This is a genomic window from Pseudomonas sp. FW305-3-2-15-C-LB1, assembly GCF_058787615.1.
In genome coordinates, this window is sequence record NZ_JBYSZX010000018.1 from 54,804 (window position 1) to 111,208 (window position 56,405).

Genomic DNA, 56,405 nt, shown 5'->3' on the forward strand with positions numbered 1-56,405 from the left:
CCGGCAGGGTCAGTTCGTCAATACTGTGGGGACGTATCTTTCTGTCTATTAGTCTATTCGGAGGAGGGAAGTCGATTTCTTGGTTACCTGCGGTAGAAGACGTTCCGCCTTTTTTATCGATTGGGATAAGAATCTCTTTTTCAAATCGGTCCAATATTTTCGCCTGCGCCTTCTTGCTGAGCCCCGTCGCGTCCCAGTCACCTATTCGCGCCTTAATCGCGTCGATTAAACGAATTATTGTTAATTTCTTTGTTTGAGGATCTATGTACTCGATTTCCTCGTTCATACGGTGCTTGATTGACGAATAATAAGGCCCGTTTTTTATTTGTTCAGGGCTGCGGAGTCTTTCTTTGGGGGCAGTCGCGGGTGGGTGATCTTTTGGTAGTTCTTTGGAGGTGAGGTATTCATAGAACTTTTCAAGTTCAGAGCCCGGTTTAGCCAATTCAGACACTAAGTGATATGGCCCAGCGTTAATAAACGTTCGACCTCCGTCGATTTTTTGATTACCGTTTTGATCAAAATGTTTGATTGTTTCGTTGGCTTTCTGACGGGAAGTCTCCCTCTCTTCAACGCTGCGACTCTTATCATCCCAGTCACCTACCTGCCTCTTTAACAAGTCGATGGGTTTGGATACCGCATACTTTTTAGTCACCGGATCAAAGTGAATGATGGGATAGGAGAGTTCGTGGCGTAGAGACGAAAGATAAGGGGTTTTTTCTGCTTTCTCATTTTTCACGTGGTCGCAACGATTCGAAGGCTGTGAAGGCAATGAGGGTTCCGTATAAAAAAACTTTTGAGCGGCGGGGGCTATAGAAAACGGCATGTGATAATCCTTGTGTGATTTTGAATGTAGCGGATATTGAAGGTCAAGCTGGAGTCCATTTGCTGTCCTCGCAAAGTGATTGGTGGGTGAGGCGGCGACAGTTCCTGACGTGTATGGTTTGTAATATTTATAAGAAAGGCATTTTCCCTCGTATGGAATGTGTCGTTGCAGTCGTGGGAAGAATGTAAAGCTATTTGGCGTGAGAGGTATTGGTTGTAGGGTGTTCTGTTGGCAATAAAAAGGCCATTCAATCGAATGGCCTTCTAAGAAGTGTTTGCCTACCGTCTGTAAGTTATGCTTCGCGAAGTCTTATCGCCGGTTAACGATATCGCCCGACAACGCTTCTTCTCCCCTTTCGCAATAATCCAATAAACGCATGAATTCCGAATTTGCGTGTACGGTATTGGAAATATAGCGAGACTCTAACGTCTGTCGATTGCGCATGACGCCATCGATTTTATTGTCGTTTTGCTTGGAGTGAGCGCCGCCCATGCTGTCAATACTTTCAAGCACAACCAGTGCCTTGAACGCAAGGCTTAATCGCTGAAGCGGACTTAGAGATTTGTCGTTCCAATTGCCACCCAATTGTTTATAAAATTTATTAAGGTCCAGGAAGTGAGCCCCCTCTGGTTTTCCGCATTTGTCTAGAGTTGAAAAAAGAGGGTGTTCAAGGACCTGTTTAAGGAGGCGAAGATGGAATGTGTCTCGGTCATGACTGGTCACATGCTCGAGATGAACTGGGGCTGTTGAAATCGTAGCCGGAGGTGGAGGGGTAAAACTGGATGCGCTGTGGTCGTTTCTAATAGTGGTCATAAATAAACAACTCCATTTGATTAAGTATATTTTCTGTTTTTCTGGCGAGGCCGAAAAATGTATCGGTTGCGCAGTATTAGTGCGTTGCATGGCTGGGCGGTTCCATGAAAACGGCACGGCGCGAGGCGAGGTTTTTACTGGTTATGTTGAAATTCTTTGGCAATAAAAAAGGGCTCCCCGAATAACCGGGTAGCCCTGTATTTGCTGAATTTATGTTATTCGGCTATTTGTAACTTTCGAGACTCAGTATATATATACCGCACTTTCTCATATTCAAACGGCGAGTTCATCTGCCCGTACCGGAAGCTGGTCTGATAGCGTTTATCCACCGCACGCAACGCCCATATTTCCGGGTGGTTGGAGCTGACTTCCGACACGTTGAGGAAGTTGATCTGGGTTTCCGCGCCGTAGTCGACGATCAGGCCAGTGGTATCGCGCAGGTTGGATGGACCGAAGATCGGCAGCACCAGATACGCCCCGCCAGGCACGCCGTAGAAGCCCAGGGTCTGGCCGAAGTCTTCGCTCTGGCGCGGCAGGCCCATGGCGGTGGCCGGGTCCCACAGGCCGGCAATACCGAGGGTGGTGTTGACCAGCAGGCGCCCGGTGGTTTCCAGGGAGCGGTGGCCCTTGAGTTGCAGCAGGCTGTTCAACAGGTTGGGCACGTCGCCCAGGTTATTGAAGAAGTTGCTGACGCCGGTACGCAGGAAGCTGGGGGTCACATAGGTGTAGCCGTTGACCACCGGCAGGAACACCCATTGGTCGAAGCGGTAGTTGAAGTGGTACACGCGGCGGTTCCACGACTCCAGCGGGTCATACACGTTGAGTGCGGTGAGCGATGAGCGCTCGAACTCCCTCTGGTCCAGGCCTGGGTTGAACTTGAGCTTGCTCAGCGGTTCCTTGAAACCGTCGGCATCCACGTTGACCGGCTCATGGGCCTTGCTGTTGTCGGCATTGGCCACGCCTGCGCACATCAAGGCGGCAAGCAGCAGAAGATATTTAGCCACGGAAGAACTCCAGCATGGCGTCGGCGTTGACGCGGTAATTGAGGTTGCCGCAGTGGCCGCCCAGCGGGTAGACGGTCAAGCGATCGCCGAAGGTTTTACGCAGGAAACCGAGGTCGCCAGGGCCGAGGATCACATCGTCCGCGTTATGCATGACGGCGATTTTCGGGCTGTTGTGCAGGTAGTCCTTGAGGGCGTACAGGCTGACCTGGTCGACCAGTTGCAACAGGCTGCCCCCATCGGAGCGCGCGCGCCACATCGGGATCACTTGTTCGGTGAGGTAGCAATCGAAGTCGCATTGCAGCGCACGCTTGAGGAACGGCGTAAGGCTGGTGCCTTCGGTGATCGGGTACTTCGGCGGGATGATCAGGCCACGGCGGTTGATCAGGTCCGAAGTAAAGGCGATGTCGGCCGCTGAAAAACGGAACGAGGTGCCGATCAGCATGGCCATCTGTTCGTTGGTCAAGTGCTGCTTGGACTGCTGGAAGTCGTACAGCAGGGCGTCGTTGAGGTCGATGTAGCCCTTTTGCTGAAAGTAACGGGTCAGCTTGTTCAGCACCAGCTCATAGAAGGTGGTGGTGTTGTTGATGCCCTTGACCTCGGTCTGTACCAGCTTGTCGAGGTTGGTGATCGAGGTATAGAGGTTGACGGGCGGGTTCAGCAGCAAGACTTTCTTGAAGTTGAAGCTGCGACGGGTCTCGTCGAGCTTGGCCACAAACGCCGCATCCAGGCCGCCCAGGCTGTAGCCGGTGAGGTAGAAGTCGGTGACCGGCAACGAGGCGTTCTGCGCGCGCACGGCTTGCATCACGCGGTACATGTCTTCCGCGTCTTCCTGGGTGATCCCGGGGGTGGCGAAGCGCGAGGCGGCGCTGATGAAGTCGAAGCTGGTGGGCGACGACAGTTGCACCACATGGTAGCCGGCCTGGTAATACAGTTTCTTCAGGTATTCGTTGAGGCTGCTGTCAAACCGCGCGCCAGTACCGGCGATCAGGAAGATCAGCGGCGCCGCTCGGTCCTGCTTGGCGATGCGGTAGGTGAGTTTCTTCACCGCCCAGAAGTTGTCCGGCAGGCTGAACTCGCGCTCGGGGCGCATGTTCAGGGTGTAGTCGGATTGGTTGATCTCGTCATCGCTCGGCAACTTTGGCCGAAGATCGGGCGGTGTGGTGGCGATGGTCGCTTCAAACGGGTTGGTCAAAGGGTAGCCATAGCTGGCCTGGTCAATATCGACGGCCAGTGCTGACGCACTCAGAAATAGGCTGCCCAGCAGGGCAGCACAGCGCAAGGAACGGAGCATGACTTAATCCCTAGGAGGAAACGTGCTTAATGAAGTTCGCAGGCTATGACCACCGCGTCGTCGCCGAAGTGCCAGCACTCGGCACGAAAAGTCGGTAAATAACGTCGGAATCGGGGTAATAGTAGCGAGAAGATACACTTTGCCGCGCTTTGATGAATACTAATTGTGTGTATGCGCCTTGCTAACGGCTGTCGGAGCATTAAGCTGAGCGCCGTTTTTGCCTATCGGAGTGGCCCATGTCCCGTCGTTTACCGTTGATTTTGCTGCTTATTGCCCTGCCACTATGGTTGGCTGCCAGTTACGGTGCGCGCTATGGCTTTATGGAGGACGGCCAGTGGGTGGGCATTTGCGTGGATGAAGCCAGCCGCTGGGAATGCCAATTGCGTTCGAACCTTGGCCTGATGATCCACTTCAAGGTGCTGGGCTGGACCGCGCTGATCACGTCGGTGCTGGCGTTTTTTGTGCCTGGCCGCGTGGGCTGGGGGGTGGCGGTGCTGGGGATGACGTTCGGGTTGCCGGCATTGGCGTTGTATAACACCACGTTTGCGGTGTTTGCGGTGGTGATCGCGGGGTTGCGGTTGGTCAGGAAGCCCCGCGTTGCCTGATAGGGCCTCATCGGGGGCAAGCCCCCTCCCACATTGGTAATGCATTCACCTGTGGGAGGAAGCTTGCCCCCGATAGCGGTTTTAGACCTTGCGCACTCGCAAGCAGCGCCACAAGGCTGCCGTCATGAGCAGGCTCACTACCGCCCAACCCCAAGCCTGCTGGTTCAACAACCCTTCACGGTACAACTGCGGCGCAATACCCGCACCGATGATGAAGGCCAGCAAGGCAATCTCCCGGCGCGGTCCGGTCACCGGGCGCACCAGGTACACCAGGGCTGGCAACACCAGCGCGGCGCTCGGGAAGCTGCGGTAGCGCGGGTCAAACACCAGCGCCAGCATCATTACCGCCCCCGCAAAACCGGCAGTCGCCACCAGCCAGCCAGCGCGCTGCTCCAGCCAGTTGAATGCGCGTGCGCGCCAATCTTGCCGTGCGCTCAAGGCCAGGGCGGCATGGGCCAGCACCAGCAGGTTCAACACCACCAGCAAGCCTGCCCACACCCATTCATCGTTGAACCGCGCGGTGACGCGGGTCAGCTCGGCCCAGGTGCCGATGGAGCAGGCTGCCACGGCGCCCAGCAACGGCAGGGCGATCGCGGTGCGCGTGCTGTGCACACGGCCACCCAGAACCAGGGTGCCCAGCAGGATGATCCCGCCCACGCCGAGCCACAGCGGCCAGTACGGCACATTGGTCACGGGCCCCGCGAGGATGCCCTTGTCCTGCCGATTGGCATCGAACAGGCCCCAATAACCACCGACGGCACCTTCACTCGCACGCTTCCACGGCTGGTCAAAGGCCTCGATCAGGTTGTAGCGCCAGCCATTCGCCTCGGCCATGGCCACGAAACCCCGCATGAACCTGGCTTCGTTGACCCGGCTCGGCACGGCGGTTTCGCGCTGGCGACCTTCGCTGGGCCAGCCGGTTTCACCGATCAGGATGTCCTTGGGCGCGAATTTGTTGCCGAACGTCTGGCGCACATCGCCCACGTGCTTGAGCGCCTGGTCGATGCCGGAAGGGTCATCTTCCCAGTACGGCAGCAGGTGGATGGTCAGGAAGTCCACCGCCGGCGCGATTTCCGGGTGTTGCAGCCAGAATTCCCACACATCCGCATAGGTCACCGGCTGCTTGATCCGGCTTTTCACGGTCTGGATCAGCGTCACCAGCTGTTTGGCGGTGACTTCTTTACGCAGCAGCGCTTCGTTGCCGACGATCACCGAGGTCACTACGTCAGGGTTGGCGTTTGCTGCGGCGATCAACTCTTCGATTTCTTTCTCGGTCGCCACCGGGTCACTGCTGACCCAGGCGCCGGCCATCACCTTCAGTCCATGCTTGCGTGCCATCTCCGGCAAGGCTTCCAGGCCGGTCATGGAGTAGGTGCGAATGCATTCGAAGCGGGTAGCCAGCAGGGCCAGGTCGGCGTCCATGCGTTCCGGGCGCAGTGTGAAGGGCTGGTCAAACGGGGATTGGTCTTTATCGAACGGCGTGTAGGACGCGCACTGCATCTTGTGCGTGGCGCTGGCGACATCGGGCAGCACTACGGGGCGGCCGAGGCCATACCAGTAGCCGATCAGGGCCAGCAGGCCGAGGAGCAGGGCGCAGAAATAGAGCAGGGCAGGGAAGCGGGCAGTCGCGGGCATGGTCGGCTTATCTGGAGAGCAAAGGCGCGCATCTTACCCGGATTTGGGCCGTCCCAGTGGGGCCGCATAATTTTGACATGCAAAGTTCGGGCGGGATTTTGGCGTCAAGTCCTACAAAATGCCCTGCTGGCTATGTGATGTCGTTTCTTGCTTGTATGAGGTCGCTGACAGAGCAGGTCGAAGGGCGCGGCAGGTTGATGATCGAACTGTCAGCACTCCACTGATGCCGCAGACACCGGATCGATGCGCGTGACGGGGGCGCGGTGCACCACATAACAACAGGTTGACGTCGCTCGGCATCCGTCGGGCGCAGCACTTTCGGGGAAGTACGATGAAGATGCGACGACTCTTGGGCGCAGCTGCCACTCTGGTAGTTGCGATGAGCTCCACACTGGCCAGCGCCGACAGCAAAACCCTGAGCATCGGCTATGTGGACGGCTGGTCCGACAGCGTTGCCACCACGCACGTGGCGGCAGAGGTGATCAAGGCCAAGCTCGGTTATGACGTGAAACTGCAAGCGGTAGCCACCGGGATCATGTGGCAGGGCGTGGCCACCGGCAAGCTCGACGCCATGCTGTCCGCCTGGTTGCCGGTGACCCACGGTGAGTATTGGGCCAAGAACAAGGACAAGGTGGTCGACTACGGCCCCAACTTCAAGGATGCCAAGATCGGCCTGATCGTGCCGGAGTACGTCAAGGCCAAGTCCATCGAAGACCTCAAGACCGACACCACCTTCAAGAACAAGATCGTCGGTATCGACGCCGGCTCGGGCGTGATGCTCAAGACCGACGAAGCCATCAAGCAGTACGGCCTCGACTACAAACTGCAAGCCAGCTCGGGTGCGGCGATGATCGCCGAGCTGACCCGCGCCGAAGACAAACAGGAATCCATTGCGGTCACCGGTTGGGTGCCACACTGGATGTTCGCCAAGTGGAAACTGCGTTTCCTGGACGATCCAAAAGGGATTTATGGTGCTGCTGAAACCGTCAACAGCATCGGCAGCAAGGGCCTGGAGAAGAAAGCGCCGGAAGTCGCGGCCTTCCTGAAGAAATTCCAGTGGGCCTCCAAGGACGAAATCGGCGAAGTCATGCTGGCTATCCAGGAAGGCGCCAAGCCTGATGCAGCGGCCAAGGATTGGGTCGCCAAGCACCCTGAGCGCGTAGCCGAGTGGACCGGTAAGTAACAGCCCCTGATATGCCCTTGTGGGAGGGGGCTTGTCCCCGATAGCGATCTGTCAGCTATCGATGTACTGGCTGACACACTGCTATCGGGGGCAAGCCCCCTCCCACATTAATTTTGCCTCCCGCAAATCTCCCTGCGCCCCCGCAAACCCTCGCTACACTCGATCTAAGACTAAGGTCGTCTGGAACCTCTACGGCAGCCGCATACAGTGGATACGTTCCAATAATAAAAAAGCTGTGCTGCGAGGATAAAAACAATGAACGACAGCATTTACCTCTCGATTCAAAACAGCCCGCGTTTCAAGGAGCTGGTGAGAAAAAGGGAAAGGTTCGCCTGGATTCTCTCGGCGATCATGCTAGGGCTTTACTCCGCTTTCATCCTGTTGATCGCCTACGGGCCACAAGTGCTGGGGGCCAAGCTCAGCCCTGGTTCGTCGATTACCTGGGGCATTCCCCTGGGCGTCGGGCTGATTGTGTCCGCCTTCATCCTGACCGGCATCTACGTGCGCCGGGCCAATGGCGAGTTTGACGACCTGAACAATGCGATTCTCAAGGAGGCTGCGCAATGATCCGTCGTCTACTGGCAATATTCGGCGCTTCGCTCTTTGCTCCGGCCGTCTGGGCGGCAGACGCATTGACCGGTGAAGTGCACAAGCAACCCCTGAACATATCGGCCATCGTGATGTTTATCGCGTTTGTCGGTGCGACCCTGTGCATCACCTACTGGGCTTCCAAGCGCAACAAATCGGCAGCCGACTACTACGCGGCCGGCGGCAAAATCACCGGTTTCCAGAACGGCCTGGCCATTGCCGGCGACTACATGTCAGCGGCGTCCTTCCTGGGGATTTCCGCACTGGTCTACACCTCCGGCTATGACGGTCTGATCTACTCGATCGGCTTCCTGGTGGGCTGGCCGATCATTCTGTTCCTGATCGCCGAGCGCCTGCGTAACCTGGGCAAGTACACCTTTGCCGACGTGGCGTCCTATCGCCTGGGCCAGACCCAGATCCGCAGCCTCTCGGCCTGTGGCTCGCTGGTGGTGGTGGCGTTCTACCTGATCGCGCAGATGGTGGGCGCGGGCAAGTTGATCCAGCTGCTGTTCGGCTTGGACTATCATGTAGCGGTGATCCTGGTGGGGATCCTGATGTGCATGTACGTGCTGTTCGGCGGCATGCTGGCGACCACCTGGGTGCAGATCATCAAGGCGGTGCTGTTGCTGTCCGGTGCCTCGTTCATGGCGCTGATGGTGATGAAGCACGTCAACTTCGACTTCAATATGTTGTTCTCCGAGGCGATCAAGGTTCACCCTAAAGGTGAAGCGATCATGAGCCCTGGCGGCCTGGTGAAAGACCCGATCTCGGCATTCTCCCTGGGCCTGGCACTGATGTTCGGTACCGCCGGCCTGCCGCACATCCTGATGCGTTTCTTCACCGTGAGCGACGCCAAGGAAGCGCGCAAGAGCGTGCTGTATGCAACTGGCTTTATCGGCTACTTCTACATCCTGACCTTCATCATCGGTTTCGGCGCGATCCTGCTGGTGAGCACCAACCCGGCGTTCAAGGATGCGGCTGGTGCCTTGCTTGGCGGCAACAACATGGCGGCGGTGCACCTGGCCAACGCGGTGGGCGGCAGTATCTTCCTGGGCTTCATCTCGGCCGTGGCCTTTGCCACCATCCTTGCGGTGGTTGCAGGCCTGACCCTGGCCGGTGCGTCGGCGGTGTCCCATGACCTGTACGCCAGTGTGATCAAGAAAGGCAAGGCCAACGACAAGGATGAGATTCGCGTCTCGAAGATCACCACCATCGCGTTGGGCGTATTGGCGATCGGCCTGGGTATCCTGTTCGAAAGCCAGAACATCGCGTTCATGGTCGGCCTGGCGTTCTCCATTGCCGCCAGCTGTAACTTCCCGGTGTTGCTGCTTTCCATGTACTGGAAAAACCTCACCACCCGTGGCGCGATGATCGGCGGCTGGCTGGGCCTGGTCAGTGCGGTTGGTCTGATGATCCTTGGCCCGACCATCTGGGTCTCGATCCTGCACCACGAAAAAGCCATCTTCCCTTACGAATACCCGGCGCTGTTCTCGATGATCATTGCGTTCGTCGGCATCTGGTTCTTCTCCATCACCGACAAGTCGGCGGCGGCAGAGAAAGAGCGTGCGCTGTACTTCCCGCAGTTTGTGCGTTCGCAGACTGGCCTGGGGGCGAGTGGGGCGGTGAATCACTAAGGTTGTAGCCCGATAAGGAAATGCCCCGGTCGAAAGGCCGGGGTATTTTTTTACCTGGTATTCTGCGTTATGGGTACCCGCGTCATCGGGGGGCGAGCCCCCTCCCACATTTGACTGTATTCACAAATAGACATGTGTAAACCGAGCCCAGTGTGGGAGGGGGCTTGCCCCCGATAGCGGTCGCCCAGTCGGCACAAACAAAAACGGCCTCCACTAGGGGAGGCCGTCTTCGGTGCAACTCAGCGATGCTTACTTGCGATCTTCCAACTGGGTGATGTCACGCGACTTGTAGCCCCTGTACAGCTGGCGCGGACGGCCAATCTTGTACGGGCTGGAGAGCATTTCTTTCCAGTGGGAGATCCAGCCCACGGTCCGCGCCAGGGCGAAGATCACGGTGAACATGCTGGTTGGAATGCCGATCGCCTTGAGGATGATCCCCGAGTAGAAGTCGACGTTCGGGTACAGCGAGCGTTCGATGAAGTACGGGTCGGTCAGGGCGATCTCTTCCAGGCGTATGGCCAGTTCGAGTTGCGGGTCGTTCTTGATGCCCAGTTCCTTCAACACTTCGTCGCAGGTCTGCTTCATCACGGTGGCGCGCGGGTCGCGGTTCTTGTAGACCCGGTGACCGAAGCCCATCAGCTTGTACGGATCGTTCTTGTCCTTGGCTTTTGCGATGAACTTGTCGATGTTGGACACATCGCCGATTTCATCGAGCATGGTCAATACCGCTTCGTTCGCACCGCCGTGGGCAGGGCCCCACAGTGCGGCGATACCGGCGGCGATACAGGCGAACGGGTTGGCACCCGAAGAACCGGCCAGGCGTACGGTGGAGGTAGAGGCGTTCTGCTCGTGGTCGGCGTGGAGGATGAAGATCCGGTCCATGGCCTTGGCCAGCGTCGGGCTGATCGGTTTGATCTCGCACGGCGTGTTGAACATCATGTGCAGGAAGTTTTCCGCGTACGTCAGGTCGTTGCGCGGATACATCATGGGTTGGCCCATGGAGTACTTGTAGACCATGGCGGCCAGGGTCGGCATCTTGGCAACCAGGCGGATCGCGGAGATTTCGCGATGCTGCGGGTTATTGATGTCGAGGGAGTCGTGATAGAAGGCCGACAGGGCGCCGACCACACCGCACATGACGGCCATCGGGTGGGCGTCGCGACGGAAGCCGTTGAAGAAGGTCTTCAACTGCTCGTGAACCATGGTGTGGTTCTTCACGGTGCTGACGAACTGGGCTTTCTGCTCGGCTGTTGGCAGTTCGCCATTTAGCAGCAGGTAGCAGGTTTCCAGGTAGTCCGATTTCTCGGCCAGTTGCTCGATCGGGTAGCCGCGGTGCAGCAAAATGCCATTGTCGCCATCGATATAGGTGATCTTCGACTCGCAAGAGGCGGTCGACATGAAGCCTGGGTCGAATGTGAAACGGCCCGTGGCCGTCAGGTTCCGTACGTCGATAACATCGGGACCAACGGTGCCGGTTAAAATGGGCAGCTCGACGGGGGCTGCGCCCTCGATGATCAACTGCGCTTTTTTGTCAGCCATGTGGCCTCCTATTTATGCTTCAAATCATCAGACAGACCCCCCACGCAGGGCCCGCACCACTATATTGATATAAATCCAGATGTCAATTTGCCTAAAGTCTTGCACCAGAAGGCTTTAACCGTACTTTTTCCTCGAAATTGCCTGCCATTTACGCCTTTTATTCCCCCAGCGCAATCCGCTATTAGGGTGAGGAGTGCGCGTTGTCATTAGTAACCTAACTGTCTATACTCGGCCACCGACCGCCAAGGGCTTTTGGGCTTGCTTTCATTGGGGGTCGCACTCCCTGGGTGGTGCTTACCTGACCAGTCGCACTCCCCAACAACTTTGCCCTGATTGTTAGGGGCTCTTCAGTGTGAAAAAAAGCCGTGAATAGCCAACGACCTGTAAACCTAGACCTAAGGACCATCAAACTCCCCATCACCGGCGTTACGTCGTTCCTGCACCGTGTTTCCGGCATCATCCTGTTCCTGGGCTTGGGCATCATGCTTTATGCATTGAGCAAATCCCTGGGTTCCGAGGAAGGATACGCCGAGGTGAAGGCATGCTTGACCAGCCCGCTGGCCAAGTTCGTAGCATGGGGCCTCCTGTCCGCTCTGCTGTATCACCTGGTAGCCGGTGTGCGCCACTTGATCATGGACATGGGCATCGGTGAGACGCTGGAAGGCGGCCGCCTGGGCTCGAAAATCATCATCGCCATTTCCGTGGTGCTGATCGTTCTGGCAGGAGTTTGGATATGGTAACCAGCGTTACGAATCTGTCGCGTTCGGGCCTCTATGACTGGATGGCACAGCGTGTGTCTGCGGTCGTTCTCGCGGCTTATTTCATTTTCCTGATCGGATACCTTGTCGCAAATCCGGGCATTGGCTATGAGCAATGGCACGGCCTGTTTTCCCACAATGCGATGCGAATCTTCAGTCTGCTGGCCCTTGTTGCCCTGGGCGCACACGCCTGGGTAGGCATGTGGACCATCGCGACCGACTACCTGACGCCGATGGCGCTGGGCAAGTCCGCGACTGCAGTACGTTTCCTCTTCCAGGCAGTCTGCGGCGTCGCGATGTTCGCTTACTTCGTCTGGGGTGTGCAGATTCTTTGGGGTATCTGATTCATGGCTAACATTCCAACTATTTCATTCGACGCCATCATTATTGGTGGCGGCGGCGCTGGCATGCGCGCTGCGCTGCAGCTGGCCCAGGGCGGTCACAAGACTGCCGTGATCACCAAGGTGTTCCCGACCCGTTCCCACACTGTATCGGCCCAGGGTGGCATCACCTGCGCCATCGCCTCCGCCGACCCGAACGATGACTGGCGCTGGCACATGTACGATACCGTCAAGGGTTCCGACTACATCGGTGACCAGGACGCGATCGAATACATGTGTCAGGAAGGCCCGGCTGCAGTGTTCGAGCTGGACCACATGGGTCTGCCGTTCTCCCGTACCGAGCAAGGCCGTATCTACCAGCGTCCGTTCGGCGGCCAGTCGAAGGATTACGGCAAAGGCGGGCAGGCTGCCCGTACCTGCGCCGCGTCCGACCGTACCGGTCACGCGCTGCTGCACACCCTTTACCAGGGCAACCTGAAAGCCGGTACCACGTTCCTGAACGAGTACTACGCCGTTGATCTGGTCAAGAACGCACAAGGCGAGTTCGTCGGTGTGATCGCGATCTGCATCGAAACCGGTGAAACCACCTACATCCGCGCCAAGGCTACCGTGCTGGCGACCGGCGGTGCAGGTCGTATCTACGCGTCCACCACCAATGCCCTGATCAACACCGGTGACGGCGTCGGCATGGCACTGCGTGCGGGCGTGCCGGTACAAGACATCGAAATGTGGCAGTTCCACCCGACCGGTATCGCCGGCGCCGGCGTACTGGTGACCGAAGGTTGCCGTGGTGAAGGTGGCTACCTGATCAACAAGCACGGCGAGCGTTTCATGGAGCGTTATGCGCCGAACGCGAAAGACCTTGCTGGTCGTGACGTTGTGGCCCGTTCGATGGTTAAAGAGATCATCGCCGGCAACGGCTGTGGCCCGAATGGCGACCACGTACTGCTGAAACTCGATCACCTGGGCGAAGAAGTACTGCACAGCCGCCTGCCAGGTATCTGCGAGCTGTCCAAGACCTTTGCTCACGTTGACCCGGTGGTTGCTCCGGTTCCGGTTGTCCCGACTTGCCACTATATGATGGGCGGCGTGCCGACCAACATCCATGGCCAGGCGATCACCCAGAATGCCGAAGGCGAGGACGAGATCATCCACGGTCTGTTCGCCGTAGGCGAAGTGGCGTGCGTATCGGTTCACGGTGCCAACCGCCTGGGTGGCAACTCGCTGCTCGACCTGGTGGTCTTCGGCCGTGCTGCCGGCCTGCACCTGGAAAAAGCGCTGACCGACGGCATCGAATACGATGACGCGACCGACGCCAACATCGAGGCTGCCCTGGCACGCCTGAACGCTCTGAACGAGCGTACCGATGGCGAAGACGTGGCAACCCTGCGTCGCGAGCTGCAAAGCTGCATGCAGAACTACTTCGGTGTGTTCCGTACCGGCGAATACATGCAGAAGGGTATTGCCCAGCTGGCCGATCTGCGCAAGCGCATCGCCAACGTCAAGATCAACGATAAGAGCCAGGCGTTCAACACTGCTCGTATCGAAGCCCTTGAACTGCAGAACCTGCTGGAAGTGGCCGAAGCGACTGCCATCGCTGCCGAGGTTCGCAAGGAATCCCGTGGTGCCCACGCCCGTGAAGACTTTGAAGATCGCGACGACGAAAACTGGTTGTGCCACACCCTGTACTTCCCGGGTGACAAGCGCGTAACCAAGCGTGCCGTGAACTTCTCGCCGAAGACGGTTCCGACGTTTGAACCGAAGATTCGGACTTACTAAGGGTGGCTGCCATGTTGAAAGTCAGTGTTTATCGCTACAACCCTGATCAGGACGCTGCGCCGTTCATGCAGGAATTCCAGGTCGATACCGGTGGTAAAGACCTGATGGTGCTGGATGTACTGGCACTGATCAAAGAGCAGGACGAAGGTTTCTCCTATCGTCGCTCTTGCCGTGAAGGTGTATGCGGTTCCGACGGCATGAACATCAACGGCAAAAACGGCCTGGCGTGTATCACGCCGCTGTCCGCCGTGGTCAAAGGCAACAAGCTGATCGTTCGTCCTCTGCCAGGTTTGCCGGTTATCCGTGACCTGGTCGTCGATATGAGCATCTTCTACAAGCAATACGAGAAAGTTAAGCCGTTCCTGCAGAACGACACGCCGGCTCCGGCCATCGAGCGTCTGCAGTCCCCGGAAGAGCGCGAGAAGCTCGACGGCCTGTACGAGTGCATCCTGTGCGCTTGCTGCTCGACGTCGTGCCCGTCCTTCTGGTGGAACCCGGACAAGTTCCTGGGTCCAGCTGCCCTGCTGCAAGCGTACCGCTTCCTGGCAGACAGCCGTGACACCAAGACGTCCGAGCGTCTGGCTTCGCTGGATGACCCGTTCAGCGTATTCCGCTGCCGCGGGATCATGAACTGCGTCAACGTATGTCCCAAAGGCCTGAACCCGACTAAGGCCATTGGTCACATCCGTAACATGCTGCTGCAGAGCGGCGTGTAACTGACGTTGTAGTAAAAGCAGGACCGTTGTGCCCGTAAATGCTACGGCGCAGGCTTCAACCGGCGCCGTAGTTTTAACTTGAGCAGCGACTTACAAAGCCGCGGCTCTTATTTTGAAGAAATGAGACAAGCAGGGGCATTCGGGTTGGTACCCGAACTATCAGCGTGATCCTAAGTGGCTTGTTTTGGTCGCTGCACTTGGCCTTTTGCAAGCAAACTCGGTGTTTTCGCCGGTGGTGTCCCCAAATCGAGGGTGACCAAGCATGCAAGAAAGCGTGATGCAGCGCATGTGGAACAGCGGCTATCTTTCAGGTGGTAACGCTGCCTATGTGGAAGAGCTTTATGAGCTCTACCTGCACGACCCTAACGCTGTGCCAGAAGAATGGCGCACCAAATTTCAGACGTTGTCTTCAGACGGCAACGCTGCCACCGATGTATCGCACGCAACAATTCGCGATCAGTTTGTGCTGCTGGCAAAGAACCAGCGCCGCGCCCAACCGGTTTCCGCCGGCAGCGTGAGCAGTGAGCACGAGAAGAAGCAAGTTGAAGTATTGCGACTGATCCAGGCCTACCGGATGCGCGGCCACCAGGCGGCCCAGCTTGACCCGCTGGGGCTCTGGCAGCGTCCTGCACCTGCAGACCTGTCGATCAATCATTACGGCTTGACCAATGCCGATCTTGATACGACCTTCCGTGCCGGCGACCTGTTCATCGGCAAAGAGGAAGCGAGCCTACGCGAAATTCACGAAGCGTTGCAGCAGACATATTGCCGCACCATCGGCGCTGAGTTCACGCACATCACCGATTCCGAGCAACGCCAATGGTTCCAGCATCGCCTGGAAGGTGTGCGTGGCCGTCCGGTGCTGTCCGCCGATGTACGCAGCCACCTGCTCGAGCGCGTCACCGCTGCCGAAGGCCTGGAAAAATACCTGGGTACCAAATACCCGGGCACCAAGCGTTTCGGCCTGGAAGGCGGCGAAAGCCTGATCCCGATGCTCGACGAGCTGATCCAGCGTTCCGGTTCCTACGGCACCAAGGAAATCGTGATCGGCATGGCCCACCGTGGTCGCCTGAACGTGTTGGTCAACACCTTCGGCAAGAACCCGCGTGAGCTGTTCGACGAGTTCGAAGGCAAGAAGAAGGTCGAGCTGGGCTCCGGTGACGTTAAATACCACCAAGGGTTCTCGTCCAACGTGATGACCACCGGCGGTGAAGTTCACCTGGCCATGGCCTTCAACCCATCCCACCTGGAAATCGTTTCTCCAGTGGTCGAGGGGTCGGTGCGTGCCCGCCAGGATCGTCGCAACGACACCACGGGTGAAAAGGTCCTGCCGATTTCCATCCACGGTGACGCGGCATTCGCCGGTCAAGGCGTGGTCCTGGAAACCTTCCAGATGTCGCAGACCCGCGGCTTCAAGACCGGCGGTACCGTTCACATCGTCATCAACAACCAGGTTGGCTTTACCATCAGCAACCCGCTGGATGCGCGCTCCACCGAGTACGCCACCGACGTTGCCAAGATGATCCAGGCGCCGATCCTCCATGTGAATGGGGATGATCCGGAAGCCGTGCTGTTCGTGACCCAACTGGCTGTCGACTACCGCATGCAGTTCAAGCGTGACGTGGTGATCGACCTGGTTTGCTACCGCCGTCGCGGTCACAACGAAGCCGACGAACCAAGCGGCACCCAGCCGCTGATGTACCAGCAGATCACCAAGCAGCGCACCACTCGTGAACTGTACGCCGAGAGCCTGACCAAGGCCGGTGTGGTTGACGATGCGCGTGTTCAGGCGAAAGTCGACGAATACCGCAACGCGCTGGACAACGGCCTGCATGTAGTGAAGAGCCTGGTCAAAGAGCCGAACAAAGAGCTGTTCGTCGACTGGCGTCCATACCTGGGCCACGCCTGGACGGCGCGTCACGACACCTCGTTCGACCTGAAGACCTTGCAGGAACTGTCCGCCAAGCTGCTGGAAATCCCGGAAGGCTTCGTGGTGCAGCGCCAGGTTGCGAAGATCTACGAAGACCGTCAGAAGATGCAAGCCGGCGGCCTGCCGATCAACTGGGGTTACGCCGAAACCATGGCGTACGCGACCCTGGCGTTCGAAGGTCACCCGATCCGCATGACCGGCCAGGACATCGGCCGTGGTACGTTCTCGCACCGTCACGCGGTCCTGCACAACCAGAAAGACGCCAGTACCTACGTTCCGTTGAAGCACCTGTACGAAGGCCAGCCACGTTTCGACCTGTACGACTCGTTCCTGTCCGAAGAAGCCGTGCTGGCGTTCGAATACGGTTACTCGACCACCACGCCGAACGCGCTGGTGATCTGGGAAGCCCAGTTCGGTGACTTCGCCAACGGTGCCCAAGTGGTTATCGACCAGTTCATCACCAGCGGCGAGCACAAGTGGGGTCGCCTGTGCGGTCTGACCATGCTGCTGCCACACGGTTATGAAGGCCAGGGTCCTGAGCACTCCTCGGCCCGTCTGGAGCGTTACCTGCAGCTGTGCGCCGAGCACAACATCCAGGTGTGCGTGCCGACGACCCCGGCCCAGATCTACCACTTGCTGCGTCGCCAGGTGATCCGCCCGCTGCGCAAGCCGCTGGTAGTACTGACACCGAAGTCGCTGCTGCGTCATAAACTGGCCGTCTCGACCCTGGAAGATCTGGCGGATGGTTCGTTCCAGACCGTTATTCCAGAAATCGACGCGCTGGATGCGGCCAAGGTGACTCGCCTGGTCCTGTGCAGCGGCAAGGTCTACTACGACCTGCTGGAAAAACGTCGTGCCGAAGGCCGCGAAGACATCGCCATCGTGCGTATCGAGCAGCTTTACCCGTTCCCGGAAGACGACCTGATGGAGGCCATCGCGCCTTACACCAACCTCACTAACGTAGTGTGGTGCCAGGAAGAACCGATGAACCAGGGCGCGTGGTACAGCAGCCAGCATCACCTGCGTCGCAGCATCGGCAACCACAACAAGGCCCTGGGCCTGGAATATGCCGGTCGTGATGCTTCCGCTGCACCTGCGTGTGGTTATGCGTCGATGCACGCCGAGCAGCAGGAAAAACTGCTGCAAGATGCTTTCACTGTTTAACGCCTTCGCGCTGACTGAAACCGAATTTTAAGGACCCACAGATAATGGCTATCGAAATCAAAGCCCCGTCATTCCCGGAATCGGTTGCCGATGGCACCGTTGCCACCTGGCACAAGAAACCAGGCGACGCTGTAAAGCGTGACGACCTGATCGTCGACATCGAGACCGACAAAGTCGTGCTGGAAGTGTTGGCCGAAGCTGACGGCGTGCTGGGCGCAATCGTTGCCGAAGAAGGCGCTACCGTTCTGTCGAACCAGGTGCTGGGCTCGATCGAAGAGGGCAGTGCTGCTGCCGCTGCGCCTGCTGCTGCACCGGCCGCCGCCGCTGCTGCTCCTGCTGCCGCTCCGGCTGCTGGCGCTGAAGACCCGATCGCTGCACCGGCTGCCCGTCAGCTGGCTGAAGAGAACGGCATCAACCTGGCTTCCGTCAAAGGCACCGGCAAAGACGGCCGTGTGACCAAGGAAGACGTGGTTGCGGCTGTTGAAGCCAAGAAAAACGCTCCGGCTGCCGCACCTGCCAAGGCGGCTGCCCCGGCTGCCGCTGCGCCTGTGTTCGCTGCCGGCGACCGCACCGAGAAGCGCGTACCGATGACCCGCGTACGTGCCACCGTGGCCAAGCGTCTGGTTGAAGCCCAGTCGAACATGGCGATGCTGACCACCTTCAACGAAGTCGACATGACCGAAGTCATGGCGCTGCGCTCGAAGTACAAGGATCTGTTCGAGAAGTCCCACAATGGCGTGCGCCTGGGCTTCATGTCGTTCTTCGTGAAAGCGGCCACCGAAGCGCTGAAACGCTTCCCGGCAGTCAACGCTTCCATCGACGGCAACGACATCGTTTACCATGGCTATGCAGACATCGGCGTTGCCGTGTCCAGCGACCGTGGCCTGGTGGTTCCGGTACTGCGTAACGCCGAACTGATGAGCCTGGCTGAAATCGAAGGCGGCATCGCCACCTTCGGCAAGAAAGCCCGTGACGGCAAGCTGACCATCGACGAGATGACCGGCGGTACCTTCACCATCACCAACGGTGGTACCTTCGGTTCGATGATGTCGACCCCGATCGTCAACCCGCCGCAAGCCGCGATCCTGGGCATGCACAACATCATCCAGCGTCCGATGGCCATCAACGGCCAGGTCGTGATCCGCCCGATGATGTACCTGGCGCTGTCGTACGATCACCGCCTGATCGACGGTAAAGAAGCCGTGACTTTCCTGGTGACCATCAAGAACCTGCTGGAAGACCCGGCTCGTCTGTTGCTGGATATCTGATTGAAGCAGCTGCAAGTTGCGAGCTACAAGCTGTAAGAAAAAGCAGCTTGGCTTGCAGCTTGCGGCTAAAAGCTTGTCGCAAATAGAGGATCTATTTTCATGACACAGAAATTTGACGTCGTAGTGATTGGTGCAGGTCCTGGCGGCTATGTTGCCGCGATCAAGGCCGCACAACTGGGCCTCTCGACTGCTTGCATCGAAAAATACACCGACAAGGAAGGCAAACTGGCGCTGGGCGGTACTTGCCTGAACGTCGGTTGCATTCCTTCCAAGGCGCTGCTGGACAGCTCCTGGAAATTCCACGAAGCCCAGGATGGCTTCGCGATCCACGGCATCAACCATGCTGGCGTGACCATGGACGTGCCCGCGATGGTCAGCCGTAAAGCCAACATCGTCAAGGGCCTGACTTCCGGCGTTGCCACCTTGTTCAAGGCCAACGGCGTCACTTCCCTGCAAGGCCACGGCAAGCTGCTGGCTGGCAAGAAAGTTGAAATCACCAAGCCAGACGGCTCGACCGAAATCATCGAAGCCGAGAACGTGATCCTGGCTCCAGGTTCGCGTCCAATCGACATTCCGCCTGCTCCAGTTGACAACAACGTGATCGTTGATTCGACCGGCGCCCTGGAATTCCAGGCTGTGCCTAAGCGCCTGGGCGTGATCGGCGCCGGCGTGATCGGCCTGGAGCTGGGTTCGGTGTGGTCCCGCCTCGGTGCTGAAGTGACCGTGCTGGAAGCCCTGGACACGTTCCTGCTGGCTGCCGACACCGCCGTTTCCAAGGAAGCGCTGAAAACCCTGACCAAACAAGGTCTGGACATCAAGCTGGGCGCTCGCGTCACCGGCTCGAAAGTCAACGGCGAAGAAGTTGTCGTCAACTACACCGACAAGGATGGCGAAAAAACCATCACTTTCGACAAGCTGATCGTAGCCGTGGGTCGCCGTCCAGTGACCACCGACCTGCTGGCTGCCGACAGTGGCGTGAACATCGACGAGCGTGGTTTCATCCATGTTGACGATCACTGCGCGACCACCGTGCCGGGCGTCTACGCCATCGGCGACGTGGTTCGCGGCATGATGCTGGCGCACAAGGCTTCCGAAGAAGGCATCATGGTTGTCGAGCGCATCAAGGGTCACAAAACCCAGATGAACTACGACCTGATCCCATCGGTTATCTACACCCACCCGGAAATTGCATGGGTCGGCAAGAACGAACAGCAGTTGAAAGCTGAAGGCGTTGAAGTTAACGTCGGCACCTTCCCGTTTGCCGCTTCTGGCCGTGCCATGGCAGCCAACGACACCGGTGGTTTTGTCAAAGTCATCGCTGATGCCAAGACTGACCGCGTATTGGGCGTCCACGTGATTGGCCCGAGCGCTGCAGAACTGGTTCAGCAAGGCGCGATCGGTATGGAATTCGGCACCAGTGCCGAGGACCTGGGCATGATGGTCTTCTCCCATCCGACCCTGTCCGAAGCGTTGCACGAAGCAGCGTTGGCAGTGAATGGCGGCGCCATCCACATCGCCAACCGCAAGAAGCGCTAAGCGAGATAATAAGAAACCACGGCGGAGTTGCCCGTCGTGAGCCTTGCGCGCAAGACTCACCGCGGAATATCCGCTGGACGCAGCCTTGCGCAGCTTTACGGGCCTTGAGCCCCGCAAGTTGCGCAAGCAGCAGTCACAGGTGGCGCGGCACTCATAATGAGCGCAGCGCCGAATGCGCAGTACCTAACGAAGACGGTAAAAAGCATGAATCTTCACGAGTATCAGGGTAAGCAGCTGTTCGCTGAATACGGCCTGCCAGTTTCCAAGGGCTACGCAGTAGACACCCCGGAAGCAGCAGCAGAAGCTTGCGACAAAATCGGCGGCAGCGAGTGGGTTGTCAAAGCCCAGGTCCACGCCGGTGGTCGCGGTAAAGCGGGCGGCGTTAAGCTGGTTCGCAGCAAAGAAGACGCCAAGGCCTTCGCACAGCAGTGGCTGGGCAAGCGTCTGGTGACTTACCAGACTGATGCCAATGGCCAGCCAGTCACCAAGATCCTGGTTGAATCGTGCACTGATATCGCTAAAGAGCTGTACCTGGGCGCTGTCGTTGACCGTTCGAGCCGTCGCATCGTGTTCATGGCTTCCACCGAAGGTGGCGTGGACATCGAGAAGATCGCTCACGAAACCCCAGAAAAAATTCTGAAAGCCACCATCGACCCACTGGTTGGCGCTCAGCCATTCCAGGGTCGCGAGCTGGCTTTCCAGTTGGGCCTGGAAGGCAAGCAAGTTGCCCAGTTCGCCAAGATCTTCGTTGGTCTGGCCAAACTGTTCCAGGATCACGATCTGGCCCTGCTGGAAGTGAACCCGCTGGTGATCAAGGCTGACGGCGATCTGCACTGCCTGGACGCCAAGATCAACATCGACGCCAACGCCATGTACCGTCAGCCTAAGCTGAAGACTTTCCACGATCCGTCGCAAGACGATCCGCGCGAAGCGCACGCTGCCAAGTTCGAACTGAACTACGTAGCCCTGGAAGGCAACATCGGCTGCATGGTCAACGGTGCCGGCCTGGCCATGGGTACCATGGACATCGTCAACCTGCATGGCGGCAAACCAGCCAACTTCCTCGACGTGGGCGGTGGTGCTACCAAAGAACGTGTGACCGAAGCCTTCAAGATCATCCTGTCCGACTCCAACGTCGCAGCAGTACTGGTCAACATCTTCGGCGGCATCGTTCGTTGCGACATGATTGCCGAAGGCATCATCGGTGCAGTGAAAGAAGTCGGCGTTAAAATCCCGGTTGTTGTTCGCCTTGAAGGTAACAACGCTGAACTGGGCGCTAAAGTACTGGCAGAAAGCGGTTTGAACATCATCGCGGCTACCAGCCTGACCGACGCTGCTCAACAAGTTGTCAAAGCTGCGGAGGGCAAATAATGAGCGTCCTGATCAATAAAGACACCAAAGTTATCTGCCAGGGTATTACCGGTTCGCAAGGTAGTTTCCACACCCAGCAAGCCATCGAATACGGCACCAAGATGGTTGGCGGCGTAACTCCGGGCAAAGGCGGCACCGAGCACCTGGGCCTGCCAGTGTTCAACACCGTGAAAGACGCTGTAGCTGCCACTGGCGCCACCGCCAGCGTGATCTACGTTCCAGCACCTTTCTGCAAGGACTCCATCCTGGAAGCGGCATTCGGCGGCATCAAGCTGATCGTCTGCATCACCGAAGGCATTCCTACCCTGGACATGCTGGACGCTAAAGTTAAGTGCGACGAGCTGGGCGTAGTCCTGATCGGCCCTAACTGCCCAGGCGTGATCACTCCAGGCGAATGCAAGATCGGCATCATGCCAGGTCACATTCACTTGCCAGGCAAGGTCGGTATCGTTTCCCGTTCCGGCACCCTGACCTACGAAGCGGTGAAGCAGACCACTGACGCCGGTTTCGGTCAGTCGACTTGCGTCGGCATCGGCGGTGACCCGATCCCGGGCTCCAACTTCATCGACATCCTGAAGCTGTTCCAGGAAGACCCGAAGACCGAAGCGATCGTGATGATCGGTGAGATCGGCGGTTCGGCTGAAGAAGAAGCGGCTGCCTACATCAAGGCACACGTGACCAAGCCGGTTGTTTCCTACATCGCTGGTGTGACTGCCCCTGCGGGCAAGCGCATGGGCCATGCTGGCGCAATCATCTCTGGCGGCAAAGGCACTGCAGACGAGAAATTCGCTGCGCTGCAAGACGCCGGTGTAAAAACCGTGCGTTCGCTGGCAGACATCGGCAAGGCCCTGGCCGAGCTGACCGGTTGGGCTGTCAAGTAAGCCTCGCGCTTGGCTGACGCTTCACCACACAAAGGTCACCTTCGGGTGGCCTTTGTGCTTTCCGGGGTTTAATAAAGATCAAAATGTGGGAGGGGGCAAGCCCCCTCCCACATTTGCCTGTATTGCCAAATTAGGTATGAAAATGCGACATGCAGATGTCGCTTATCGGACAGTCCGCCCCGCAACAGTGCGTTCGTCAGCCAATTTCTGTAACCTAGCCGCCTCTTTATGCGTGGGCATCCCAAAAGGAAGCCCCGCGCTAGACCGGTCGGCTCCCATAAGGGCCGGCAGCATTTCCCTCATCCATAGGGAATCCCTCTCTAAATTCCGATTCAGTAGTGTGGTATTTCCTCAAATGAAAGTGTTGAAAAGCCAGGACATCCTGGCGCTGGGCTTTATGACTTTTGCCCTGTTCGTGGGCGCCGGCAATATCATCTTCCCGCCTATTGTTGGTTTGCAGTCGGGGCCTCACGTCTGGATGGCAGCGCTGGGCTTCCTGATCACCGCAGTCGGCTTGCCGGTGGTCACCGTGATCGCCCTGGCCAAGGTCGGTGGTGGCATGGACGCGTTGAGCAGCCCGATCGGCAAGATCGCCGGTGGCCTGCTCGCGGCGGCGGCGTATCTGGCAGTAGGGCCGCTGTTCGCCACCCCGCGTACCGCGACCGTTTCCTTCGAAGTGGGCCTGGCGCCGCTGACCGGTGAAAGCCCGCTGGCGCTGTTCCTCTATAGCTCGGTGTACTTCCTCGTGGTGTTCTTTGTCTCCCTGTACCCAGGTCGGCTGCTGGACACCGTGGGGCGTTTCCTGGCGCCGCTGAAGATCATCGCCCTGGCCATTCTCGGCATCGCCGCGTTTGCCTTGCCGGCCGGTGATGTGGGCGTCGCTACCCCGGAATATGTCGCCGCACCGTTTTCCCAAGGCTTTATCCAGGGTTACCTGACCATGGATACCCTGGGTGCCCTGGTGTTTGGCATCGTGATCGTCAATGCCATCCGCTCCCGTGGCGTCGAGTCGCCCAAGCTGATCACCCGTTACGCCATCATTGCGGGCTTGATTGCCGGCGTGGGCCTGGCCCTGGTGTACTTCAGCCTGTTCCGCCTGGGTTCGGGCAGCCATGCAGTGGCTGCCGGTGCCACTAACGGTGCTGCGGTGCTGCACGCCTATGTGCAACACACCTTCGGCTCCCTGGGCAGTGGCTTCCTGGCCGTGCTGATCTCCCTGGCGTGCCTGGTGACCGCGGTAGGCCTGACCTGTGCCTGCGCCGAGTACTTCAGCAAGATCCTGCCGCTGTCCTACAAGACCCTGGTGGTGATCCTGGCGCTGTTCTCGTTGTTCGTCTCGAACCTGGGCCTGACCAAGCTGATTGCCTTCTCGATCCCGGTGCTGACCGCGATCTATCCGCCGTGCATCGTGCTGGTGGCGCTGAGTTTCTGCAAAGACTTCTGGCAGGAGCAGGGCCGTATCGTTGGCCCGGTAATGCTGGTGTCGTTCATCTTTGGCTGCATCGATGCGCTCAAGGGCGCTGGCCTGGCGGGCTGGATGCCTTCGCAATTGGCCAACCTGCCATTGAGCGAGCAGGGCCTGGCGTGGCTGGTGCCGTCAGTGATGACACTGGTCGTGGCGTTCGCGGTCGATCGCATGCTCGGCAAGCGCAGCGAAGCTATCGCATAACCCACGTTTCTCGCTGTACTGAAATGCCCCGTATCAATCGATACGGGGCATTTTTTATGGGTGAACGGCAGTGTCTTTTTATGTGCGCTAACGTCGAACTGACGCAAATGCTTTTCAGCCCTCATTCTGCAAAGGACCCGCATGTCGTTCATCGAAACCAATCAGATCCACCTGCTTGCCGCCCTATGGTTCGCCCTTTGCTGGGGTGGCTATACCCGATACGCCATTTGGAAGGCCCGCGACACGGCCTGCCTCGCCAGCGTGCTGCACCTGTACCGCGAAGACTGGATGCGCCGCATGCTGCTGCGCGACAACCGCATCGCCGACGCCAGTGTGATCGGCAACCTGGAGCGCAATGCTTCGTTCTTCGCCTCCAGCACGTTGATCATCCTCGCCGGCATTCTCACGGTGTTGGGTGCTTCAGAGCGGGCGGTGTCGTTGCTGGCGGACATACCGATGGTGCAACAAGCGTCCCAAGGCATGTCGCAGATCAAGCTGCTGTGCCTGGCGCTGGTGTTCGTCTATGCGTTCTTTACGTTCAGTTGGTGCATGCGTCAGTACAACTTCGCGGCGGTACTGGTCGGTTCGGCGCCGATGATCGGCGAGCGGGAGGTGTCGGAGCAGGAGCGCAAGGCATTTGCTCTGCGTGCGGCGCGAGTCATCTCCATGGCAGCCAACCAGTTCAACTTTGGCCTGCGCTCTTATTACTTCGGCATGACCATGCTGGCGTGGTTTGTCAGCCCCTGGCTATTCATGTTGATGAGCGCCGGGGTGGTGTTGGTGCTGTATCGGCGGGAGTTTCATTCCGACGTGCTGCAAGTGATGGTGTTTACCCAGACGGATACACCGCCGTCGGAACCGGTTAAAGAAGCAGTTTGATCAACCCTTCAAGTAAAAACACCAGGCAAAGTAAAGCCCGCTATCTAAGCGGGCTTTCTTTTTGCAGCGAAGCTGTTACACGCCGCGGTCTCAAGAACCGGTAGCAGGTGCTGCTTCTTTTGCGGCGGCCTGGTTCGATTCAGCCTGAGCTTTGGCAGCTTCGGCGTTTTCTTTCGCAGCGTCGTTCACTTTATCCTGAGCCTTGGCCATATCTTTCTGAGCTTGCTCAGAATGGGCTGCAGCGTCTTGGGCTTTGTCTTCGGATTTCTTGTCGCAGGCAGCCAGACCGAGGGCAGCGGCCAGCATCATGGAAATAGCTAAAGTCTTGCGCATGGGTGTTTCTCCTTATTGAAGATATCTACTGGCCTTTCGAGCATGGCGCTTCGGCATTAGTTCCTTTTATTTGGTAGATATATAAATCGCTGACTAACAGGAACTTTTGTCCTGGCGGCCATTCTGCGGATCAACACTAATAAGAGTCTGGAACGAATGAGCGAAAATCCCCTGTTAGAGCGTGCGAAGCGCTTTGTATCGGCCTTGCGCCACTGTCAGGTGCTGGGCATTACCGCTCATCAGGCCAGCGAGGAGGGCATCACGCTGATCATGCCTTATGCGCCCCATCTGGTCGGTGATCCCCAATCGGGGGTGATCCACGGCGGTGCGCTCACTTCCCTGATGGACACCGCCTGCGGCATGGCCACCCTGTGCGTATTGCCGGAATTCGAGGTTTGTCCGACCCTCGACCTGCGCGTCGACTACATGCATCCCGCTACCCCACACAAACCGGTGTACGGCTTCGCCCAATGCTACAGGGTGACCACCGACGTGATCTTCACCCGTGGCTTCGCCTACCAGGATGACCCGCAGCAACCCATCGCCCATGTGGTTGGTACATTCATGCGCATGGGCAAGCGCCTCAAGGGCACGCAAGGACTGGGCAGCACGATCAAGGGGGAGCTGGCATGACGCACCGATTCAAGACCCGCCTGGAGCAGGCCCACGGGCGCGGCGATTACGCAGCGCTGCTCAACCTGATCCCCTACGCCAGGCTGATTGGCATCGAATGCACCCGGCTGGGGGATGAGCTGCTGTTTCGCCTGCCGGCCAACAAGGACAATATTGGTAACCCCATATTGCCGGCGCTGCACGGCGGGGTGATCGCGGGTTTCATGGAACTGTCGGCGGCGCTGCACCTGCTGGTGTTCACGGGCGCGCCGGGCATTCCGAAAATCATCGATTTTTCTCTGGACTACCTGCGCGCCGGGCAATTTCGCGACACCTACGCCAAATGCCAGGTATGGCGCCAGGGCCGACGGGTGGCGAACGTGGCGATCACCGCCTGGCAGAGCACCGCGGCCGAGCCCATTGCCACGGCTCGCGCGCATTTCAAGATCGAGGAACCAGGCCACCCTTGAAATCCTGCTCTTAGCCCCCAACTTTGATGACAACCCGCCGCCAACCCTCTAGGGCGCGGCCATTGCCATCCAATTGGAGTTTGATGACCATGAGTGTGGAAACTCAAAAGGAAACCCTGGGCTTCCAGACCGAGGTGAAGCAACTGCTGCACCTCATGATCCATTCGCTGTATTCCAACAAGGAAATCTTCCTTCGCGAATTGATCTCGAACGCCTCTGACGCTGTCGACAAATTACGTTTCGAAGCCCTGTCCAAGCCTGAGTTGCTGGAAGGTGGCGCCGAACTGAAGATCCGTGTGAGCTTCGACAAGGACGCCAAGACCGTCACGATCGAAGACAACGGTATCGGCATGAGCCGTGACGATGCGGTCGCCCACCTGGGCACCATCGCCAAATCTGGCACCGCCGATTTCATGAAGAACCTCTCGGGCGACCAGAAGAAAGATTCGCACCTGATCGGCCAATTCGGCGTGGGCTTCTACTCGGCCTTCATCGTTGCCGACAAGGTTGAAGTATTCAGCCGCCGTGCCGGCCTCGACGCCAGCGAAGGCGTGCACTGGTCCTCCAAAGGCGAGGGCGAGTTCGAAATCGCCACCGTCGACAAGGCTGACCGTGGCACCCGTATCGTGTTGCACCTGAAATCCGGTGAAGACGAATTCGCCGATGGCTGGCGCCTGCGCAATATCGTCAAGAAGTACTCCGACCATATCGCCCTGCCGATCGAATTGCCGAAAGAACAAGCGGCTGCTGAAGGCGAAGAGGTCCCTGCCCAGGAATGGGAAGTGGTCAACCGTGCCAGCGCGCTGTGGACCCGTCCGCGTACCGAGATCAAGGACGAGGAATACCAGGAGTTCTACAAGCACATCGGTCACGACTACGAAAACCCGCTGAGCTGGAGCCACAACAGGGTCGAAGGCAATCTGGAATACAGCTCGCTGCTGTACGTGCCGGCCCGTGCTCCGTTCGACCTGTACCAGCGTGAAGCGCCAAGAGGCCTGAAACTCTACGTGCAGCGTGTGTTCGTGATGGACCAGGCGGAATCGTTCCTGCCGCTGTACCTGCGCTTCATCAAGGGTGTGGTCGATTCCAACGACCTGTCGCTGAACGTGTCGCGGGAAATCCTGCAGAAAGACCCGATCATCGACTCGATGAAGTCGGCGCTGACCAAGCGCGTGCTCGACATGCTGGAAAAACTGGCGAAGAACGAGCCTGAGCAATACAAGGGCTTCTGGAAAAACTTCGGCCAGGTCATGAAAGAAGGCCCGGCGGAAGACTTTGCCAACAAGGAAAAAATCGCCGGCCTGCTGCGTTTTGCTTCCACCCAGGGCGACGACGGCGAGCAGGTTGTGTCCCTGGCCGAGTACCTGGCGCGCGCCAAGGAAGGTCAGGACAAGATCTACTACCTCACTGGCGAAACCTACGCCCAGGTCAAGAACAGCCCGCACCTGGAAGTCTTCCGCAAGAAAGGCATCGAAGTGCTGCTGCTGACCGACCGTATCGATGAGTGGCTGATGAGCTACCTCAACGAGTTCGACGGCAAGGCCTTTGTCGACGTGGCCCGTGGTAACCTGGACCTGGGTAGCCTGGACTCCGAGGAAGAGAAGAAAGAAGCCGAAGAAGTCGCCAAGTCCAAAGAGGGCCTGGTCGAGCGCATCAAGGCATCCTTGGGCGATGCCGTCAGCGAAGTGCGTGTCTCGCACCGCCTGACCGATTCCCCGGCGATCCTGGCCATCGGCGAGCAGGACCTGGGCATGCAGATGCGCCAGATCCTCGAAGCCAGCGGGCAGAAGGTGCCGGATTCCAAGCCGATCTTCGAATTCAACCCGGCTCATCCGCTGATCGAGAAACTCGATGGCGAGCAGAGCGAAGAGCGTTTTGGCGACCTGTCGCACATCCTGTTCGACCAGGCGGCCCTGGCCGCTGGCGACAGCTTGAAAGACCCGGCTGCCTATGTGCGCCGCCTGAACAAGCTGTTGGTTGAACTGTCGGTTTGACCCTGATGTAGAAAAACCCGCTTCGGCGGGTTTTTTCGTTCTAACGCACCTCAACTGGAGTAAATGATGAGCCAAGTCACTGTACGTTCCGTGGTCTATCAGATTGATGGCCAGTCCTACGAAAGCCGCCTTGCGTTCGACGCCAATCATAAAGGCCCGCTGCCGGGGCTGTTGATGGCTCCGAATTGGATGGGGGTGAGTGCGGGTGCCGAAGAGATCGCCAAAAGCGTGGCCGGCAAGGGCTACGTGGTGCTGATTGCCGACCTGTACGGGCAGACCGTACGCCCGTCGAATGGCGATGAAGCCGGCGCAGCGATGATGCCGCTGAAGAACGACCGTGCGTTGTTGAACAAGCGTATGCAGGCGGCCTTCGAGCAGTTGCAGGGACAGACCGAGGCCGTTGTCGATACGTCGAAACTGGCGACCTTTGGTTTCTGCTTCGGTGGTTGCTGCTCCCTGGAGCTGGCGCGTACCGGTGCGCCGGTCAAGGCGGCCATCTCGTTCCACGGCACCCTCGACACGCCAAACCCGGCGGACGCAAAGAACATCAAGGGCTCAGTGCTGGTGCTGCACGGCGCTTGCGACCCGCTGGTGCCGAAGGAACAACTGCCGGCGTTCGAAGATGAAATGAACGCAGCCGGCGTGGATTGGCAACTGCTGAGCTATGGCGGCGCGGTGCATTCCTTCACCGACCCCCATGCCAATGTGCCGGGCAAGATGATGTACGACGCCAAGACCGCCAAGCGGGCGTTCCAGTCGATGCATAACTTGCTGGATGAAGTGTTCAAGGGCTGATTTTTCAGCGCCTGTCCGGGCCTAATCGGGGGCAAGCCCCCTCCCACACTTGGATGCAATCACTGATCAAATGTGGGAGGGGGCTTGCCCCCGATGGCTATCTCAATGGCAACTCAATTCTTTCAGACTCACCCGGCACCGTCGGCCAATCCCCGGCCGCCCAGCGCTGCCTGGCCTGTTCAATCACCGCCGGATCACTCGCGACAAAATTCCAATTGATCCGCCGTGGCCCATCCAGCGGCGCGCCACCAAACACCACCAAGTGGCAATCACTGTCCGCAAACAACGTCATCTCCTGCCCGGTCGGCAATACCACCAGGCTGTGCACTTCCAGCGCCACGCTGTCCAACTGAGCTTCACCCTCCAATACATACACCGCACGTTCTTCATGCTCTTCAGGCACCAGCAGGGTCGTAGCCGTCTGCATCCGCACCTCGGCATACAGGGTGGGCGACAGCACCGGCACCGGTGACTTGAGACAGAACCCATCCCCTGCGATCAGGCGTATCTGCACGCCCAGGTTCTCACTCACCGGCAGACTCGCCGCCGGGTGATGGCTGTAATGTCCCGGCCCGGTCTCGTGGTCTTTGGGCGAGGCCAGCCACACTTGCAGCCCGTGCAGGCTGAAACCCTCGGCCCTGAGGGCTTCGGGTGTGCGTTCGACATGAGCGATGGCACTGCCGGCGGTCATCCAGCTGACGTCGCCGGCCTGCACCACCTGGTCCGAGCCCAGGCTGTCCTTGTGCTGCAACGCGCCTTCGAACAGATAGGTGAGGGTGGACAGACCGATATGCGGGTGTTGGCGGATATTCATGCCATCGCCCGGTGCATAGCGGGTCAGCAGCATGTGGTCGAAAAACACAAAAGGCCCGACGCTGCGGCATTCGCGCGACGGCAGCGGGCGCAGGATAGGTTGCCCTTCGACATCTTCGGGGCGAGGGCGGATCACGGTGAGGGTGGTCATGGTGCGTCCCAGTCTGAGCGGGTTGGATGCTGCTGAGCATAACCCGCTCGACGGGAGGTTGCCGCTATTGGCTGAAGGCGCCTTCCGACAGCTTGGTGTCGATGCTGATCTCGGCGGTAGTCATCAGCTTGTGCACCGGGCAGCGATCCGCTACGCGATGCAGCTCATCGCGTTGTTCGTCAGTGAGTACGCCCTTGAGCGTGAGCTTGACGTTGAGTCTGTATTTGCCCTTTTGTTCTTCGGTGGCGTCGTGGCTGACTTCCACAGTCACGCCGGTGAGCGGGATGTCTTTTTTCTGGGCGTAGAGCTTCACGGTCAGGGCTTTGCACGAGGCGAGGGCGGCGTCGAAGTAGTCATGGGGGGAGGGCGCCGAATCGTCACCGCCCAGGCTTTTGGGCAGGTCGGTGAACAACTCGTGGTTGTCGATATTGAGGCTATGGCGAAAGTTGTCCTGGTTCAGGGTGTTTACGGTAACTGGCATGGCAAACCTCACAGGGTGGCAGGATGAAGGTCATGCAGTTATAGAGCATGCTGGCACTTCGGTGTTCCTTGTTTTTGCCGGATGAACCCCGGCAAGGCGTTCAGGGTCTACCCGTATCAGCCCCTATCGAGGTGTTACCGTGCCCTGGACTCGCCTGACTCTTGCCCTGTTGTTCGCCGCCGGCAGCCTGGCCGCGCAGGCCCGCGATTATGCCTACAGCGATGCGCACCTGCATTACGTGGACTTCTTCCAGGAAACGGCGGGCATGGACAAGCTGCTCAAGGCGATGGCCGACAATCGCATCGATCACGTGATGATTTCTGGTATTCCCGTTGCGAAGAAATGGCACGAGGACGAACCCAAGCGACCGCGCTACTACGCCGGCGACGACGCGGATGCCTATTGGTACAGCGCCACCGATGTGATCGTGGCCGCAGCGGTCAACAAGCTGACCCCCGGGCAGCGCCAGCACTTTCATCCGTTCCTGTCCGGCTTCAACCCCAACGACAAGAACTCGGCCGCCCATATCCAACGTATGCTCGATCTCAATCCAGGACTGTGGCATGGCATCGGCGAGGTTTTTACCCGACATGACGACCTCACGGCCATCACTGCTGGTGACACACCACGGGCCAATAACGAAGCCATGACCCGCATCTATCACCTGGCGGCGGAAAATGATTTGCCGGTGATGCTGCACTCCAACATCACCTCCAAGCGCGAGCGCAACCCGCTGTACCTGGCTGAGGTCGAAGAACCCCTGCGCAACCACCCGCACACCCGTTTTATCTGGGCCCATGCTGGCACCAGCAAGGAGATCCATCGTCATCAGGTACAGATGGACTTTTTGCTGCCCACCTTGAGCCGCATGCTGGAGGCGTACCCCAACCTTTACATCGATCTGTCCTGGAGCGTGCTCACGCCCTACTTGCTGGATGATGCAGGCCAGCCTCGCCCCGAGTGGGTAAAACTGGTGGAGCGCTTTCCCGAGCGCTTTATGCTCGGCTCGGACGTCGTAGGGCGCTTCAACAAGTTGGGTAAGCAAATGCGCAGCTTCGACCCGTTCCTCGATGCACTCTCCGAAGGGGTCGCCCGCAAAGTGGCCCGCGATAACTTCCTGGCGATCCTGCCTGAGTCGACTCGCGATGGTGCCGCTGATTGATATCGCGTTTTGCTCTTGCTTCGGTATAGGGCACAGGCAGTTGCAAGCCTTGAGCGACGAGCTGCAAGTGGTTCGAGTGCTCTTCTCTTGCGGCTATAGCTTGAAACCTATGGCTCTGAAAGCAAAAAGCCCCGAACCAGTCGGGGCTTTTTCATGCGGTCAAGCTACAGGTCTTACTGACCCTGCCAGCGTTTCAGCACCAGGGTGGCGTTGGTGCCACCGAAGCCGAAGCTGTTGCTCATCACGGTGTCGATTTTTGCATTCTCGACAGTCTTGGTCAGGATTGGCATATCCGCCACGACCGGATCAATCTCGTCGATGTTGGCTGAGCCGGCCATGAAGTTGCCTTCCATCATCAGCAGGCAGTAGATCGCTTCGTGAACGCCGGCGGCGCCCAGGGAGTGACCGGACAGGCTCTTGGTAGAGCTGATGGCCGGGGCCTTGTCGCCGAATACCGCACGCACGCCTTCCATTTCCTTGGCATCGCCGACCGGAGTCGAGGTGCCGTGGGTGTTCAGGTAGTCGATTGGGGTGTCCACGGTGGACATGGCCATCTGCATGCAACGGATGGCGCCTTCACCGCTTGGGGCAACCATGTCGTAACCGTCGGAGGTCGCGCCGTAGCCGACGATTTCCGCGTAGATCTTGGCGCCACGGGCCAGGGCGTGTTCCAGCTCCTCGACCACCACCATGCCGCCACCGCCGGCGATGACGAAACCGTCACGCTTGGCGTCGTAGGCGCGGGAGGCCTTTTCCGGGGTTTCGTTGTACTGGGTGGACAGTGCACCCATGGCGTCGAACAGGAACGACTGGCTCCAATGTTCTTCTTCACCGCCGCCGGCGAACACGATGTCCTGCTTGCCCAGCTGGATCTGCTCAACGGCAGTCCCGATGCAGTGAGCGCTGGTGGCGCACGCGGAGGAGATCGAGTAGTTCACGCCCTTGATCTGGAACGGCGTGGCCAGACAGGCCGAAACGGTGCTGCCCATGGTCCGTGTGACACGGTACGGGCCAACGCGCTTGACGCCTTTTTCGCGCAGGATGTCCAGCGCTTCCATCTGGTTGAGGGTCGATGCGCCGCCGGAGCCGGCGATCAGGCCGGTGCGTACGTTCGATACCTGGTCGTCGCTCAGGCCGGAGTCGGCGATCGCGTCTTTCATCGCCAGGTAGGCGTAGGCGGCAGCGTGGCCGACGAAGCGATAGATCTTGCGATCGATCAGTTCTTCGAGGGGCAGGTCGATGGAGCCGGAAACCTGGCTACGCAGACCCATTTCGGCATATTCCGGGTTGAAGCGGATGCCAGGGCGACTTGCACGCAGGTTAGCGGTGACGGTCTCTTTGTCATTGCCCAGGCAAGAAACAATGCCCAGACCAGTGATAACGACGCGGCGCATGCGGATAACCCTTAAAAGTTGTCAGTGGAAGTGAATACGCCGACCCGAAGGCCTTCGGCAGTATAGATCTCGCGACCGTCGACGCTCACCGAACCATCGGCGATGGCCAGGTTCAGCTTGCCCTTGAGGACGCGCTTGATCTGAATGTTGTAGGTGACTTTCCTGGCGGTCGGCAGGACCTGGCCAAAGAACTTCACTTCGCCCGAACCCAGGGCGCGACCGCGGCCCGGCAGGCCTTGCCAGCCCAGGAAGAAACCGACCAGCTGCCACATGGCGTCAAGGCCCAGGCAGCCCGGCATCACAGGGTCGCCTTCGAAATGGCAGGCGAAGAACCACAGGTCCGGGGTGATATCCAGCTCGGCGACCAATTCACCTTTGCCGTACTTGCCACCCTCTTCGCTGATATGGGTGATGCGATCCACCATCAGCATGTTCGGGGCGGGCAGTTGCGCGTTACCTGGGCCGAACAGCTCACCGCGACTGCAGCGCAGCAGATCTTCCCGAGTAAAGGCGTTTTGTTTGGTCATGCGAGCTCCTCAATAATCCCATGCGGCAGGGTAGGGCAAATCTTCCCGAACCGAATGAAGCGTTCATGCCTCATGTCGGCAGCCTACACGTAGACTATTGCGTTGTAGTGAAAGTCACAGCGGCAAGGTACTGAATGTACACTTGTTCACTGAAATTTTAAACCGGGCCCGTTTATGGGCCCGTTCGGGTGCCTAAGACTGCCGCACTTTCGTCTTTCACGCCAGTCGGAGTTGGCTGATGGCGCGACGCTATTGCACCCAGCGCTGCAGGATTTGCTGCAAATCCGTACGTTTGAACGGCTTGGCCAGGTAATCGTTCATTCCGGCTGCCAGGCAGGCTTCACGGTCGCCCTGCAACGCGTTGGCAGTCAGGGCGATGATCGGCAGGTCGGCGCAGCCCGGCAGTTGACGGATCTTGCGGGTGGCCTCGTAGCCGTCGATCAACGGCAGCCGGCAATCCATCAGGATCGCGGTGAAAATCAGGCTCTCGGCACTGCGGATCGCCTCGGCACCGTCGGTGGCCAGGCTCACTTCAAAGCCCAGGCTGCGCAACATGGCTTCGACCACGGTGCGGTTGACCGGGTTGTCCTCCACCAGCAATACATGGCGGCCAGCGCCGGCGTTGGCTTTGCCGTCGGCGCCTTGCGCGATGGCCGGCACGCTCTGCTGGTCGATGGCCAGGGGAATTTCCAGGGTAAATACCGAGCCGCGGCCTTCTTCACTTTGCGCGCGCAGGGTGCCGCCCATGCGTTCGGCCAGGGTACGGGCGATGGGCAGGCCGAGGCCGGTGCCGCCGTAACGTCTTGAAATGGAACTGTCGGCCTGCTGGAACGCGTCGAACATCAACTCCAGGCGTTCGGCGCAAATCCCGATGCCACTGTCGCGCACGGTGCAGGTGAACCACACCAGTTCATGGTCAAGGGTCTGCCAATGGGGTTCGACGCTGACGCTGCCCTGCTCGGTGAACTTCAGCGCATTGCCGATCAGGTTCACCAGGATCTGGCGGATTCGCGTCGGGTCGCCCTGCACGCGCAAGGCGTCCAACCCCGGTGGTATCGACAGTTTCAACGCCAGCCCGCGCTGCTGGGCGCTGTGCTGGAACGCCTGGGCGCAGCTGTTGATCAGGTCCGCCAGGTTGAACGGAATATGCTCCAGTTCCAGGGCAGCGCGTTCGATGCGCGAGAAGTCGAGGATGTCGTTGATGACCTTGAGCAAATGCTCGGTGGACTCGGAGGCCAGCGCCGCGTACTCGGTCTGCTCCTCGGTCATTTCGGTGGTTTCCAGCAACTGCAACATGCCCAGCACGCCGTTCATGGGCGTGCGCAGCTCATGGCTCATCATCGCCAGGAAATCCGACTTGGCGTTGTTGGCGCGCTCTGCCTCTTCGCGGGTCTGGATCAACTGGGCCATGGCCTGCTGCTGTTCGCGGCTGGCCTGGTTGAGGCCTTCGGCCAGGTTATTGATGTGTCGCGACAGGTCGCCCAGTTCCGAGTCGTCCACGATCGGCAGCGGCGTCTTGTAGTCACCTTGCTGGATGGCTTTTACCGCGTGGCCCATGGCGCTGATCGGCTGAGACAGGCTGGCGGCCAGGCGCCGCGCGAGCAGGAAGGTAAACAGCAGGGCGAACAGCGCCAGGATGCCGGCCTTGAACAGGATTTCCTGCTGGCGCTGGCTGAATGCGTCGTTGGACATGCCGACGATCACCCGGCCCAGGTAGTCGGCCCGCGGTGCCTTGGGTTCGTTGAGGTTGTCCTGGAAAAAATCATTGCCCAACTGGATGTGTTGCAGGCGAATCGGTGCCTGGAACACTTTGACGGACAACGAGCGGTCGTGTTTTTCCGACGGCTGCTCGACATACACCAGGATGTTCTCGCTGCTGTCCTGGATCTCCAGGAACCGCACATGGGGCGTAGCGAGCGTGGCGCGCAGCAGGCTGTCGAGCACTTCGTTGTTGCCGGAGATCACCCCGTACTCGGTGGCGGGCGCCAGTTGGTTGGCGATCAACTGGCCGGTGTGGTCCAGTTCCTGGCGCAAGTCCTGGATCCGCACGAAGGTGAAAAAGCTGATCAGCAGCAACGTCAGCAACAGCGCCGGGCCCAGGGTGATGAGCTGGGTGCGGGTGTTGATGTCCCAACGACGGCGCAAGGTCATGGGCGTTTTTCTCCTTCGGCCAGGCGGATCGCGACGCCGGCTTCGTCCACCTGTTCGATCCCCAGTGAGCGCGCGACTTGCGGGTTGCCCACGACTTTGAAGTGTTCCGGGTACAGCGAGCGCGGCCAGTTGGCCGGCGGGTGGTCTAGCAAACGGTCAAGCACGGCCAGCCAGTCGGTCTGGTCGCTGTAGGTGCTGGCCAGGCTGCCGGCCCGCACAAAGCCTGCATTCGGGCCCACCGCCGGCAATTGCTGGGCATAGCTGCTCAGCAACAGGTTCTTCGCGGTTTTCGAGTTGTACAACTGCGGGTCATCCAGGCCGAGCAGCACGTCACTGCTCCTGAACAGGTTTTGCAGCGGGCGGCTGTCATTAATGTTGTCCCAGAGCTGTGGCACGATTTCCAGGCCGAGGGGTGTGGCGTGCTGGCGCAGTTCGGGCAGCAGGAACTCACTGTCGGCGCCGTAGAGCACGCCGATGCGCCGCGCCTGGGGCAGGATGGCGGCGATCAGGCGCAGTTGGCGTTCCAGCGGTGGGTCGCTCCACAGCAGGCTGATGTGCGGGTGAGGTGTGGTGCCCAGGCGTTGATGGGCCTGCAACCGACTGATACGCAGCACCAGGGTCGGCGGGCCTTGGGTCTCCTGCAGGCGCCAGTCGAGGCTGGGCAGGTCGAGCAGGATCAGACGTGTGTTGGCCGGCAGTCGACCAGGGGCTGGCAGGTTTTTGAGCGGGGTGAAGGTGATGTGGTCTTCGGGGCGTTGCTGGGCCAGGGCCTGGGCGAAGGCCTGGACGCCGGCGCTGTCTTCGGCAGCGGTCAGCAGGATCTCGGCACTCCAGGCCGGCGCGGCAGACAGCAGGCAAGCGAACAGCACAATGCGTCGCCAGAGCGTGTGGATAAAAAAGCAGGTCATCCGTGACGAGTCGCCCATGTCAGAACTCTAACTCTGCGCTGAAGTAGAGCACGTGGCGATGGTCATAATTGTTATCGGCCCAGGTGGTGGGCTGGTGATCCAGGCGTTCTTGCAGCATGCCGGCCAGCTCCACGTTGGCTTTGCCCAGGGCAATGCGCTTGGCCACCCGCAGGTCGACCCGTTCGAAGCGATATTGGTTGAGTGCGTCATCGCCGTAGTAGAACAGCGCGCTGGACCAGCCTTGGCCCCATTCACGCAACCAACCGGCAGAGCCACTGTTGCGTGCGGTCTGTGCCTTGTCCAGCGGGTTGCTGGCGCTGGCATCGACATAAGCATAGGTCAGCCGCAAGCGGTCGGCGTTGCTCACGCGCCAGTCGAACTGGGTTTCGGCACCGGTGAAGCGTGCGCTGTTGGCGTTGCTGGCAATGTACTGGTTATTGCGCAGCGGCGAACTGATCATGTCGGTAATTTCGTCGTAGAACAGTTTCACGTCCATGTTCAGCCCGATGTCGGCAAAGAAGCCGTTGTACCCCAGTTCCCGCGACTTCATCATCTCTTTATCGAGGTTGCCCGGCCCCCGCGTCTTTACGAAGTATTGCCCGGTGGTCTGACCGTAGGCCGGGGAGCTGAGGTTGGTGACGCGATAACTCCAGTTGACGTTGTTCTCGAACATGTCCGGGGAGCGGATGGCTTCGGAGTACACCGCGCGCAAGCCATGGCGCGGGTTGATCAGGTAGTTGACCGCCACCCGTGGCGTCAGCGAATTGCCGCTCAGGTGCGTGTCTTCATACATGGCGCCGCCTTGCAGCAGCCAATGTTCGCTGGCGCGCCATTCCAACTGGCCGAACAGGCGCCAGGTGGTGTCGTCCAGGGTGCCATTGAAGTAGGTATCGGAGTCGGCGCGGTCGTAGCGGTAGTTCATGCCGCTGACCAGGCGCAGGCTGTCGGACAGGCTGAGGGTGTCCTGGATTTCCAAGTCATAGCGACTTTCGCGGGTGCTCTGGTCGATGTCGCCGCACACGCTTTGACTGGCACCGTCGCGTCACTGCTGCAACACCTGGTTGGCCAGCGCTTGCTCGGCAGCGCTACCCGGCGGTGCGCTGCCCTGGCTGTAGGTGTCCATGTGGCGGGCCAGCAGCTCGGCGTAGTTGGGGTTCATCTGCCACAGCTGGGTCAATTCCGGGCTGAACGACACCTTGGCGTCGCAGGCCTTCCAGATTTGCCGGCGGTCCCACTGCTGGGCCGAGCCCTGGATATAGAGGCTGTGTTCAGGGTTGAAATCGAAATTCCAGCGCAGCGAGCCGGCGTAGTCCTTGGCCGTGACGTCGGAGTTGTTGCCACCTTCGGTAATCCCGGCGAATACCGGGCTGTAGGTATACGGACGTTGGTTGGTGCCTTCCTTCGCATCCAGTTGCCAGTCGATGCTCTGCTGCGCGTTCAACGTCTGGCTCACCGCCAGGCTGAAGCGATTGAGACGACGCCCGTCGCGGCGGTCGGCGCCAGCGGCGTCGCTGTCGAACCCATCGTCCTGCTGGCCGGACAGCGACAGGCGCAAATCGCCGGTTTCCCAGCCGATGCCCTGGCTGGCATAGAAGTCATTGATGCCACGCTCGCCACGCACCACTTTGACCCGGGTGCCGTGGCTGTTAGCCGGCGAGCGCGTGAGAATGTTGACCACCGCCATCAAGGCATTGGCGCCGTAGCTGACGGTGTTGGGGCCGCGGAAGACTTCGATGCGCTCGATATCTTCCATCGCTACTGGAATGTCGCTCCAGTCCACGGTGGCCAGGCCGGCGCGGTACACCGAGCGGCCGTCGATCAGCACCTGCATGCGCCGCGCATCGCTGGCGCTGGTGCCGTGGTAGTTCACCGCCGCCTGGTTGCCGGAGGTGTAGCCGACCATCATCCCCGGCACCAGGCGCAGCAACTCGCTGATATCCCGCGCGCCGCTGGCCTTGATCAACTCGCTGTCGATCACGGTCATGCTGCCGGGCACGGCGGCGGCCGATTGCTTGAGACGCGTGGCGGTCAATACCTGGGGCAGCGGCTGGCTGTCGAGGAACAGGTCGTCGGCCATGACAGGCGCACTGCACAGCAGCATCAACCACAGAGATGAACGGGGAGGAGGGCCCAAATACACGGCACGGCCTTGATAATTACGGATAGCCGCCCATGTTAACTGAGGTGGGGCCATTTGCCAGTCGCCGGACTTGCAATTACTTCATGTAAGTGTGGCATTTTCCGACAAGCGCACGAATTGATACGGGGGCTGGCCGCCGACGGGTCGGCCCGTATAATGCCGCCATCGCCACTGGTATGGATTAACGGATTGCATATGACTGAACAGCGCCCTATCGCGGTCCTGGGAGGCGGAAGTTTTGGTACCGCCGTGGCTAACCTGCTGGCCGAGAACGGTCACGCTGTGCGCCAGTGGATGCGCGATCCCGAACAGGCCGAGGCCATTCGGGTGCACCGGGAAAATCCGCGTTACCTCAAAGGCATCAAGATTCATCCGGCGGTCGAGCCGGTTACCGACCTGCTGGACACCCTCATGGCCTGCGACCTGTGCTTCGTCGCGCTGCCGTCCAGCGCCTTGCGCTCGGTGCTGGCACCGCACGCCGAACGCCTGGCGGGCAAGCTGCTGGTCAGCCTGACCAAGGGCATCGAGGCGCAGACCTTCAAGCTGATGAGCGAAATTCTCGAAGAGATCGCGCCCCAGGCGCGCATTGGCGTGTTATCCGGGCCGAACCTGGCGCGGGAAGTCGCCGAGCACGCGCTGACCGCCACCGTAGTCGCCAGTGAAGACGAAGAGCTGTGCGAACGGGTCCAGGCTGTATTGCACGGTCGTACCTTCCGGGTCTACGCCAGCAGCGACCGCTTTGGCGTCGAGCTGGGCGGTGCGCTGAAAAACGTCTACGCGATCATCGCCGGCATGGCCGTGGCGCTGGGCATGGGCGAGAACACCAAAAGCATGTTGATTACCCGCGCCCTGGCCGAGATGACCCGCTTTGCGGTCAACCAGGGGGCCAACCCGATGACCTTCCTCGGCCTGGCGGGCGTGGGCGACCTGATCGTCACTTGCTCCTCGCCGAAAAGCCGCAACTATCAGGTCGGGTTCGCCCTCGGCCAGGGCCTGAGCCTGGAAGACGCGGTCACGCGCCTGGGCGAAGTGGCCGAGGGCGTCAATACCCTCAAGGTGCTCAAGGCCAAGGCCCAGGAAGTCGGCGTGTATATGCCGTTGGTCGCCGGGCTGCACGCGATCCTGTTTGAAGGGCGCACCTTGAACCAGGTCATCGAGTTGCTGATGCGCGCCGAGCCCAAGACCGATGTCGACTTTATTTCCACCAGTGGTTTCAACTGAGGAACGCGTCATGAACGATCCGCAAGCAGCCCCCAAGTACGAATCCATTGCCCTGCGCATCCTGTGGATGCTGGTGTTTGCCCTGGTTTGGCAAGTGGCGCAGTTCCTGCTCGGCGCGCTGGTGGTGGTGCAACTGATCTACCGCCTGGTCTACGGCGCCCCGAACCTGGGCCTGATGAACTTCGGCGACAGCCTCAGCCAGTTCCTGGCGCAGATCGGGCGTTTCGGCAGCTTCCATACCGAGCAAAAACCGTGGCCGTTCGCCGACTGGCCGACCCCGCGCGCACCCGAGGGCGAAGCTGCCCACAGCGTGCCGCCGGCGCCGCACCCGGTGCGTGATGAAGAGCCGAAACTATGAAGTTGTGGATACTGCGCCACGGCGAGGCCGAAGGGCATGCGCGCACCGATGCCGAACGCAACCTCACCGAGCATGGCCGTGGCGAAGTGTTGCGCAGTGCCGCGCACCTGATCGGCCAGCCCCTCAGCGCGATCATCGCCAGCCCCTATGTGCGGGCGCAGCAGACCGCGCATCTGGTGCGTGATGCGTTGGGCTTCGAGGCGCAGATTCGCACGGTGCCGTGGCTGACCCCCGATGGCAGCCCGTTGCAGGTGCTGGAAAAGCTCGACACCGACGACAATGTGCTGCTGGTCAGCCATCAGCCCCTGGTGGGCAGCCTGATCAGCTTTCTGCAGCATGGTCATCAGCGCCAGCCGCAGCCGATGCACACCGCCAGCCTGGCGGAACTGGAAGGGGATTTCCCGCTGGCGGGGCTGATGAGCCTGGTCAGCGTGAAGAATCCGTAGGCGTTATCGCGGCTTTGTGTGTGCTATATAGTCAACCAAGCAAGTGCTTGGTTGGCTATCGTCGGACCACAAAGGAGCGCGTCCCATGCCCGTCGCATTTCGATTGCCGTTGCAGGTGTTCTTCGAACGTGAAGCGCGGCACCCGCGCCAGACCTTTCTGGTGCAGCCCGTGGGCGGCGGTGAGGTGCAGCGCCTCACCTGGGGCGATGTCGGCCAACAGGCCCGGTGTGCCGCGCACTGGCTGCGCGCCCGCGAGCTGCCCCCAGGCTCGCACATTGCCCTGATTTCGAAAAACTGTGCGCACTGGATCATTGCCGACCTGGCGATCTGGATGGCCGGGCATGTCTCGGTGCCGCTGTACCCCAACCTCACTGCCGACTCCGTGGCCCATGTGCTCGCCCATTCCGAGGCGGCGCTGGCGTTCATCGGCAAGCTCGACGACTGGCCCGCTATGGCGCCCGGCGTGCCGTCCAATGTCCCGACCATCAGCTTGCCGCTGTGCCCAGCCGGCGCGTTCGATTTCAGCTGGGCCGACCTGCAAGCCTGTTCGCCGATCCAGGATGACCCGGCGCCTGCGGACTGGGACTTGGCCACCATCATCTACACCTCTGGCACCACCGGCCTACCCAAAGGCGTGATGCACAGCTTCGGCGCGCTGGGGTTTGCCGCCACCCGTGGCACCGAATTATTCGGGTTGGGGGAGGGCGACCGCCTGCTGTCCTACCTGCCGCTGTGCCATGTGGCCGAGCGCATGTTTGTGGAAATGGCGGCGATCTACACCGGGCAGACAGTGTTTTTTGCCGAAAGCCTGGAGACGTTTCTGACCGACCTGCGCAGGGCACGTCCGACCGCCCTGTTTGGCGTACCGCGTATCTGGACCAAATTCCAGATGGGCGTCTACGCCAAAATCCCGGAAAAACGCCTGGACACCCTGCTGCGTCTACCCTTCATCGGCAAGCGCGTGGGCCACAAGGTGCTCGCCGGGCTGGGCCTGGATGCGTTGCGCATCGCACTGTCCGGGGCGGCGCCGGTGCCCGAGGCGCTGCTGCGCTGGTATCAGCGCCTGGGCCTGGACGTACTGGAGGTGTACGGCATGACCGAGAGCTGCGGCTACTCCCATGTGTGTCGCCCCGGGCAACAGTCCATCGGCTGGATCGGCCTGCCGTGCCCTGGTGTCGAGGTGCGCATCGATCCTGCGGGCGAAGTGCAAGTGCGCAGCGGTGCGACCATGCTCGGCTACTACAAGGACCCGCACAAAACCGCTGAGACCATCACCGCCGACGGCTTCCTGCGCACCGGCGACAAGGGCGAGCAGGCTGCCGACGGTCGGCTGCGCTTGACCGGGCGCCTCAAGGAGATCTTCAAGACCAGCAAAGGCAAGTACGTGGCCCCGGCACCGATTGAGAACCGCCTGGCCGAACATGCGCGCATCGAACAGGTGTGCGTGGTGGGCGATGGCCTGACCGCGCCGATGGGGCTTTGCGTGTTGTCGGCAATGAGCGAAGAACCGCATGTGCTGCGCAGCAGCCTTGAACGCTGGCTGGAGCAGGTCAATCAAGCATTGGATAAACATGAACGCCTGCGACAGTTGGTGGTGGTGAAAGACAACTGGGCGGTGGAAAACGGCTTTCTGACCCCGACGCTCAAGATCAAACGCAATGTGATCGAATCGACCTACGGTGAACATTTCCAGACGTGGAGCGAGCGTTCCGAAACTGTTCTGTGGCAGGATTAGGGCCATCATAAAACCAACAAGGACAACCGTATGAGCCTGTGGCGCACTCAACCGAATATTGACCAACTCAATGCGATCCAGAAGAACACCATCGGTGAATTGCTGGATATCCGTTTTGAACGCTTCGATGACGAATCGCTGACCGCCAGCATGGTGGTCGACCATCGCACCCATCAGCCTTACGGCTTGTTGCACGGCGGCGCATCGGTGGTCCTGGCCGAAAGCGTCGGCTCCATGGCCGCCTATCTTTGCATCGACGCGAGCAAGTTCTACTGCGTGGGCCTGGAGATCAACGCCAACCACCTGCGCGGTGTGCGCAGTGGGCGGGTGACGGCGGTGGCCAAGGCGATCCATATCGGCCGCACCACCCAGGTGTGGGACATTCGCCTGACCAGCGACGATGGCAAGGCCAATTGCGTGTCGCGCCTGACCATGGCGGTGGTGCCGCTGGGCGAGAACCCGCCGGCGCGATAGGCGTGGCGTGAGTGTCATCATTCCTGGCAGTTACAGTCATTGCTGTGGCGGTCGGGGCTGGTGACAATCAATCTCTGTTTTTGTCGATGGATCCGGTATGTCGCAGCATGTGTTTTTCGCCCACGCCAATGGTTTCCCCTCGGCCACCTACGGCAAGCTGTTTGCCGCCCTGGCCCCGGAATATGCAGTGGCGCACCTGCTGCAGCACGGTCACGACCCCAGGTTTCCGGTGGACGATAACTGGCAGAACCTGGTGGATGAGCTCATCCACCACCTGGAGCGGCAGCCGGAACCGGTGTGGGGTGTGGGGCATTCCCTCGGTGGCGTTTTGCATCTGCATGCAGCCATGCGTTGCCCTCAGTTATATCGCGGAGTGGTCATGCTCGATTCGCCGGTGTTGACCCGCGCCGACCGCTGGGTGATCCGCGCGGCCAAGCGCTTTGGTTTTATTGACCGCCTGACCCCGGCCGGGCGCACCCTGGGACGCCGCGAAGAGTTCAGCGACCTGGACGCCGCGCGCAGCTATTTCGCCGGCAAGACCTTGTTCCGTGGCTTTGACCCGGAATGCTTCGACGCTTACCTGCAACACGGCCTGCACCAGGTCGGTGACCGCCTGCGCCTGCGCTTCGACCCGGCTACCGAGATCAGCATCTACCGGGGCGTGCCCCACACCAGCCCCGGTCAGGTGCGCCAGATGAAGGTGCCGCTGGCGGTGGTGCGCGGCCGGCAGAGCCGGGTGGTGATGCGTCACCACGCCAGCGGCGTCGGTCGCCTGCCCATGGGCGAAATGCTCACCATGCCCGGCGGCCATATGTTCCCCCTTGAACGCCCCCAGGACACCGCGACCTTGATCAAGAACCTGTTCTCCCGCTGGGAAGCCCGCGAGCGCAGTTGCGCATGAGCACACCGGTCGAAGAAGTGCGCCTGAGCCTGCCGCATATCGAGTTGGCGGCCCATCTGTTCGGGCCCGAGGACGGTTTGCCGGTGATCGCGCTGCATGGCTGGCTGGACAACGCCAACAGCTTTGCGCGACTGGCGCCGAAACTTCAGGGCTTGCGCATCGTTGCACTGGATATGGCCGGGCATGGGCATTCGGCGCATCGTCCTATCGGCGCCGGTTACGCCTTGTGGGATTACGCGTACGACGTGCTGCACGTCGCCGAGCAACTGGGTTGGAAACGTTTTGCATTACTTGGCCACTCCCTCGGCGCCATCGTTTCCCTGGTGCTGGCCGGTGCGCTGCCGGAACGGGTGACGCACCTGGGATTGATCGACGGGGTGATCCCGCCCACTGCCAGCGGTGACAACGCCGCCGAACGCTTGGGCATGGCGTTGCAGGCGCAATTGAACCTGCAGGACAAACGCAAGCCGGTCTATAGCACCCTGGATCGAGCGGTCGAGGCGCGCATGAAAGGCGTGGTGGCGGTCAGTCGCGAAGCCGCGGAACTGCTGGCCCAACGCGGTCTGATGCCAGTGCCGGGCGGTTACACCTGGCGCACCGACAGCCGCCTGACCCTGGCTTCGCCGATGCGTCTGACCGATGAGCAGGCAATGGCTTTCGTGCGGCGTGTGGGTTGCCCTACACAGTTGGTGGTCGCGGCTGATGGCATGCTGGCGAAACATTCCGAATTGCTTTCCCAGCTACCCTTTACCGTGACCACGCTGCCAGGCGGCCATCATTTACACCTGAATGACGAGCCCGGCGCGGTCCTTGTTGCAGACTGTTTCAATCGGTTCTTCTGCGCGCCTTGACTTGGGGCGGTCAACTGCCGAGGCTGGGCGGATTGAAAGGGAGTCAACCATGAACTACTTCAACACCGCTGTGACCGCCGATGGCCAGGGCTCGTTGATCCTATGAGCGTGCGTAACGGATGTATCCGTATCCTGGGCTTGGGCCTGCTGAGCCCACTGGTATTTGCCGCCGACATACCGGGTAGCCAGGACCTGCCCACCGTGGCCCGCCAGGTCGACGCGCAAATCGTCGACTACCGTCCCACCGAAGAAAAAGAACGCATCTACCCCATGGGCGCCATCCGCAAGATCAGCGGCCAGCTGCGTTACGAAGGCCAGGCCACCGCACGGGGCCAAGCCACCGCCATCACCTATGAATTACCTGCCGAACACAGCTCCAGTGCCGCATTTACTGCGACGCGCGAAGCGTTGCAGGCGAAGGGCGCGCAGTTGCTGTTCTGGTGCCAGGCCCGGGATTGCGGCGAAAGCAGCCTGTGGGCCAATGAAGTGTTCGGCAACGCCAAGTTGGTCGGCGCCGACGGCCAGCAGGAATACCTGCTGCTGCGCCTGGCAGCCCCCCAGGAAAACTCCCTGGTGGCGCTGTATGGCATCACCCGTGGCAACCGTCGCGCCTATCTGCACGTGGAGCAACTGGACGCCAACGCGCCGCTGGCCGACCTTCTGCCCACCTCCGCAACGCTGCTGCGAGAGCTGAAAAGCACCGGCGAGCTGGATTTCCCCGCGCTGGGCGGCGACCCTGACGACACCTGGCTGACCCTGATTTCCCGTGGGTTGAACCTTGATACCACCTTGCGCGTCAGCCTTACCGGCCCGAACGCCGAAGCCTGGCGCCAGGCCCTGGTCGACAAAGGTGTGCGCGCCGCGCGCATGGAAACCGGCTCCGCTGAAACCAAAGGCCTGCACCTGCATCTGATACGCTGACCGTTACAAGGCGAACGGACCCGCGCCGTTCGCCTAAGCTCTCTTCCTATAGCCTTCTTCTAGAGATACTCCATGCTCAATAACGATCGCCTACTGGTGCAAATCCTGCTGCTGGTGCTGTTCGGTGCCAGCTTCTGGGTGATGGCGCCGTTCTGGTCGGCGCTGTTCTGGGGCGCGGTACTGGCATTTGCCAGTTGGCCGTTGATGGTCCTGCTCACCCGCTGGCTGGGGGGGCGCGAATCCCTGGCCGCCGGCATCCTGACGTTGGGTTGGATGCTGCTGGTGGCGCTGCCGCTGGTGTGGCTGGGCTTCAACCTCGCGGATCACGTGCGCGATGCGACGGCGTTGATCAAGGATATCCAGGTTGACGGCCTGCCGGAGGCACCTGCCTGGCTCGGCTCGATCCCCTTAGTCGGTGAGCGGCTGGTGGCCATGTGGGACAGCATTGACCAACAGGGCGCGGCCTTGATGGTCAGCATCAAGCCCTACCTGGGGCAGGTCGGCAATTGGTTGTTGGCGCGCAGTGCGCAAATCGGTGGTGGGATTCTAGAACTGACCCTGAGCCTGGTCTTCGTGTTCTTTTTCTACCGGGACGGGCCGCGCCTGGCGATGTTTGTTCACCGCCTGCTGGAGCGCTTGATCGGCGAGCGTGCCGGCTATTACATCGAACTGGTGGCCGGCACCGTGCAGCGCGTGGTCAACGGCGTGATCGGCACGGCCGCCGCCCAGGCCCTGTTGGCGCTGATCGGTTTCCTGATCGCCGGGGTGCCGGGTGCGCTGGTGCTGGGCATCGTCACCTTCCTGCTCAGCCTGATTCCCATGGGCCCGCCACTGGTGTGGATCCCGGCCACGGCGTGGCTGGCCTGGAAGGGCGATTACACCTACGCGGTGTTCCTCGGCGTGTGGGGCACGTTCATCATCAGTGGCGTGGACAACGTGCTCAAGCCTTACCTGATCAGCCGCGGCGGCAACCTGCCGTTGGTCATCGTGCTGCTCGGGGTGTTCGGCGGCTTGATTGCCTTTGGTTTCATCGGCCTGTTTATCGGCCCGACCCTACTGGCGGTGGCCTACAGCCTGTTGATGGACTGGAGTGCAACCCAGGCCCAGGGGCGGCGGGAAGACAAGCCGCTCTAGACGCGTGGTAACCACATCACGGCGGTCAAACCACCGCCGGGGGTTTCTTCCAGGTGCAGCCGACCGCCGAGGCGTTCCGCCGCTTCCCTGGAAATCGTCATGCCCAGGCCGACCCCGCCAGAGTTGCGGTTGCGTGAGCCTTCCAGCCGATAGAACGGTTCGAACACCGCCTCACGCTGGTCGGCGGCAATGCCGGGGCCATGGTCGATGACACGGATGACCAGCGCCTCGCGGCTGTCTGTCAGCTCGATGCGCGCCGAACCGGCGTACCGCAGGGCGTTGTCGATCAGGTTGTTGAGGCACGATCGCAAGGCCATCGGCTGCACTTGCAGCGGTGCGCAGGTCCCGCCGAACTGCACATCGGAACCCTGGTCCTGGGCGTTTTCGCTCATCGACTCGACCAGCGCCTGCACGTCCAGCCAATGCCGGGTTTCGCTGGTGCGTTGTTCGTGCAGGTAGCTCAGGGTCGCGTCGAGCATGCCGATCATGTCGTCCAGGTCCTGGCGCATCTGGCCTTGCAGCCGGGTGTCTTCGATCTGTTCCAGGCGCAGCTTCAGGCGTGACAACGGGGTGCGCAGGTCATGGGAGACAGCGCCGAGCATACGGGCGCGTTGGCTGACTTGCTCGCGGATGCGTCGCTGCATCAGGTTGAAAGTCGACGCCGCTTGCTGTGCCTCACGCGGGCCAGATTCGTCGAGGGGCGGGCTGTCGAGGTCCAGGCTCAGGCGCTCGGCAGCTTCGCTCAGGCGCTGGATCGGCCGGCTCAGCAGCTTGGCACCGTACCAGGCGGCGATAATCAACGAGATGAACTGGAACGTCAGTGGCACCACCGGGCCACCAAACCATGGTCGCTTGTGCCTGGCCAGGTGTTTCATCGTGCCGTCCGGCTGCTCGACAAAGGTCTCCTGAGGCGGCGGCGGAGGCGGGCCGTAATAGCGAAACCAGGAAATGGCCAGCACATGAGCCAGCACAATCGCCACCAGCAACACGCCAAACAGTCGACCGAACAGCGTGTTGAAGGCGTTGCGCATCAACCGATATCCCGGGCGTCGAACAGGTAGCCTTCACCCCGCACGGTCTTGATCAATTGGGGCGCCTTGGGATCATCCCCGAGTTTTTGCCGCAGGCGCGACACCAGCAAATCGATGCTGCGATCAAAGGCTTCGATGGAGCGGCCACGGGCGGCATCCAACAGTTGTTCGCGGCTCAACACCCGGCGCGGACGTTCGATGAATACCCACAGCAGGCGAAATTCCGCGTTGGACAGCGGCACCACCAGGCCATCGTCGGCGACCAGTTGGCGCAGCACGCTGTTGAGGCGCCAATTGTCGAAGCGGATATTGGCGCGTTGTTCGGTACGGTCGTCACGCACACGGCGCAGGATGGTCTGGATGCGCGCTACCAGTTCGCGGGGTTCGAAGGGCTTGGACATGTAATCGTCGGCGCCCAGCTCCAGGCCGATGATGCGGTCAGTGGGTTCGCAGCGGGCGGTGAGCATCAGGATCGGGATATCCGATTCCGCGCGCAGCCAGCGGCACAGCGACAGGCCATCTTCGCCCGGCAGCATCAGGTCGAGCACCACCACGTCGAAGGTTTCGGCCTGCATGGCCTGGCGCATCGCCGTACCGTCGGTGACGCCGCTGGCGAGAATGCCGAAGCGGGCCAGGTAGTCGATCAGCAGTTCACGGATCGGCACATCGTCGTCAACGATCAGCGCGCGGGTGTTCCAGCGTTTGTCGTCGGCGATCACCGCGCCTTTTTGCTCGTCGTTCATGGAGACGGAAGGGGTATGCATAGTGCGATCATCTGCCCTGTTGTTGCGCTCAGCATAGGCGCCCAGCCCCATGGCTGGAAGTGCTGGTCGGTGGGTCGTGCAAGCGAGGCTAGCCGTGAGGCGTGTTGGGGGCATGTCGTGAATGTATCGGCTTTGAAATAATTCCCTGAAATGCCTGCCCGATAGCGCTTGGTCAGTATTTACCGATCATCGGATCCCGCAACGCCGCCGCTTGCGCTACAATCCGCGCCGATTTCGACTTGCCTGAGAGCCCATTCCAATGTCCGTCTGCCAGACTCCTATCATCGTCGCCCTGGATTACCCCACTCGTGACGCCGCACTGAAGCTGGCTGACCAGTTGGACCCGAAGCTGTGCCGGGTCAAGGTCGGCAAGGAATTGTTCACCAGTTGCGCGGCGGAAATCGTCGGTACGCTGCGTGACAAAGGTTTCGAAGTGTTCCTCGACCTGAAATTCCACGATATTCCGAACACCACCGCGATGGCGGTCAAGGCCGCCGCCGAAATGGGCGTGTGGATGGTCAACGTGCACTGCTCCGGCGGCCTGCGCATGATGAGTGCCTGCCGTGAGGTGCTGGAACAGCGCAGCGGGCCTAAACCGTTGTTGATCGGTGTGACCGTGCTCACCAGCATGGAGCGTGAAGACCTGGCCGGTATCGGCCTGGATATCGAGCCCCAGGAGCAGGTACTGCGCCTGGCCGCCCTGGCGCAAAAAGCCGGCCTGGATGGCCTGGTGTGTTCGGCGCTGGAAGCCCAGGCCCTGAAAACCGCGCACCCGTCGCTGCAACTCGTGACCCCGGGTATTCGTCCGGCGGGCAGTGCCCAGGATGACCAGCGCCGTATCCTGACCCCGCGCCAGGCGTTGGATGCAGGTTCCGATTACCTGGTGATCGGTCGCCCGATCAGCCAGGCGGCCGATCCGGCCAAGGCATTGGCGGCAGTCGTCGCCGAAATCGCCTGATTTTCGAATGTGGGAGCGGGCTTGCCCCTCCCACATTCAGATCTCCAACATTTAGATCTATGGGTGGTCAGCTGACCTTGAGCACCAACTTCCCGAAGTTCTCACCGTTGAACAGCTTCATCAGCGTTTCCGGGAACGTCTCCAGCCCCTCCACGATATCTTCCTTGCTCTTGAGCTTGCCCTGGGCCATCCAGCCGGCCATTTCCTGCCCGGCAGCGGCAAAGCCTACGGCGTGATCCATCACGACAAACCCTTCCATGCGCGCGCGATTGACCAGCAGTGACAAGTAGTTGGCCGGACCTTTCACGGCTTCCTTGTTGTTGTATTGGCTGATGGCGCCGCAGATCACTACGCGTGCCTTCAGCGCCAGGCGGCTGAGCACGGCGTCGAGGATATCGCCGCCGACGTTATCGAAATACACATCCACGCCCTTGGGGCACTCGCGCTTGAGTGCGGCAGGCACATCTTCGCTTTTGTAATCGATAGCAGCATCGAAGCCCAGTTCATCCACCAGGAACTTGCACTTGTCGGCGCCGCCGGCAATGCCCACCACACGGCAGCCTTTGAGCTTGGCGATCTGCCCGGCAATGCTGCCCACGGCACCAGCCGCGCCGGAGATCACCACGGTTTCGCCAGCCTTCGGCGCACCGGTGTCCAGCAGTGCGAAGTAGGCGGTCATGCCGGTCATGCCGAGTGCCGACAGGTAACGGGGCAGGGGCGCCAGTTTCGGATCGACCTTGTAGAAACCCCGCGGCTCGCCCAGAAAGTAATCCTGCACGCCCAGGGCGCCGTTGACGTAGTCCCCGACTGCGAATGCCGGGTTGTTCGAGGCAATCACTTTGCCCACGCCCAGGGCGCGCATTACTTCACCGATACCGACCGGCGGGATATAGGACTTGCCTTCATTCATCCAGCCGCGCATGGCGGGGTCGAGGGACAGGTATTCATTGCGCACCAGCACCTGGCCGTTCTGGGGCGTGCCCACCGGGACTTCCTGGTAGGTGAAGGTGTCCCGGGTGGCCGCGCCGACCGGGCGCTTGGCGAGCAGGAATTGGCGGTTGGTCTGGGCGCTCATGGCAGTGACTCTTCTGGAAATGAACCTGAAGTGATAGACCTTGAACGGGCCGGGAGCAAGGTTCACCGAGCGTGCGAATGCCGGTCGATAGGTGTTGCTGATAGTCAGGCGGCGGCTGTTATCACTACGATTCATGCAGCTTCAACCGGCCTTTTGATAGTGCTGACGCGTCTGGCGCGGCGTTGGCTAGACTCGACCCACGACTTTCCCTCACAGGACATCCCTCATGAGCATGACGTTTTCCGGCCAGGTCGCCCTGGTGACCGGTGCTGCCGCCGGTATCGGCCGCGCTACGGCACTGGCGTTCGCCGCCGAAGGGTTGAAGGTGGTGGTCGCTGACCTGGACGTTGCGGGCGGCGAAGGCACCGTCGCGCTGATCCGCCAGGCCGGCGGCGAAGCGCTGTTTGTGCGCTGCAACGTCACGCTGGAGGCGGATGTTCAGCAATTGATGGCCCAGACCCTCGCCGCCTATGGCCGCCTGGACTACGCCTTCAATAATGCCGGGATCGAGATCGAGAAGGGCAAGCTGGCGGATGGGACCCTGGACGAGTTTGACGCCATCATGGGCGTGAACGTCAAAGGCGTGTGGTTGTGCATGAAGCATCAATTGCCACTGCTGTTGGCCCAGGGCGGCGGGGCGATTGTCAACACCGCGTCGGTCGCGGGGTTGGGCGCGGCGCCGAAGATGAGCATTTATGCCGCGTCCAAACACGCGGTAATCGGCCTGACCAAGTCGGCGGCCATCGAGTATGCGAAGAAGAACATTCGCGTCAATGCGGTCTGCCCGGCCGTGATCGACACCGATATGTTCCGGCGTGCCTATGAAGCCGACCCGCGCAAGGCCGAATTCGCTGCTGCCATGCACCCGGTGGGGCGCATCGGCAAGGTCGAGGAAATCGCCAGCGCGGTGCTGTACCTGTGCAGCGACGGTGCGGCCTTTACCACCGGTCACGCCTTGGCAGTGGACGGTGGCGCGACGGCTATCTAGGACCTCAGGTCGCCCTCCATTCGAAAAGGCCTGGGAGGGTGTGAGGTTTTTCCATAGCTGGCACGGTGCCTTGTCAGAATGTGTATCAGCAGGTAAATAACTCAATAAAATCAATAATTTAATAAAAGTTGGCGAGCGGCCGACATGGGCTTCTGTGCTTAACTGTCCCGGGTTGAATTACAGACAGTTGAAGTGAGTGGCGCATGGATTTAGGGATCGATCGACAAGCCCTTGTACCGGTGGTGCAGCAAATCATCAGCGCGGTGGCGCAATGGATTCGCACGAGTGGGGCGAGCCCTGGTACACGCTTGCCCTCCGTTCGCCAGGTGGCTCTCGATAACCTGCTCAGCCAGTCCAGTGTGATCGAGGCATTCGAGCGGTTGGTCGCCCAGGGCGTGCTGGTTTCGAAACAGGGGTCGGTTTTCTGCGTGGCCCAGCCACCGACGGTGCACGAAAGCCAGTGGTATGAAGGTGCCGAGCGAGATTGGGGCGCCTTTGCCGATAACCCGTTGGGCGAGCTGAAACTGGGCTGCGGCTGGCTGCCTGATGCCTGGCGCGAAAGCGATGACATCAGCTACGCGATTCGCGAAGTCACCCGCTGCGACACGGCTGCGCTGTTCAACTACAGCACCCCATTGGGGCTTCCGGCATTGCGTGAGCAATTGCTCAAGCGCCTGACACAGGTCCACATCCCCACCCACCTTGACGGCATCCTCACCACGGCGGGCGCCAGCCATGCACAGGACCTGCTGATACGCACCCTGCTCAAGGCCGGCGATTGCGTGATGGTTGAAACGCCGGGGTACGGCAACCTTTATCGGCAACTGGTCTTTCATGGTGTGCAACTGCTGCAGGTGCCACGCACCCGTGGCGGGCCGGACATCGCGACGCTTGAGGCCTTGCTGCAGCGTCATCGGCCCAAATGCCTGTTCATCCATAGCCTGTATCACAACCCCACCGGTTCCAGCCTGAGTCGCACCGTGGCGGAGCGTGTGTTGGAGCTGGCGCACCGCGAGAACTTTTTGATTATCGAAGAGGACGTGTTTGGCGATCTGCAACACGCCAGTTGCACGCGGCTCTCGGCGTTACCCCACGGTGACCGGGTGATCTACGTCGCAAGCTTTTCCAAGACCCTGAGCAGTGCCTTGCGCGTGGGTTATCTCAGTGCGAGCACGGCGATCATCGCGCAATTGGCCAGCCTCAAGACCCTGACCGGCTTCGGCACTTCGCGGTTTGCCGAGGCCGTAGTGGCGACGCTGCTGGCTAATGGCACTTATCGCAAGTGGGTGCAGCGCTTGCGCAAGCGGCTGAGTGCGCAAATGGCTGCGACCTTGCAGGTGCTGGAGGATGAGGAATGGGAGGTGTTCGCCAACCCTGCCGGCGGGATGTTCGTGTGGGCGCGGCCAGGGGTTGGGGATCGGTCGCGGTTGCAGGCGTATGCCCGGCGGCTGGGGGTTTTGTTGTCACCGGGGGCACTGTTCAGTCCAACGGATGAGCCCAGTGAGTGGCTGCGAATCAATGTGGCCTATGCTGATGATCAACGGGCACTGGCGTTATTCCGCGCCATGGGACCTGCAAGATCGACCTCGACCATTCTGAAAACGACGAGCGTGTAGCTTTTTGCCATTATTGTGGCGCCAATGACTTGTGTTCGGTGCCTTGTGGTTGCCAATCTCGCCTGTGTAAACCGGGCTTGATGGCATCTGCCATTGCAAGAGGATGCAAGTGCAATGATTTCGGCCGTGCAACGACGCTTCGCCAACCTCGGTATGGCAAAAAAACTGGGCTTGGGCTTCACCCTGGTATTGCTGTTGACCGCCCTGGTCGCGGCCATCGGCGTGTGGTCCCTGCAATCCGTTGGCCAGCGCTTCGAAGGCCTCAAGGCCATGTCGTCGCTCAACAGTGGCTTGCTCAAGGTGCGCCTGATCGAGCAGGACTACGCGTTGCATGCCGACCCCAAGGCCGTCGACGCCCTGCATGAAAGTGTCGATGCCTTGGCCGCGCTCGCGGCGAGCCTCAAGGCCCAGTCGGCGGCCAACGTGCCCGTCATGACAGATGTCGAACAGGCCCTGGCCGCCTACCGCAAGGCGTTCGATGAGTTTGTCGAATTGACCCAGACCAAGGACCTGGCGTTGGAAATGGCCAGTTGGTCAGTGTCCAGCGTGGCCAATAACCTCGATGTGCTGCAGGCCGGGCTGGCTGACGACGGTGCCTATGGCCTCAAGGAAAGCCAGGGCAAGGAGGGCGCCGAGTTTATCGAGCAGGCGGGGCAGGTCAGCCAGGTTTCACGGCTGATGTTGCAAGCCATGAACGAAGCCCACGTACGTCTGGACCAGAGCCGCAAGGTAGACGCCGATGACGCCGAGCAAGGCAAGATCGAGCAGGCCGACCAGGCGCTGGCCCAGGTTGAAACACTGAAAACCGCGGTCAAGGATCCCGGTTACCAGACGGTGTTGAATGAGGTCTCCGGGCATATTGCTTCGTTCAGTGAAAAACTCGGCGAGTACACCGGCCTGCTGGCCCAGGAGAAGGTGGTCTACAAGCAGTTGCATGATCGGGCCGAGCAAGTGGTCGGCCGGGTCAACCAGGCGTACGACACTGAAGACCTGTCGATGCAGGCACAGTTGAAGAAAAGCGCGATGCTGATCATCGGCTCTTCGGCCCTGGCGCTGTTGGTGGGGTTGATCGCGGCCTGGGTGATCACCCGCTTGATCGTCGCGCCGCTGCGCAGTGTGATTGCGGTTGCCCAGCAGATTGCGGCCGGCGATTTGAGCGGGCGCATGGAGGTCAGTCGCCGCGATGAGATCGGCCAACTGATGCAGGCGATGCAGCAGATGGGCAATGGCCTGAGCCATATGGTCAGCGGCCTGCAGGCCGGTATCGAGCAACTGGCCAGCTCGGCTCACTCATTGTCCAGTGTTACCGAACAAACCAATGTCGAAGTCAGTAGCCAGAAAGAAGAAACCGAGCAGGTCGCCACGGCGATGAACCAGATGACCGCTACCGTGCATGACGTGGCGCGCAACGCCGAAGAAGCCGCGCAAGCCGCACAGACAGCGGACGACAAAGTCGACAGCGGCCAGCGTGTGGTGCGCCAGAGTTTGCAGCGTATTGAATTGCTGGCCACCTCCAGCACCAGTGCCAGCGCCAGCATCGAGAGCCTGAGCGCCGAGATCCAGAACATCGGCACTGTGTTGAGTGTGATCAAAAGCGTGGCCGAACAGACCAACCTGCTGGCCCTCAACGCGGCTATCGAGGCCGCCCGTGCCGGCGAGCAGGGCCGTGGTTTCGCGGTGGTGGCGGATGAAGTGCGGGCGTTGGCCAAGCGTACCCAGCAATCGACCGAAGAAATCGAGCGGCTGGTCAGTACGTTGCGCAACGCGGCCCAGTCCTCGGTGCAGCAGATCCAGCAAAGCGGCGAACTGGTGAAGCTGGCGGTGAGCGATGCCTTGGAGACCGAGAGCGCCTTGGGTAGCATCGCGGTGGCGGTGTCGCTGATCCAGCAGATGAACCAGCAGATTGCCGCGGCGGCCGAGGAGCAAAGCTCGGTGGCCGAGGAGATCAACCGCAGTGTCACCAGTATCCGTGCCAGTGCCGACCAGTCGGCGCTGAGCATGCAGGGCAACGCCGCATCGAGCATTCAGCTGGCGCAGCTGGGCGCGGAACTCAAGGGGATGGTCGGGCACTTCCGCCTGTGATCGCAGCGTTTACGCGGCGATCACAGGGGAGGGCGGTCAGGCGTTGTTGGCGAGGAAAGTCAGCAGGGCTTCGTTGACGAAGTCCGGGTTTTCCCTGGCGCTGATATGCCCGGCTTGCGGGATCAGGATCAGGCTGCAGCCGATCAGGCGGGCCATTTCCTCGGATTCGGCAGGTGGGCGCGGTTTGTCCTGTTCGCCGCACATCACCAGGGTGGTGTCGGCGTCCAGCTTGGGCAACTGTCCCAGCACATCTTCGCGACTGAAGATCAAGCGACCCAGGGGCACGATGCTCTGCAGCAGGCGCTCCCTGGAGTAGCCCTGCAATTGCTTGCGGAAATCCTGATACAGCGCGGATTCGCGGTCGATACCCGGGCGGAAGAAGATCGGCGCGACCACGTCCAGCAAAGGCCCGGGGATAGCGCCGGCGTCTTCGATCATCTTGAACAGCGAGAAGTAATACTGGCGCGTGGCTTCGGGCTCGGCACCCAGGTAGGTGTCCATCAGCACCAGGC

The 56,405-nt window shown here is 60.2% G+C and carries 50 protein-coding genes and 2 pseudogenes (2 of these 52 cut by a window edge); 34 read left to right on the forward strand and 18 right to left on the reverse strand.

The window, feature by feature from the left end; all coding sequences use genetic code 11:
• The 4 genes from AC3WP7_RS25710 to AC3WP7_RS25725 form a co-directional block, all read right to left on the reverse strand.
• Positions 1-823, reverse strand: partial view of a hypothetical protein gene (locus tag AC3WP7_RS25710; RefSeq protein ID WP_092247816.1) — the 5' portion only. Its footprint begins 56 nt before the window's first position; only the first 823 of its 879 coding nucleotides appear in the window; the start codon lies at positions 821-823; its stop codon lies off the left edge, out of view.
• A 309-nt stretch (positions 824-1,132) separates the two neighbouring features.
• Complete coding sequence (locus tag AC3WP7_RS25715; protein ID WP_146012706.1) at positions 1,133-1,726, reverse strand: hypothetical protein; 594 nt, start codon at positions 1,724-1,726, stop codon at positions 1,133-1,135.
• 125 nt (positions 1,727-1,851) lie between these two features.
• Positions 1,852-2,640, reverse strand: a complete 789-nt coding sequence (locus AC3WP7_RS25720) for an MlaA family lipoprotein (RefSeq protein ID WP_092247818.1) — start codon at positions 2,638-2,640, stop codon at positions 1,852-1,854.
• A complete protein-coding gene (locus tag AC3WP7_RS25725; RefSeq protein ID WP_071488466.1) occupies positions 2,633-3,931 on the reverse strand; it encodes a serine/threonine protein kinase in 1,299 nt (432 codons plus the stop codon). The genes AC3WP7_RS25720 and AC3WP7_RS25725 overlap by 8 nt, the downstream gene beginning before the upstream one ends.
• A gap of 236 nt (positions 3,932-4,167) precedes the next feature.
• Between AC3WP7_RS25725 and AC3WP7_RS25730 the strand changes: the two genes are divergently transcribed.
• Positions 4,168-4,536: a hypothetical protein gene (locus AC3WP7_RS25730; RefSeq protein WP_102592526.1), complete on the forward strand. Its 369-nt coding sequence runs from the start codon at positions 4,168-4,170 to the stop codon at positions 4,534-4,536.
• A gap of 81 nt (positions 4,537-4,617) precedes the next feature.
• Here AC3WP7_RS25730 and AC3WP7_RS25735 read toward each other — a convergent pair whose 3' ends face one another.
• Positions 4,618-6,171, reverse strand: a complete 1,554-nt coding sequence (locus AC3WP7_RS25735; RefSeq protein WP_102592525.1) for a glycoside hydrolase family 17 protein — start codon at positions 6,169-6,171, stop codon at positions 4,618-4,620.
• 331 nt (positions 6,172-6,502) lie between these two features.
• Here AC3WP7_RS25735 and AC3WP7_RS25740 point away from each other — a divergent pair, with 331 nt between their 5' ends.
• The 3 genes from AC3WP7_RS25740 (at position 6,503) to AC3WP7_RS25750 (ending at position 9,576) form a co-directional block, all read left to right on the forward strand.
• Positions 6,503-7,354: a glycine betaine ABC transporter substrate-binding protein gene (locus AC3WP7_RS25740; protein WP_025857941.1), complete on the forward strand. Its 852-nt coding sequence runs from the start codon at positions 6,503-6,505 to the stop codon at positions 7,352-7,354.
• Between the two features lie 255 nt (positions 7,355-7,609).
• Positions 7,610-7,921: a DUF485 domain-containing protein gene (locus tag AC3WP7_RS25745; protein ID WP_016972153.1), complete on the forward strand. Its 312-nt coding sequence runs from the start codon at positions 7,610-7,612 to the stop codon at positions 7,919-7,921.
• Entirely contained in the window at positions 7,918-9,576 is a 1,659-nt protein-coding gene (locus AC3WP7_RS25750) for a cation acetate symporter (protein WP_071489586.1), read from the forward strand. Before AC3WP7_RS25745 ends, AC3WP7_RS25750 begins: the two co-directional genes overlap by 4 nt.
• Before the next feature lie 249 nt (positions 9,577-9,825).
• Here AC3WP7_RS25750 and gltA read toward each other — a convergent pair whose 3' ends face one another.
• Positions 9,826-11,115 (reverse strand): citrate synthase, encoded by a 1,290-nt coding sequence (gene gltA / locus AC3WP7_RS25755; RefSeq protein ID WP_092247829.1) that lies wholly within the window; start codon positions 11,113-11,115, stop codon positions 9,826-9,828.
• 365 nt (positions 11,116-11,480) lie between these two features.
• Here gltA and sdhC point away from each other — a divergent pair, with 365 nt between their 5' ends.
• The 11 genes from sdhC (at position 11,481) to AC3WP7_RS25810 (ending at position 25,407) form a co-directional block, all read left to right on the forward strand.
• Complete coding sequence (sdhC, locus tag AC3WP7_RS25760; protein WP_003172804.1) at positions 11,481-11,855, forward strand: succinate dehydrogenase, cytochrome b556 subunit; 375 nt, start codon at positions 11,481-11,483, stop codon at positions 11,853-11,855.
• Positions 11,849-12,217: a succinate dehydrogenase, hydrophobic membrane anchor protein gene (sdhD, locus tag AC3WP7_RS25765; protein WP_003172805.1), complete on the forward strand. Its 369-nt coding sequence runs from the start codon at positions 11,849-11,851 to the stop codon at positions 12,215-12,217. Before sdhC ends, sdhD begins: the two co-directional genes overlap by 7 nt.
• Before the next feature lie 3 nt (positions 12,218-12,220).
• Positions 12,221-13,993: a succinate dehydrogenase flavoprotein subunit gene (sdhA, locus tag AC3WP7_RS25770; RefSeq protein ID WP_010211741.1), complete on the forward strand. Its 1,773-nt coding sequence runs from the start codon at positions 12,221-12,223 to the stop codon at positions 13,991-13,993.
• A gap of 11 nt (positions 13,994-14,004) precedes the next feature.
• Entirely contained in the window at positions 14,005-14,709 is a 705-nt protein-coding gene (locus AC3WP7_RS25775; RefSeq protein ID WP_003172807.1) for a succinate dehydrogenase iron-sulfur subunit, read from the forward strand.
• Positions 14,710-14,971: 262 nt separating this feature from the next.
• Positions 14,972-17,803 (forward strand): 2-oxoglutarate dehydrogenase E1 component, encoded by a 2,832-nt coding sequence (locus AC3WP7_RS25780; RefSeq protein ID WP_102592524.1) that lies wholly within the window; start codon positions 14,972-14,974, stop codon positions 17,801-17,803.
• 44 nt (positions 17,804-17,847) lie between these two features.
• The gene (odhB, locus tag AC3WP7_RS25785; RefSeq protein WP_093123151.1) at positions 17,848-19,071 is read left to right on the forward strand and encodes a 2-oxoglutarate dehydrogenase complex dihydrolipoyllysine-residue succinyltransferase; all 1,224 of its coding nucleotides are present in this window, start codon (positions 17,848-17,850) and stop codon (positions 19,069-19,071) included.
• Between the two features lie 99 nt (positions 19,072-19,170).
• The gene (gene lpdA / locus AC3WP7_RS25790; RefSeq protein WP_092247838.1) at positions 19,171-20,607 is read left to right on the forward strand and encodes a dihydrolipoyl dehydrogenase; all 1,437 of its coding nucleotides are present in this window, start codon (positions 19,171-19,173) and stop codon (positions 20,605-20,607) included.
• A 204-nt stretch (positions 20,608-20,811) separates the two neighbouring features.
• Positions 20,812-21,978, forward strand: coding sequence for an ADP-forming succinate--CoA ligase subunit beta (gene sucC / locus AC3WP7_RS25795; RefSeq protein WP_003190011.1), 1,167 nt, complete (start codon positions 20,812-20,814; stop codon positions 21,976-21,978).
• On the forward strand, positions 21,978-22,859 hold the full coding sequence (gene sucD, locus AC3WP7_RS25800) for a succinate--CoA ligase subunit alpha (RefSeq protein ID WP_003172813.1): 882 nt from the start codon (positions 21,978-21,980) through the stop codon (positions 22,857-22,859). Before sucC ends, sucD begins: the two co-directional genes overlap by 1 nt.
• Positions 22,860-23,214: 355 nt before the next feature.
• Positions 23,215-24,528 (forward strand): branched-chain amino acid transport system II carrier protein, encoded by a 1,314-nt coding sequence (gene brnQ / locus AC3WP7_RS25805; protein ID WP_071489581.1) that lies wholly within the window; start codon positions 23,215-23,217, stop codon positions 24,526-24,528.
• A 141-nt stretch (positions 24,529-24,669) separates the two neighbouring features.
• Complete coding sequence (locus AC3WP7_RS25810) at positions 24,670-25,407, forward strand: DUF599 domain-containing protein (RefSeq protein ID WP_092247844.1); 738 nt, start codon at positions 24,670-24,672, stop codon at positions 25,405-25,407.
• Between the two features lie 90 nt (positions 25,408-25,497).
• On the opposite strand, the gene AC3WP7_RS25815 is transcribed toward AC3WP7_RS25810, so the two are convergent.
• Entirely contained in the window at positions 25,498-25,740 is a 243-nt protein-coding gene (locus tag AC3WP7_RS25815; protein ID WP_058427885.1) for a hypothetical protein, read from the reverse strand.
• 156 nt (positions 25,741-25,896) lie between these two features.
• On the opposite strand from AC3WP7_RS25815, the gene AC3WP7_RS25820 reads away from it, so the two are divergent.
• The 4 genes from AC3WP7_RS25820 to AC3WP7_RS25835 all read left to right on the forward strand — a co-directional run bounded on the left by AC3WP7_RS25820 (position 25,897) and on the right by AC3WP7_RS25835 (position 29,611).
• The gene (locus AC3WP7_RS25820) at positions 25,897-26,373 is read left to right on the forward strand and encodes a PaaI family thioesterase (protein ID WP_102592523.1); all 477 of its coding nucleotides are present in this window, start codon (positions 25,897-25,899) and stop codon (positions 26,371-26,373) included.
• Positions 26,370-26,822 carry a PaaI family thioesterase gene (locus tag AC3WP7_RS25825; protein ID WP_092247850.1) on the forward strand — a complete coding sequence of 151 codons (453 nt, stop codon included), beginning with the start codon at positions 26,370-26,372 and terminating at the stop codon, positions 26,820-26,822. Before AC3WP7_RS25820 ends, AC3WP7_RS25825 begins: the two co-directional genes overlap by 4 nt.
• A gap of 89 nt (positions 26,823-26,911) precedes the next feature.
• On the forward strand, positions 26,912-28,816 hold the full coding sequence (gene htpG, locus AC3WP7_RS25830; protein WP_102592537.1) for a molecular chaperone HtpG: 1,905 nt from the start codon (positions 26,912-26,914) through the stop codon (positions 28,814-28,816).
• Positions 28,817-28,882: 66 nt separating this feature from the next.
• Positions 28,883-29,611, forward strand: coding sequence for a dienelactone hydrolase family protein (locus AC3WP7_RS25835; protein ID WP_092247853.1), 729 nt, complete (start codon positions 28,883-28,885; stop codon positions 29,609-29,611).
• Positions 29,612-29,708: 97 nt separating this feature from the next.
• Here AC3WP7_RS25835 and AC3WP7_RS25840 read toward each other — a convergent pair whose 3' ends face one another.
• Together AC3WP7_RS25840 and AC3WP7_RS25845 are read right to left on the reverse strand one after the other, a co-directional pair.
• The gene (locus tag AC3WP7_RS25840; RefSeq protein WP_093123133.1) at positions 29,709-30,575 is read right to left on the reverse strand and encodes a pirin family protein; all 867 of its coding nucleotides are present in this window, start codon (positions 30,573-30,575) and stop codon (positions 29,709-29,711) included.
• A gap of 64 nt (positions 30,576-30,639) precedes the next feature.
• Positions 30,640-31,056 carry an OsmC family protein gene (locus tag AC3WP7_RS25845; RefSeq protein ID WP_092247858.1) on the reverse strand — a complete coding sequence of 139 codons (417 nt, stop codon included), beginning with the start codon at positions 31,054-31,056 and terminating at the stop codon, positions 30,640-30,642.
• A 139-nt stretch (positions 31,057-31,195) separates the two neighbouring features.
• Between AC3WP7_RS25845 and AC3WP7_RS25850 the strand changes: the two genes are divergently transcribed.
• Entirely contained in the window at positions 31,196-32,218 is a 1,023-nt protein-coding gene (locus AC3WP7_RS25850) for an amidohydrolase family protein (protein WP_102592522.1), read from the forward strand.
• A 173-nt stretch (positions 32,219-32,391) separates the two neighbouring features.
• On the opposite strand, the gene fabB is transcribed toward AC3WP7_RS25850, so the two are convergent.
• The 5 genes and pseudogenes from fabB to AC3WP7_RS25875 form a co-directional block, all read right to left on the reverse strand.
• A complete protein-coding gene (gene fabB, locus AC3WP7_RS25855; protein ID WP_016974674.1) occupies positions 32,392-33,612 on the reverse strand; it encodes a beta-ketoacyl-ACP synthase I in 1,221 nt (406 codons plus the stop codon).
• An 11-nt stretch (positions 33,613-33,623) separates the two neighbouring features.
• Positions 33,624-34,139 (reverse strand): 3-hydroxyacyl-[acyl-carrier-protein] dehydratase FabA, encoded by a 516-nt coding sequence (gene fabA, locus AC3WP7_RS25860; RefSeq protein WP_071489573.1) that lies wholly within the window; start codon positions 34,137-34,139, stop codon positions 33,624-33,626.
• A gap of 249 nt (positions 34,140-34,388) precedes the next feature.
• Positions 34,389-36,290, reverse strand: coding sequence for an ATP-binding protein (locus AC3WP7_RS25865; RefSeq protein WP_093514428.1), 1,902 nt, complete (start codon positions 36,288-36,290; stop codon positions 34,389-34,391).
• Positions 36,287-37,216, reverse strand: a complete 930-nt coding sequence (locus AC3WP7_RS25870) for an ABC transporter substrate-binding protein (RefSeq protein ID WP_102592521.1) — start codon at positions 37,214-37,216, stop codon at positions 36,287-36,289. The genes AC3WP7_RS25865 and AC3WP7_RS25870 overlap by 4 nt, the downstream gene beginning before the upstream one ends.
• Position 37,217: 1 nt before the next feature.
• Positions 37,218-39,338, reverse strand: a pseudogene (locus AC3WP7_RS25875) (TonB-dependent receptor plug domain-containing protein).
• A 195-nt stretch (positions 39,339-39,533) separates the two neighbouring features.
• Between AC3WP7_RS25875 and AC3WP7_RS25880 the strand changes: the two are divergent.
• The 9 genes from AC3WP7_RS25880 (at position 39,534) to AC3WP7_RS25920 (ending at position 47,379) form a co-directional block, all read left to right on the forward strand.
• Positions 39,534-40,559, forward strand: a complete 1,026-nt coding sequence (locus AC3WP7_RS25880) for an NAD(P)H-dependent glycerol-3-phosphate dehydrogenase (RefSeq protein ID WP_092247873.1) — start codon at positions 39,534-39,536, stop codon at positions 40,557-40,559.
• A 10-nt stretch (positions 40,560-40,569) separates the two neighbouring features.
• Positions 40,570-40,917 carry a DUF4389 domain-containing protein gene (locus AC3WP7_RS25885; RefSeq protein ID WP_071489568.1) on the forward strand — a complete coding sequence of 116 codons (348 nt, stop codon included), beginning with the start codon at positions 40,570-40,572 and terminating at the stop codon, positions 40,915-40,917.
• Positions 40,914-41,363: a phosphohistidine phosphatase SixA gene (gene sixA, locus AC3WP7_RS25890; protein ID WP_092247876.1), complete on the forward strand. Its 450-nt coding sequence runs from the start codon at positions 40,914-40,916 to the stop codon at positions 41,361-41,363. The genes AC3WP7_RS25885 and sixA overlap by 4 nt, the downstream gene beginning before the upstream one ends.
• Before the next feature lie 85 nt (positions 41,364-41,448).
• On the forward strand, positions 41,449-43,098 hold the full coding sequence (locus AC3WP7_RS25895; RefSeq protein WP_092247879.1) for an AMP-binding protein: 1,650 nt from the start codon (positions 41,449-41,451) through the stop codon (positions 43,096-43,098).
• 30 nt (positions 43,099-43,128) lie between these two features.
• A complete protein-coding gene (locus AC3WP7_RS25900) occupies positions 43,129-43,572 on the forward strand; it encodes a hotdog fold thioesterase (protein ID WP_092247882.1) in 444 nt (147 codons plus the stop codon).
• A 97-nt stretch (positions 43,573-43,669) separates the two neighbouring features.
• Positions 43,670-44,473 (forward strand): alpha/beta fold hydrolase, encoded by an 804-nt coding sequence (locus tag AC3WP7_RS25905; RefSeq protein ID WP_102592520.1) that lies wholly within the window; start codon positions 43,670-43,672, stop codon positions 44,471-44,473.
• The gene (locus AC3WP7_RS25910) at positions 44,470-45,324 is read left to right on the forward strand and encodes an alpha/beta hydrolase (protein WP_092247885.1); all 855 of its coding nucleotides are present in this window, start codon (positions 44,470-44,472) and stop codon (positions 45,322-45,324) included. The genes AC3WP7_RS25905 and AC3WP7_RS25910 overlap by 4 nt, the downstream gene beginning before the upstream one ends.
• Positions 45,325-45,426: 102 nt before the next feature.
• On the forward strand, positions 45,427-46,245 hold the full coding sequence (locus tag AC3WP7_RS25915) for a DUF4892 domain-containing protein (RefSeq protein ID WP_092247888.1): 819 nt from the start codon (positions 45,427-45,429) through the stop codon (positions 46,243-46,245).
• Positions 46,246-46,317: 72 nt separating this feature from the next.
• Entirely contained in the window at positions 46,318-47,379 is a 1,062-nt protein-coding gene (locus tag AC3WP7_RS25920) for an AI-2E family transporter (protein ID WP_071489561.1), read from the forward strand.
• Here AC3WP7_RS25920 and AC3WP7_RS25925 read toward each other — a convergent pair.
• Together AC3WP7_RS25925 and AC3WP7_RS25930 are read right to left on the reverse strand one after the other, a co-directional pair.
• Positions 47,376-48,410 carry a sensor histidine kinase gene (locus AC3WP7_RS25925; protein ID WP_071489560.1) on the reverse strand — a complete coding sequence of 345 codons (1,035 nt, stop codon included), beginning with the start codon at positions 48,408-48,410 and terminating at the stop codon, positions 47,376-47,378. The two genes, AC3WP7_RS25920 and AC3WP7_RS25925, sit on opposite strands and share 4 nt — an antisense overlap.
• The gene (locus tag AC3WP7_RS25930) at positions 48,410-49,174 is read right to left on the reverse strand and encodes a response regulator (protein ID WP_058427191.1); all 765 of its coding nucleotides are present in this window, start codon (positions 49,172-49,174) and stop codon (positions 48,410-48,412) included. The genes AC3WP7_RS25925 and AC3WP7_RS25930 overlap by 1 nt, the downstream gene beginning before the upstream one ends.
• A gap of 259 nt (positions 49,175-49,433) precedes the next feature.
• Here AC3WP7_RS25930 and pyrF point away from each other — a divergent pair, with 259 nt between their 5' ends.
• A complete protein-coding gene (gene pyrF, locus AC3WP7_RS25935; protein WP_010211681.1) occupies positions 49,434-50,132 on the forward strand; it encodes an orotidine-5'-phosphate decarboxylase in 699 nt (232 codons plus the stop codon).
• Positions 50,133-50,199: 67 nt separating this feature from the next.
• Here the strand turns inward: pyrF and AC3WP7_RS25940 are convergent, their stop codons facing one another.
• On the reverse strand, positions 50,200-51,207 hold the full coding sequence (locus AC3WP7_RS25940) for an NADP-dependent oxidoreductase (protein ID WP_102592519.1): 1,008 nt from the start codon (positions 51,205-51,207) through the stop codon (positions 50,200-50,202).
• 226 nt (positions 51,208-51,433) lie between these two features.
• Between AC3WP7_RS25940 and AC3WP7_RS25945 the strand changes: the two genes are divergently transcribed.
• The 4 genes and pseudogenes from AC3WP7_RS25945 (at position 51,434) to AC3WP7_RS25960 (ending at position 55,893) form a co-directional block, all read left to right on the forward strand.
• Positions 51,434-52,195, forward strand: a complete 762-nt coding sequence (locus AC3WP7_RS25945) for an SDR family oxidoreductase (protein WP_092247898.1) — start codon at positions 51,434-51,436, stop codon at positions 52,193-52,195.
• A 203-nt stretch (positions 52,196-52,398) separates the two neighbouring features.
• The gene (locus AC3WP7_RS25950) at positions 52,399-53,811 is read left to right on the forward strand and encodes an aminotransferase-like domain-containing protein (RefSeq protein WP_058427175.1); all 1,413 of its coding nucleotides are present in this window, start codon (positions 52,399-52,401) and stop codon (positions 53,809-53,811) included.
• Between the two features lie 1,023 nt (positions 53,812-54,834).
• A pseudogene (locus tag AC3WP7_RS25955) lies at positions 54,835-55,032 on the forward strand (HAMP domain-containing protein); the annotation flags it as partial.
• Positions 55,033-55,050: 18 nt separating this feature from the next.
• Entirely contained in the window at positions 55,051-55,893 is an 843-nt protein-coding gene (locus AC3WP7_RS25960; protein ID WP_371322049.1) for a methyl-accepting chemotaxis protein, read from the forward strand.
• Between the two features lie 36 nt (positions 55,894-55,929).
• On the opposite strand, the gene AC3WP7_RS25965 is transcribed toward AC3WP7_RS25960, so the two are convergent.
• A protein-coding gene (locus tag AC3WP7_RS25965) for an alpha/beta fold hydrolase (protein WP_102592518.1) crosses the window boundary here: on the reverse strand, positions 55,930-56,405 show its 3' portion. Its footprint extends 337 nt past the window's final position; 476 of the gene's 813 nt are visible here — the last part of the coding sequence; its start codon lies off the right edge, out of view; the stop codon is at positions 55,930-55,932.

Bases quoted from the DNA above. Each gene is read 5' to 3' on its own strand.
- AC3WP7_RS25895 (WP_092247879.1), top strand. From the start codon at position 41,449: ATGCCCGTCGCATTTCGATTGCCGTTGCAGGTGTTCTTCGAACGTGAA.
- sixA (WP_092247876.1), top strand. From the start codon at position 40,914: ATGAAGTTGTGGATACTGCGCCACGGCGAGGCCGAAGGGCATGCGCGC.
- AC3WP7_RS25940 (WP_102592519.1), bottom strand. From the start codon at position 51,207: ATGAGCGCCCAGACCAACCGCCAATTCCTGCTCGCCAAGCGCCCGGTC.
- odhB (WP_093123151.1), top strand. From the start codon at position 17,848: ATGGCTATCGAAATCAAAGCCCCGTCATTCCCGGAATCGGTTGCCGAT.
- fabB (WP_016974674.1), bottom strand. From the start codon at position 33,612: ATGCGCCGCGTCGTTATCACTGGTCTGGGCATTGTTTCTTGCCTGGGC.
- AC3WP7_RS25880 (WP_092247873.1), top strand. From the start codon at position 39,534: ATGACTGAACAGCGCCCTATCGCGGTCCTGGGAGGCGGAAGTTTTGGT.
- AC3WP7_RS25950 (WP_058427175.1), top strand. From the start codon at position 52,399: ATGGATTTAGGGATCGATCGACAAGCCCTTGTACCGGTGGTGCAGCAA.
- AC3WP7_RS25870 (WP_102592521.1), bottom strand. From the start codon at position 37,216: ATGGGCGACTCGTCACGGATGACCTGCTTTTTTATCCACACGCTCTGG.
- AC3WP7_RS25740 (WP_025857941.1), top strand. From the start codon at position 6,503: ATGAAGATGCGACGACTCTTGGGCGCAGCTGCCACTCTGGTAGTTGCG.
- sucD (WP_003172813.1), top strand. From the start codon at position 21,978: ATGAGCGTCCTGATCAATAAAGACACCAAAGTTATCTGCCAGGGTATT.
- AC3WP7_RS25775 (WP_003172807.1), top strand. From the start codon at position 14,005: ATGTTGAAAGTCAGTGTTTATCGCTACAACCCTGATCAGGACGCTGCG.
- AC3WP7_RS25825 (WP_092247850.1), top strand. From the start codon at position 26,370: ATGACGCACCGATTCAAGACCCGCCTGGAGCAGGCCCACGGGCGCGGC.
- AC3WP7_RS25910 (WP_092247885.1), top strand. From the start codon at position 44,470: ATGAGCACACCGGTCGAAGAAGTGCGCCTGAGCCTGCCGCATATCGAG.
- lpdA (WP_092247838.1), top strand. From the start codon at position 19,171: ATGACACAGAAATTTGACGTCGTAGTGATTGGTGCAGGTCCTGGCGGC.
- AC3WP7_RS25930 (WP_058427191.1), bottom strand. From the start codon at position 49,174: ATGCATACCCCTTCCGTCTCCATGAACGACGAGCAAAAAGGCGCGGTG.
- AC3WP7_RS25820 (WP_102592523.1), top strand. From the start codon at position 25,897: ATGAGCGAAAATCCCCTGTTAGAGCGTGCGAAGCGCTTTGTATCGGCC.
- AC3WP7_RS25945 (WP_092247898.1), top strand. From the start codon at position 51,434: ATGAGCATGACGTTTTCCGGCCAGGTCGCCCTGGTGACCGGTGCTGCC.
- AC3WP7_RS25780 (WP_102592524.1), top strand. From the start codon at position 14,972: ATGCAAGAAAGCGTGATGCAGCGCATGTGGAACAGCGGCTATCTTTCA.
- AC3WP7_RS25810 (WP_092247844.1), top strand. From the start codon at position 24,670: ATGTCGTTCATCGAAACCAATCAGATCCACCTGCTTGCCGCCCTATGG.
- htpG (WP_102592537.1), top strand. From the start codon at position 26,912: ATGAGTGTGGAAACTCAAAAGGAAACCCTGGGCTTCCAGACCGAGGTG.
- sucC (WP_003190011.1), top strand. From the start codon at position 20,812: ATGAATCTTCACGAGTATCAGGGTAAGCAGCTGTTCGCTGAATACGGC.
- AC3WP7_RS25745 (WP_016972153.1), top strand. From the start codon at position 7,610: ATGAACGACAGCATTTACCTCTCGATTCAAAACAGCCCGCGTTTCAAG.
- AC3WP7_RS25885 (WP_071489568.1), top strand. From the start codon at position 40,570: ATGAACGATCCGCAAGCAGCCCCCAAGTACGAATCCATTGCCCTGCGC.
- AC3WP7_RS25750 (WP_071489586.1), top strand. From the start codon at position 7,918: ATGATCCGTCGTCTACTGGCAATATTCGGCGCTTCGCTCTTTGCTCCG.
- AC3WP7_RS25845 (WP_092247858.1), bottom strand. From the start codon at position 31,056: ATGCCAGTTACCGTAAACACCCTGAACCAGGACAACTTTCGCCATAGC.
- sdhA (WP_010211741.1), top strand. From the start codon at position 12,221: ATGGCTAACATTCCAACTATTTCATTCGACGCCATCATTATTGGTGGC.
- AC3WP7_RS25730 (WP_102592526.1), top strand. From the start codon at position 4,168: ATGTCCCGTCGTTTACCGTTGATTTTGCTGCTTATTGCCCTGCCACTA.
- AC3WP7_RS25725 (WP_071488466.1), bottom strand. From the start codon at position 3,931: ATGCTCCGTTCCTTGCGCTGTGCTGCCCTGCTGGGCAGCCTATTTCTG.
- AC3WP7_RS25865 (WP_093514428.1), bottom strand. From the start codon at position 36,290: ATGACCTTGCGCCGTCGTTGGGACATCAACACCCGCACCCAGCTCATC.
- AC3WP7_RS25960 (WP_371322049.1), top strand. From the start codon at position 55,051: ATGGTCAGCGGCCTGCAGGCCGGTATCGAGCAACTGGCCAGCTCGGCT.
- AC3WP7_RS25815 (WP_058427885.1), bottom strand. From the start codon at position 25,740: ATGCGCAAGACTTTAGCTATTTCCATGATGCTGGCCGCTGCCCTCGGT.
- sdhD (WP_003172805.1), top strand. From the start codon at position 11,849: ATGGTAACCAGCGTTACGAATCTGTCGCGTTCGGGCCTCTATGACTGG.
- pyrF (WP_010211681.1), top strand. From the start codon at position 49,434: ATGTCCGTCTGCCAGACTCCTATCATCGTCGCCCTGGATTACCCCACT.
- AC3WP7_RS25835 (WP_092247853.1), top strand. From the start codon at position 28,883: ATGAGCCAAGTCACTGTACGTTCCGTGGTCTATCAGATTGATGGCCAG.
- AC3WP7_RS25715 (WP_146012706.1), bottom strand. From the start codon at position 1,726: ATGCAACGCACTAATACTGCGCAACCGATACATTTTTCGGCCTCGCCA.
- AC3WP7_RS25915 (WP_092247888.1), top strand. From the start codon at position 45,427: ATGAGCGTGCGTAACGGATGTATCCGTATCCTGGGCTTGGGCCTGCTG.
- fabA (WP_071489573.1), bottom strand. From the start codon at position 34,139: ATGACCAAACAAAACGCCTTTACTCGGGAAGATCTGCTGCGCTGCAGT.
- AC3WP7_RS25925 (WP_071489560.1), bottom strand. From the start codon at position 48,410: ATGCGCAACGCCTTCAACACGCTGTTCGGTCGACTGTTTGGCGTGTTG.
- brnQ (WP_071489581.1), top strand. From the start codon at position 23,215: ATGAAAGTGTTGAAAAGCCAGGACATCCTGGCGCTGGGCTTTATGACT.
- gltA (WP_092247829.1), bottom strand. From the start codon at position 11,115: ATGGCTGACAAAAAAGCGCAGTTGATCATCGAGGGCGCAGCCCCCGTC.
- AC3WP7_RS25840 (WP_093123133.1), bottom strand. From the start codon at position 30,575: ATGACCACCCTCACCGTGATCCGCCCTCGCCCCGAAGATGTCGAAGGG.
- AC3WP7_RS25920 (WP_071489561.1), top strand. From the start codon at position 46,318: ATGCTCAATAACGATCGCCTACTGGTGCAAATCCTGCTGCTGGTGCTG.
- AC3WP7_RS25735 (WP_102592525.1), bottom strand. From the start codon at position 6,171: ATGCCCGCGACTGCCCGCTTCCCTGCCCTGCTCTATTTCTGCGCCCTG.
- AC3WP7_RS25900 (WP_092247882.1), top strand. From the start codon at position 43,129: ATGAGCCTGTGGCGCACTCAACCGAATATTGACCAACTCAATGCGATC.
- AC3WP7_RS25905 (WP_102592520.1), top strand. From the start codon at position 43,670: ATGTCGCAGCATGTGTTTTTCGCCCACGCCAATGGTTTCCCCTCGGCC.